Origin of the sequence: Parafrankia colletiae, from assembly GCF_001854655.1 — a bacterium.
Lineage (GTDB): Bacteria > Actinomycetota > Actinomycetes > Frankiales > Frankiaceae > Parafrankia > Parafrankia colletiae.
Genome location: NZ_MBLM01000143.1, coordinates 1 through 56,861 on the forward strand (window position 1 = coordinate 1; position 56,861 = coordinate 56,861).

The window sequence follows — 56,861 nt, forward strand, 5'->3', positions numbered from 1 at the left end:
CTCGCCACCGCCGCCGACGACGCCACCCTGCGCCTGTGGGATACCACCCACGGCACGTGTACGGCGGCGATCCGAACAGCGGAACCCCTCACCACCTGCCTATGGCACCCCAGCCAGCCGACCGTGGCAGCAGGCGGACGCGGCGGAACATACGTCTTCCACGTCCACCCATAACCGCGCCCTTGCAGGAGACGCAGGCATTCACCATCCGTCGCATCCGAGCGGCCTACAGCGGGAACGCAGGCCCGCCGGTCACCCGGCGGGCCTGCGCGAATGTGAGCTCGGGGGGAACTCACATTCCCACCGCCCATGATGAACGTCTCGGCACCAGCCAAGCAGGGTACAAAGTCCCAATAACGCGACCCACATACAGGCACCCGTATACCTTGGATGACCCATTTACCCGGCTACCTCAACCCCGATGCATCCGTGGGTACGTGCTCCGCTTCCCCGACTCGCGCCGAGGTAGGCGGCGTGTTGTTGGCCCCCGCAAGACCCGTGCAGCTGTTCAGAATTGCGGCGCGCAGGACCGGAACCACCCACACTGTTCAGGAAAAGTTCACAAAAAAGCCGCGGACGCCACCGGTGACCGTAGATAGCGCTAGGCGCGGATCGTCGTCGTAATGCCCGCGACGGATGCCTATCGAGGTACGGATGCTACGGTTCCAGGATTCTGTTTCGGCTGGGAAGACCGCGGGAGGTTGTCATGCCGCTGACGGAGTACGGGGTCCTTGTCGGCCGGGTTCGTGACCGGCGACGGGAAGGCGGGAAGAACAGCCCGCACTATCAGATCCACGTCGATGCCGCCGGCACCCAGTTCCGGGTCGCGGTGAACGTGCTGTCCGCGCTGGCACCCTCCGAACTGCTCTACACCGCCGACGAGGACTTCACCCATCCCGTCCTGCCCGCGCTCGCGACCCTCACCGACGGGTTCACCCCGCTGACCAGCACACCCGGCGGTCTCGCGCTGGATTTCATCCGCGGCAACCTGTTCGACCGCACCACGCTACGGACCATGCCCGCCGACCAGCCCGGCCCGGACAACGACCTCGCCGACAAGCTTGACCACTACATCCAACACGCCGTCGGCGACCCCGCGGCCCGCCTCTACGCGTTCGGGCAGCGGTGGGGCCCAGAAACCGCCCCAGACAAGATCTTCGGGTTCGCCCCCGGCAACGGCATCCATGACATTCACATGAACCAGGGCAACACCGGCCGGTTCACCGCCGATGATGGGGTCTGGCAAGACGGCGCGCTGATCCTGTCCTTCCCCGACCGGTGGATCGCGGTGTTCCTCGCGTTCCAAAGCCAGGCCTGGCACACCGACGACACCACCGGCCACACCCTGCCCGGCATCCCACCCGCCGACCCCGACGGCCACCCCGCCCCCGGCGAACCCGACCGTCAGGTCCGCATCATCGCCGCGCTGGTCAACCCGACCGGCCCCGCGCCCGAAGCCGAAACCGTCACCCTGCTCAACACCACCGCCAGCCCGATCGACCTCACCGGCTGGACCCTCCTGGACCGGGCCCAGCACCAGGCCCCGCTCCCGACGCTCACTCTCCCCGCCGGGGACACCGTCCGCCTCCCGATCCCGACACCGCTCGCGCTGGGCAATCAGGGAGGCGCCCTCACCCTGCTCAACGCCGCCGGTCTCAAGGTCGACGGCGTCGCCTACACCACCGCACCCGAAGGACGCACCCTCACCTTCTAACCCAGCCGGCACAACCAGCAGGCCGGGTGGACCTCCCGCGCAGGCAACCGATCTCGGCGTTGCTCTTCGTCTACTCCTGGTGCCCATCGAGCCGGCGCAGGGACTGCTGGGTTGAGCGTCGGATGATGATRAACGGGATCCTGTGGAAAACCGGTGACATACACGGCGGCGTTTCCGCGGGTCGGAACTCCAGCGAACGGGATCGACACGGACAGTAAGGTGACCGTGTCGTTGGGGCACATGTGGACTGGGGGTCCGATGCCGTCGACCTATCATCTCACCTGGTGGAACCTGGAGAACCTCTTCGACGAAGAGAACTCTCCCCACCGGACCGAGAAACTCGCCCGGACCCTCGGCGATGACCTCGCCGGCTGGACACCCCAGCTCCGCGACCGCAAAATCTCCCAACTCGCCTCGGTGATCGCGCAGATGAACGGCGGCGCGGGCCCGGACCTGCTCGGGGTGTGCGAGGTGGAGAACCGGTTCGTCCTCGAGCTCCTGGCCGCCGCGGTCTCCGACCGGCTCGAGGGCCGGCGCTACGAGATCGTGCACGCCGACACCGACGATGCCCGCGGGATCGACGTCGCGTTCCTCTACGACCCGGCGCTGCTCACCGCCGCGCCGGGGCAGGTGTTCTTCCACGTGGTGATGCGCCGCAACGCCACCCGCGAGATCGTCCAGGTCAACTTCCAGACCCGCACCGGGCGGACCTGGGCGGTGTTCGGGAACCACTGGCCGTCGCGGTCCGGGGGGCAGTACGAGTCCGCCGGCTACCGGGCCATCGCCGGCGAGACCCTGGCCTACTTCCACCAGCGTGTCCGCGAGGAACACGGCCAGGACACCCCGGCGCTCGCCATGGGCGACTTCAACGACGAACCGTTCGACACCTCCCTCGTCGCCCACGCCCTGTCGACCCGACAGGGCGCACGTGTGATCAACGCGGACACGCCGCGGTTCTGGAACCTGATGTGGCCCGCCGCCGGTACAGGGGGCACGTTCTACTTCCAGAACGAACCGAACCTGCTCGACCAGTTCCTCGTCAACGCCACCATGGCCCGCCCCACCAGCCCGCTGCGCGCCAACCCCGACAGTGTGCAGATCCTGCGTTTCCCCGAGCTGGTCGACACCGGCGACTATCCCCGGCCCCGCCCCTTCGGCGGCATGGGCGCCACCGTCGACGAGACGGGCTATTCCGATCACTTCCCGATCGCCATGACCGTCACCGAAACCGACTAGCCTCACGGACGCGCAGCCATGCGCGGGGCGACCAGCGCGCCTCTCCCAGCAGGTTCATCCAGCCGGCGGCCATGATCGGCGCTGGGCTGGCCGCGGGGCCGTCTCGCGGCGATGCCGGTCTATCGAGAGGGAGGGTGGCCCCATACGCGTGGACCCTTTCCCGCCTCATGTGCCACCCAAGGGTGCTCCACCCGCCGGAGGCAACACTCCCATCCGGAAGACTTTCAGTCATGTTTGACCAATTTCACAGTTGCGACGAACCAATCCCGCCGATCACGGGATACGGTACGCAATACATCGCGGATACACGGTCCGCGCATAGGGATGAGGAACGCTCATGGCACAGAAGACCATCGTTTCGCTGATCGACGACCTCAGCGGAGAGACCGCCGACGAGACCGTCCGATTCGGGCTGGACGGCGCACAGTACGAGATCGACCTGTCCGAAGCGAACGCCACGAAGCTGCGCGAGGCACTGGCCTCGTTCGTCGCGGCGGGCCGCCGTTCCGGTGGCCGTRCCGCCAGCGGACGACGCGCCCCCCGCGCCGCCTCTCCGCGCTCAGGGGGAACCGACCGCACCGCCGACATCCGCGAATGGGCACGCAGCAACGGCTACACGGTGAGCGACCGGGGTCGTATCGCGTCGAACGTCGTCGAGGCCTTCGACAAGGCCCACTAGACAGGCCGCGTGACCGCAAGGTCACGCGAGGCTCCGGGTCAACGCCTGCCGGCCCGATCGACGGAGCACGAGGCGAGTTCCGGGAAAATTCCAGTCGCCGCATCTGAACACCTCAGGCTGCCCGCTTTTCGAGGGGCGCCGGATCGCCGCCACGGTAGACGTCGCTTCTGGGGATGCAGACGAGAGCACACGCCTCGCGTGATGCGCGTCCCGATCCAGCGTCTACCCTGCCTGGTGCAGGGATCGGATCTACTGGGCCGCTCCGAGCTGGCGAATCGCGGTTGTGTGGCCAGCGTCAGCACGCCGGCCCCGCGCCTGGTGTCAGGCCGGGGCGTCGGCGTCCTGTGTCGAGGTCGCGAACTCCTCGGGGCCGTTCTGCGCCGCCGCCGGATCCATCCACATGACCTGCCAGCCGTGGCCGTCGAGGTCGAAGAAGCTGCGTGAGCACATGAAGCCGTAGTCCTCCAGGCCGTCCGCCTCGACGCCGCCCGCGGCCAGCGCGGCCTGCGTGACTGTGTTGACCTCCTCGCGGGACGACACGCTGAAGCAGTAGAGCGCCAGCGCGTGCGTGGCGGGATCGGCCATCGGCAGCTTCGAGAACTCCGCGAACTTCTGGTGGCTGAGCAGCATGACGCTGGCCTGCTCGCCGACCAGCATGCAGGCGGCGGTCTCGTCGGTGAAGCTCGGGTTGAAACTGAACCCGAGCTTCGCGAAGAACGCCTTGCTGCGCTCGAGGTCCGCTACGGGGATGTTCACGAACAGCATGCGGCCAGGGTGCGCGGGAGTGATCACGGCGGGTCTCCAGATCCATAGTGCGACGGGTACGTCCTGGTAGACCAGGCGGGCCGGCGGAACTCATCGGTGGAGCTCGGAACGTCCGCGCGCCAGACCACCGGGCGGCCTCACCATCTCCGCCGCGCCCATGCACGGAGACGGCGAGCCATCACCGGCTTGCCAGGCGCCGCCGCAGATCGCCAGAGCCCGCCTGGCACGAGCCAAGCAGGACTGTCTGCCACCGCCCACGAAGAAGAGTCGGTTGCCAGCTCGGTTCCGGGTTATGGGAGAGTTTGACCCGACTGGGGTGGTCTGTGTGTGGGATCGGAGGCAGGGGGACCGTGACTGACAGCGGCGACGCTACGCGGGGTTACAGCTCGGTAGCGCCGGACTGGACGCCCGGGGATGTCGACCTGAAGACCGATGTTCCGCACTCGGCTCGGGTATACGACTACATCCTGGGCGGCAAGGATAACTTTGCCGCAGACCGCGCCGCTGCCGAAGGTATTGTCAAGAGCTGGCCGCATCTGCCTGTGTCCATGCGGTCCAACCGCAACTTCATGGCGAGGGTGGCCCGCGTCCTGGCCACGGAATACGGCTTCCGCCAGTTCCTGGACATCGGCACTGGTCTGCCGACGGCTCCCAACCTGCACGACGTCGTCCAGGAGGTAGCGCCCGCATCGCGGATCCTCTACGTCGACAACGATCCCATCGTGCTGGTACACGCCCGAGCCCTGCTCACCAGCGCCAAGGAAGGACAGACGTCCTACCTCGACGCGGACTTCTCCGACCCGGAGGCGATCCTGCGCTCCCCGGAGCTGCGGAAGACCCTTGACCTGAGCCAGCCGGTGGCGGTCAGCATCATCGCGGTCGTGCACTTCATCGTCGACGACGACGTCGTCCGGGCCCTCATCGAACGGATCATGGCACCGCTGGCACCGGGCAGCATTCTCGCGCTGTCCACCTGCACGGCAGACAGCGCACCGGAAGAGGTCGGCGTCGGCGTGGCGGCGTACAACGCCAGCGGCATACCACTCGTGTCACGCGACAAAGCCCGAACGGAAGCTCTGTTCGCCGGCCTTGAACTCCTCGATCCCGGCGTGGTCCTCGTCAACCACTGGCACCCCGACGAGGCCGCAGCCGCCACGGACGACGCACACGTCCACATGTACGGCGGGATCGCCCGGAAGGCATAGCATCTCCCTTCCGAGCCCCGCACAGGTCACCCAGCGATAGCCGCCTCCAACCCACGACGCCCGTGTCGATGGCTCCGGCGTCCGCGGATCTCCTAGCTGATCGCGAGGACCGCGTCCGGGTCAACAGCACCGGCGCTGAGGGAAACGCCGGGTTATGCGGTTCGCTGCTGGACCGGGGCAGGGTGGCCTCGACCTTGGATGAGGCGAAGGTGCGTCGGGCCGCGCCCCCGCTGCGGCCCGACGTCTCACCACCGTAGGTCGGGGCGCAAGGTGCCGGTGTTGACCTTCCGTGAACGGATCATCTGCCTGTCGCGCTGCCTCGCGTGCCGGGCATACCGATGGGTGGCGACCCGCGCCGGAGGATGATCCGCGAGAATCCCACGAGTAGGCGAAACGAAGGAACCGCCCGGGGACGGGCCCGCCTCAGCGGCCGGCCGGGTCGGAGGCGTGGTCGATGGGCGCAATGGTGTAGCCCGCCACGGTGGCGGATCGGGCGTGCAGGTCGGCGTCCTGCTGGTGGCGGAACCGGGCGATGATCCGGGTGGGTCGATCGGCCGGGTCCAGAGCGACGACCGCCCAGTCGCTGCCTGGCGTCCACTCGGTTGCCAGCACCACGGCGTCGACACCGGGTTGGTGTCGGRCCCAGTCGTGGGCACGTCCGGGGCGGTCGAATCCGACGACCGCGCGGACGACCCGGTCGTGGGCATCGAGCGTGACGACGCCCCACGTCATGGTGGCGGCCGTGATGGGGATGGTCATGACCGGTCTGTCGGGGGCGCTGCCTGTGGCGGGGAGTCCGGCCAGTCCCAGGTGATCAGGATCTGGACGTCCGGTGTGGTGATCACCTGTCCGGGAGATGGGAGCTCGCAGACTGTGGAGGTGGGGTGGATCCGCAGGGTGGGGTCGGGGCCCTCGCGCCGCCGTGCGTCCCAGATCTGGACGTCGTAGGCGAGTAGATCGGCGGCGCGGTGCCGGTCCGGGCCATAGGCGGCGGCCAGGATCTCTACGGCGGTGGTGTCGCTGGTGTCGACGATGTCGAGGAAGGCGATGCTGTCATCGGTCCACGTCGCGGACACCCCGTGCGGGGACGGGGGGCCGAGCGGGTGCTGCTGGTCGGGGACCGCGTCAATGTACAGCCGGCCGTAGGTCTGCCGGATGATGGCCAGCCACAGATCCAACCCCGCAAGCAGGTCGGTGGGCAGCGTCACCCCGGTCGAGATCAGGTGACGTTCCTCGCGCAGCGCGTGCCGCAGCTGGCGCGCGTCGACGTCGTGGCCGGCGCCGTCGAGACGCACCCCGCCGGCCAGGAACGCCGCGGTGCGTCGGGCGCCTCGCGGCGCCACGTGGATGGCGCGGATCGACTCAGAGACCAGCCGACCGCCGTTGTGGACAAAGCCGACCGTGCGGTCCAGGCCGCGTAGCCGCAGCGGGATGACGAGCCGCCCGCCTTCGGAGACTTCTTCGATCAATGCCGGTCGGAGGTCCACCCCGGCATGGGCGAGGACCCGGTCGAAGGGCATGTGCGGCCGGGCCTGTAGGTCAACGGCCACCACGATGTTGAGGTGGCCGGGACGCTCGTGCAACGGCGTCGGATTGACATCCGTGGTCAGGACCACGCCTGCCGGGCCCGTCAGCTCGGCGAGCAGCGCCGTGCTGTACCCGTCGGCGGCGCCGACCTCCAGGACCCGGTCACCGGGCAGGACACCCAGCTGGTCCAGCATCGTCGCGATCGTGGACGGCGCCAGCGCCCGCCGGCCGGAGCCCGGCCGGGCGACAGCCCGGTCCGCGTACGCCTCCTCGATGGGGAGGTCGGGCAGGAACCGGTGCCGCGGCACCGCGCGCAGCGCTGCCTCGACCGGCGCGGATACCGGCGTAGCGGCGAGGATCTGCTCCACCATCGCCGCGCGCAGCGCCACGGTTGACGTGCCTGCCGCGCCGCTGGACATCACGGCGCCGTAGGAAGCAGGTTGTCGTACTCGCCGGCCTTCGCCGCACGGATGAAGTCGGCGAAAGCGCCGGGCGAGTTCCGCACTGCCAGGCCCAGACTTGACCGGATCAGAACACGCGGACCGTCTGCGGCGACCTCGATGATGTCGGGCACGGCGGGATTGACCTGGGATGGTCGCCGCCATTCCAACGGGGGGAGAACCGGCATGGTGGTGAGGGATCGGGACACGGTTTCCTTCACAGACAGGTGGATGGATGGATGGAACCGCCGAACCCGAACCGTGCGAGACGGCGCGGGCCCGGCGGGTCAGGGGGGAACGGACACGTCGTTTCCTGGGGAGGGGGCGTCCGTTCCCGCTCCTCCCCAACTGCCGCCATGCCATCTGACGCCCTCGGTCTGCCGTAGGGAGCCGAGAAGGCATGGCCACGCGCGGCACGTACGCGGCCGGCCCGACCTCGGGAGAGCTGGCGGCTTCTGCTCGCTAAGATCCGGATCGCGTAGGTGCCATGTGCCGGCCCGCGGTGCGGTACGGGGCCGTTAGGCGCCTCAGTACGTCAGTGTCAGCGGGCTTTCCGGCTTGGCGATCAATCCTGGCAGGCCGTTCAGGGGGTCGATAGGTCCGTGGTGAGCGGTCACAGTCGGGATGGCCGCGCGATCACTGTTCCAGGTGTGGATGCCCTCGATCAGTCGGTCGGCCAGATCGTGGCGGTTCGGCCCGTGGCCGGTGACGCGGAGCATGTGACGGCCGGGCGCGCTGTGGTTACGGGCGAGGCCGAGGTAGGCGAGCGAGTCGCCCTCGACGAGGGCCGGGCTGCGCTGGGGGATCACGGGCGCGCACAGGGCGGACTTCACCGCCTCGGGTGTGGCTGCGATGCGGCAGCATCCCGGCTCGGTGACACTAAGGCGCAGCCAGATCCCGTCAAACGGGTCGTAGGGGCCGACCTCGACGCCGGACAGAGCGATCGTCTGCGTCCGTGTGAGCACGCCGGTGAGGGCGTCGGGGTCGATGTTCTGGTCCTGGTCCCAGTGCAGGGCGACGAGGGCGTCGGGGTGGATGGGGGCGGTCCGTTCGCCCTCCTGTCCGATCATGGGGACGAAGCCGCAGAGCTCCACGGCGTCGGAGATCAGCTGGTCGCCGGCGTGCCGGAAGGCGACAGCGCGGGTCTGGCCCCGCCAGCGCAGTGGGAGAACGAGCCGGCCGCCGGGGGTGAGCTGGTCCCACCAGGCGCTGGCAATGTCCCAGACGCCCACCGTGGCGATGAGCCGGTCGTGCACGTTCCCGTTCGGGTCTCCGAAAGCGCCGTCTCCGGTGAGAACCGTGACGTTCTCGAAGCCGGTGGCGGCCAGGACCGCGGTTGCGCCGCTCGTGATCTCGGGATCGATGTCGACGGTGGTGACGTGCCCGGTGGGCCCGGTGAGGTGTGCGAGGAGGGCGGCGTTGTAGCCGGTGCCGGCGCCGATTTCGAGGATCCGCTGACCGGGCAGGACGATGAGCGCCTCCAGCATCATCGCCACGATCCCGGGTCCGGACGCGCAGCTCAGGGACGTTCCGTCCGGGGCGCGTTTGGTGATGACGGCCTGTTCCGCGTAGGCCTCGCTGGGCGCGGCGTCGGGTACGAACAGGTGTCGGGGCACCGCGCGCATCGCGTCTTCGACCGCGGTGGTGAGGATGGTTCCTGAGGCGACGAGGCGGTCGATCATGGCGGCGCGTAGTTCGTCGGGAGTGGCCTTGTCTGTCGAGGTCGCGGCGGTCACCGTGGTCCTTCCAGTAGGGGTGGCGCGGGTGATCGGCGCTGTGGGCGCATGGCCGAAGATGGCCTCCTTCGCTGCCCACGCGAGGGTGGCCTGGGTGGTGGCGGGGAGCCCGAGCCGGTTCCAATGGAAGATCACGTGTAGTGCGACGACTGCGCGCAGCCCGCGGGTGAGGGTGCCGTTCTCCCGCAGGGTTCGAAGCGCTCGGCCTGCCTCTCTGAACGTGGCGAGCCAGTCGCTCCCGATGAGGTTCGTGCGGGCGTTACCGAGGAGAAGGTGACGGACGCCGCTGGTGAACGATGTCCACGTCTGTGGATCGGGTGGGACGCCTGCCAGGCCGAAGCGTTGTTCGGCGATCCGCGCCCACACGTCGCCCTGCTCGTTGATGTCCAGTCCCGCAGCGCGCATGAGGGCGGTGCACAGCACGAGGGAGTGTTCCCGCCGGTCGGTGGGGTCGCCGTGGAGGTAGGTGAGCAAGTGGCGGCTGTCGTGGTGGAACAGCCTGTGCGCGGCATGCATGCTCCCGGGGSCGCCGAAGGCATGGACTTCTGGCTCGTAGATGTCGCCGGTCCCGTCGACCCCGTCGGCGATCAGGGGCCGTACGGGGTCGCTGCTCGCGTTCTCCGCAACCCGGTAGCGGATGCGCCAGGAGCCCTTACGAATGAAGAACCAGGCGGTGATGATGCCGTTGGCTTCGGCGGCGGGCAGGACACGCGCGAGGTGGTCGACGGCGTGGCGTTCACGCTGGCGGCGGTCTGGGCCGGGCCAGGTGATGTTCACCTGCTTCCATGAGGTCTCGTGCATGGGTTCGGGCCTTTCGGTCAGCAGAGGAGGAGGCAGGCGTCCCAGCAGGTCGTGGTCCCCACGGCGGCCAGCGCGGCGCCGGTGGAGCCGTCGAGAAATCCGGAGGGTTCGTCGGCTGCGGGCATGGTGTGGTGGTGCCGATGTGCCAGGGGGCCGATGGGGATCGGGGTGAGTGCATCGGCGGCGATCCGGCGCGCGGCGGTGAGGAGTCCGCCGGTTCCGTGGCAGAGGCCGCGGTCGGCGAGGCGGCTCAGTTGCGTCGCGTCGGCGATGCAGGCGGCGAAGGCTGTTTCGGCATGGTGCTGGCGGGTGGTGTCGCCGAGCGCGCGGGCGGCGAGCTGCTGGGCGCGGGCGATGCCGGGGGTTCCGTAGCACCAGGACGGCCGCAGCGGGCCGGCCTGGGTGGGCTCGCCGCGGGCGACGTCGGTACGGGTGAGGGTCTGCGGCCACCATGCGGCGCCGTCGCCGGTACGCCGCTGCCAGCTGTCCAACCACCGGACAATCCGTGTGATCGCCTCGGTGTGGCCGGTGACGTGAACGCCGTCGAGGTGGGTGAGTGCCAAGAGGGCGAGCGGGCCGGTGATGCCGTGGGCGAGCCCGTGGTTGCCGTGCCCGCCCGGGACCGGTTGACCGCGGTGGGGGCCGTGGACGCACCACCAGCCGGGCAACCCGTCGATCGGGTCGGTAAGACGCACGAGGTAGGTCAGCACGTCGCCGAGCAGTTCAAGATCGCCGATGCGGCGCAGGGCGACACCGAGTCCGGTCAGGCCGCGGATCAGGTCGTACTCGGCGTACGGGGGGCGCTGGTGATTGTCGATGCGCTGGTGGGCTGCATCGAGACGGCGGCGGGTCAGCGTGGCGGTCCCTGCTGCGGCGGTCGCGGTCGCTCGCGCGAGGCCGGCCCGGTCGGTGCCGGCGAGAACGAATGCGAAGGCGGGAGCGCCGTAGTAGAGACTGGCGGTCTCTGCGACGCTGACGCCGCCGGCGACGGCCTGCTCCAGCACCGCGTACACCGCCGGCCAGTTGCCGGTCTCCAGATGGAGGAGAGCGACGCCGACCGCGCCGTCGCCGAGGGACTGTCCCGTTGTCATGACGCCTTCCTCGCGAGGTCGGTGAGGGCGACGGCGCGGGCCAGACGCAGGCAGAGCCGCTCGGACTCCATATCGGGACCGATCATGCGAGCGTGGTGCAGATGCAACAGGTCGGCGAGGAGTTGGTCGGTGTCCAGGCCGTCCTGGTCGGCGAGGGACCGGTAGGTGGCCAGCGCCGCCGCGAGGCCGTCATCTCCATAGGGAAGACGTGCGCCCGCGAGCTGGGCGCAGTCCAGCCGTGGGCCGCTGCGATGGGGCGCGTGGTCTGCGAGCCAGCGCGCACCGTCGCCGGTGAACCCGCGAACGATAGTGATCATCCCGGCTGCAGTGGCGGCCTGCTGGTCACTGGTGGCGGTCTGCCGGTCACCGGACAGACACCCGAGGGCGGCGCGGGAGTCCGCGGCGAACACCGCCTCGGCCGCGGCGAGCGCCGGGGCACCTCCCCAGCGGGTCTCGGGCCGGTAGGTGGCCAGCGTGTAGTCGGCCAGCAGTCCGTCGTGCTGCAGCCGTTCCGTCCACCCGGCGAGGTCGTGGGCCGCGTGGGCGAACCGGGTGGAGTCCGACAGTGGGATGCGTAGTCGTAGGTGAGGTTCGGGGTGCGGGTAGCGCAGGAACCACCAGCCCCGAGGAAGGCCGAGGGTGCTGGCCAGGCGGGCGAGGATGTGGTCGAGCTGCCCGTAGAGGCGGGCGTCCAGCCAGCGCGACTGGCCCGGCCGATGGACGACGACGCGGGCCGGGCGGGCCGGCCGGTGGGCGCGTCGGTCGGGTACTGGTGAAGTGCGGGTGAGGGTGAGCAGGAGCTCGGCTGGTCTGCCGTCGATCCAGCCGGGTGGCCCACCAGCTTCGAACAGGACGGCGCGGCTGTGTCGGTCGAGGTGGCTGCGCAGGACCGCGAGATGGGCGGGTTCGTCCAGGTCGAGACGCAGCCGCACATCGTCGTCGCCGATGAGCACCTCGCGGGGCAGCCGGAGGCGTTCGCGRTGTCGCTGCCAGGCCGTCTGCCACTGCGCCCAGGGCGCGGTGCGGGTGGGGAACGCGGTCGCGGGGAGGGTCCAGCGGGCCGGGTGAAGGACGGATCGGCCCCGCCGGATCCGGGGCAGGAACGGCAGGCCTCGGGCGTGCCCCCAGTCGAACCGGGCGCAGGGGGCTGTCCATGCCGTCCAGATCTCGGTGAGGAATCGGATGATCGGCTGCTGGGTGGTCGGCAGGAGCACACAGTTGACCAGCAGTGGTTCGACCGGACGCCCTGTGGAGGCGGAGAGCAGCCACAGCCGCTGGCCGTCGCCGGTCACCGTCAGATCGTTCAGCGCCCATGGCGTGTCCGGGTGGAAGTCCCCGGCGGGCAGTACCGGCAGGAGCTCGGGTGTGCGGGCGACGGTGGCCAGGCGATTGTCCAGGGGAGGCCCGGACAGCTGCACCGTGTCCGCGCCAGGTAAGGCAGTCGGCAGGCTGGTGTAGACGCCGCGGAAGCGCTCCAGCTCTTCTGGGGTGAGTAGGTGCAGGAACCTGCCGGCTGCGACGCCGGCGTGCCGGGCCCCGCTCACCACTGTCAGCGTGAACGCGCCGCGGTCGAGGTCGCGGGGTGTGGCGGCGGCGAGGGTGAACCGGATCTCGGTGTGCGGGAGCGGCGGCCGGTCATCGTCACCTCGCAGCGATCCGATCAGATCATCATCAAGGATCACTTCGGCGCAGCCGTTCAGGGCGGCCTGCTGCGCGAGCGCCGCGAGTTGCCTGTCGCGGTCGGTGAACGTGACCGGGTCACGGCGCGGTGAGCCCCGGTAGCCGGCGGGGAACCCGAGAACATCCAGGACGTCGCGCAGGGGTACGGCTGCGCCTGGCCCCCACCGTTCGAGAAATGCGCGGTGGTAGGCGGCCCATCCCGGCAGGTGCGGCGCGACGGCGACGAGCGCGGCGGCGGCTTCCTGCGCTTCCCGGACGACGGCGGGGGGCAGTGTCACCGAGCAGTCGACGCGCAGATCGACCGCGATCCGATCGTCCGGATTGGGCAGGGCGATGTGGCGGGCCAGGTGCGCGGCCGGGTCAGTCACGGTCATCGCTGGCCGGATCGCCGACACCAGCACCCCCGCGTCCACCAGCGCTGCCAGCAGACTCTCGGCCGCCGGCCCGTTGGCCGGGTCGCCGGCCATCTTCGCGGCCAGCTCCGGGAACGGGATCGGGACGCCGGCCGCCTCGACCGCCACCCGCACCGGACCGGTCAGGGCGACCTCGACATCCCAGACCCGGTCACCCTCGACCCGGGCACAGGGCAGCACCCACACCCCGCCACGCCGATATCCCAGCGAGTTCGTCATCACCGTGACCGTGCRCAGCGTCGCCAGTGCCTGCTCGGCCATGCCCGTGTACTCGGTGATGTAGCGGTCATCCGGGCGAGCGACCGCCTGATGCCGCTCCCCCCATCGGACCACCGCGGTGGAGCCCATCGCGACCGGTGCCACGCCGGCGAACCTGCCGAATGGGGTCGCCCGAGTCGTCCACCGCAGCAGATACCGAACCGTGGTCTCCACCAGGCGCCGGAGCCTGCGGCTCTGGATCGGTTCGTCAGCCACAGCGCGGATGATCTGAGCGGCCAAGTCCGGCGCAGCCTGCCCAGCAGCTGCTGCGAAGTCCGGCAGAGCCCAGACCTCCCGCAGCCACCTCAGCCACTCACCAGGCCGGTCCGTCGTCAGGTCGGGCCACGGGGGAAGCTGCAGGTCACGGGGATAAGAGGCCGCTCTGATCAACGCCGCATCCGCTGTTTGGAACATCGCTTGCTCCGCAATCCGGAAGTTGGCGGAAGGAGGAAGGACCCGGCCCGGCCCTCGGATTCAGGGCCGGGCCGGGAAACCCGCGGGTTGAGTAGACAGCGTCAGCCCGAGCAGGCGTCCGAGCCGGTGTTACCCGAGCCGCAGTTGTCGTCGGTGCTGGTGGCGTGACCGCTGGCGGGCCCGGCGTCGACCAGATCGATGTTGAGCTCGTACTCGTCCATCAGGGGGTTCCCTTCTCCTCGGTGGTGAAGGTCAGGACGACGCGGCTGTGCCGCTTGTCCAGGACCGCCCCGTCGGGCAGGTCGCCGTCAGGGGTGTGCGCGGGAAGGACGTGCAGCACCGGAGGCGGGCTGCCCGCGTCCACCCACGCACGCATGTGCTCGACCATCCGCCCGGCCGCCGCGGCGGCGTCAGCCCCGTGGGCGTAGGCGCCGAGGTCGAATCGCCGGTCGGTCCAGCGCAGGGCCGACCGGTAGGCCAACGTGCTGTCACGCAGGGTGGCGGGGGTCCCGAACTGCCAGGAGGGTGCGACAACGCCGGCGTCGATGGCTGTCTTCTGCGCCGTCAACACCACGAACGTCCCCGTCTCGCGGGTGAGATGGGTCGCCAGCCACAGGTTCAGGTCGATCAGGGCAGTTCGGGGCGGCAGGCTCAGCCCGGCCCACGCCTCCTCGCGCGGCGTCGTCAGAAGACCATCGAGAACGGCGGGGTCGATCTGCTGGCCCTCGTCCAGCCGCAGATGAACACCCTCGGCGATGTCGACGTACCGCACCTCGTGGGCTCCATCGCCCTGCACGGAGACGAACCCGCACTGGCGGTGGCTCACACTGACCAGACGGTCCCCGTGGCGCCGCAGCGCGTATGACTTGGTGATCCCGAACATGCGCAGCGGCACCACCAGCACACCGCCATCGGTGAGCTGATCACGCCACGCCGGAGGGATGTCCCACGACCCGACCGTCACGATGATCAGGTCGTAGGAACGACCTGACAGGACCGGATGCTCGGCGTCCGCGCACACCACAGTCACGTCGTCGTAGCCGGCTGCTGCCAGGCAGGCGACCGCCCGCTCGGTCACCTCAGGGTCGATATCGACCGTCGTGACCGATCCCGCCGAGCCGACAAGCTCCCGCAACAGCGACGCGTTGTAGCCTCCGCTACCGATCTCCAGCGCATTACGGCCCGCGAGACCGTCGAGCGCGTCCGCTGCCTGGCCGAGCATCTCGGCGATCAGGAACGGCGCCGACACCGAACTGATCGCTTCGTCGCCGCGCATCTTCTTGAGGACAGCTTCGTTCTCGTACGCCTTCTCCAGCGGAAGACCCGGCGTGAACAACTCGCGGGGAACGGTCCGCAGCGCCGCCTCCACCTCGGGCCGCAACGTGAGGCCCTTTGCCGCATGATCAGCGGCCAGCTGATCGACCATGGCGCTACGCAGACTCTCGCTACTCACGGTGTCAACATTCAAAACGGTGTCCTCTCCCTCTACATGCCAGCGCCGCGGTGTGAGCGGCCCCGGAATTCCAACGGGTCCGACAGACCCGGCAATCAGCTGAAGGTTTCGGGGCCGTGTCGGGCTCCGGCGGCGTAAAGAAGGGTGGGCCCGGCCCGGAGACCGGGGCCCAATCAGCAGGTGGAGATCAGCCGCCCGCGCAGGAATCCGAGCCGGTGGTGCCGCAGCTGTCGTYGGTGTTGGAGGCGTGGCCGCTGACGGGCCCGGCATCGACCAAGTCGATGTTCAGCTCGTACTCGTCCATCAGGAGGTTCCCTTCTCCTCGGGAGTGAAGGCCAGGACGACGCGGCTGTGCCGCTTGTCCAGGACCACCCCCGCCGGCACGTCGCCGTCAGGGGTACGCGTGGGATCGAACTCTCCGGCCCTCACCGCGGCCACGAAGGCAGCCCACGCCCCCGGGGTCACCCCGACCGGTGTCCGGCCGAGTGACGACCGGATGAGCACCAGGCTCGGGCCCCAGGCGACTTCGACCGCGTCCACCGCCGTCGGATGAGGCGTTGACGGCTGCTGCCACAGCGCGGAGACATCCGGAGCGGGACGCGGGACGGACACGGCGGTCCTTTCTGGTAAGGCTGCCTGCSCTGGCGGATCTCATCAGCACCAGAGCAGGCAGCGTTCGTGGGCTACCCCCAGCGAAACGGTCAGGCAGCGCGGATAGGTGGAGGTTGGGGCGCTCGGAGCGGCGGCTCAGTGCTCAGCCGTTGCTGGACGACCGAGGTCAACCGGCGCGACGCGATGATCAGGCAGCCTGCGGCCGCGGGCATACAGATCGGCATCGGCAGGACTCYGGAACTCGGGCTGCCCGATGATGATCCGGACCACCCGGCCGTCCCGGTCCAGCTCAACCACACCCCAGTCCGGATGAGGTGTTCGGCGTGGGAGGGGCGGGGAGGGAGCCTCGTTGCCGGCCGGTCCGGGCTCCCTCCCCGCAGCCGCGCCGACTCGTCCGAGGTTGCTGGCGAACCCGGGACGATCTTCAGCGCGACCGATGACGGCGGGCATCCGGCCGGCGGACCCGCTGGGAGCCTCCGTGGGCGAGTGCACGTTGCGCTCCTCTGCAGGTCCGGGGAAGTGGCCGGCGTGTGTCCCGCCGTGCAGGACCCATCACACTCCGCGTGACACCTTCGTGGGAGGGTGAGACCTTCTTTCCCGTGGGTGGGAAAAGATGTCTCACCCATGGCGCACCGACGGCCGAGGGGAAACGTCGTGCACGCTGATGGGGTCGAGGGATTGAAGGCGCGGCTGGCCGAACGGTTCCGCGAGGTCCAGGCTGAGCGTGGCCTCACAGGGACTGACCTGGAGAAACGCACCACCCACAATCGAAAGAACGTCTCCGCGATCCGGAACGGGGGCCGGCTCCCAACCCGCGCCGTCCTCCGCGCCTACGACCAGGCGCTCGGTACCGGCACCGAGCTGACCGATCTGGGTGAGCGAATCCGCGCGGCGCAGAAAGCGGTCCGTCTGGCCGGGTTGACCGCCGCGGCGGGGGTAGACACGCCTGAGCCGCAGGCCGCAGAGTCAGATGAGGAGGTGAGCGGGACGGACAGACGACGGGTGATCGAGCTCGGGGCACTGTCCGCGCTCGCGCTCTCCACCCAGCAGCGCATGGACGCCGCCGTCGCGGACACGACGCTCGACGAACTCGAAGCTGACGCGGACGAGATCGCACGTGTCTATGGGTCAGCCCCGCACRCCGCCCTACTGCCCGAGGTTGGCGGACGCTGGCAGCAGGTCCGAGGCATCCTCGACGGACCCATCAGCCCGCAGGCACGACCACGGGTGACCACCCTGGGTGGCCAGTTCTCCTACTTCCTCGGCCGGCTGGCGTTCAACGCCGGTGACATGCGCTCCGCCCGCCGGTTCACCAGGCTCGCGGACATGTATGCCTCGGAAACGCGCGAACCAGTCCTCCTGATGTCGGTCGCAACCTTGTGGTCCAGCATCGCCTACCACACCGGCAGATACCACCATGCTGCCGCTGCACTGCACCGCGTCCACAACGTCCATGATCCCTACATGGACGCCCGGGTTGCCGCATATGAGGCGCGGACCTATGCGAAGCTTGGGGACGGCGAGGCCGCCAGGCAGGCCTTGGACCGGATGGAGCGGACAGCGTCGGCCCACGCCCCGATTCCTGGGGAAACCCCTGTAGGCCCGGCCGCCGTCGCCATGTTCCGCTCCGGCGTGGCGATTACACTCGGYGACCGGACGATGGTTGAAGAGTGGGCACCCGTCGCGATCGAGGGATACCGCCGCGGTGGCGGTGATTTCACCGTCGAGGAGTCACAGCATGCCGATGTAACGATGGCGCTGGCACACATGGCGGGTCCCCACCGAGCGACCGAGCCAGAAGAAGCAGCCCGGATCGCTCAGACCGTCCTCACCGCCAGGCCAACCCACACCGTGACCGCGCGACTTCGCCAGTGCGCCGAAGCCTTCCACCCGGGCGATCATAAGCTCCCCACCGTCGCCGCCTTCCTCGACGGATGGTCCGCGTTGCCCGCGCTCCCTGTGGGAACGTCCGTTCAGTGACGATCCCCACGCTCACCACGAACCGCCTGATCCTGCGCCCCATCCACAATGACGACGTATCCGCCTACCTGTCGATCTGGTCTGATCCCGAGTTCACCCGGTACATCGGCGGGAGCTCGACCCCGAGCCGGGATGGAATTTGGCACGCCATGGCGGGCAACATCGGCTGCTGGGCGCTGACCGGTGTCGGCCCCTGGACCGTCATCGAGCAGGTTACCGACGATGTTGTGGGCCGAGCCGGCCTCTGGGACGAACCAGACTGGCCCGGTGTCGAGGCAGTGTGGTTCATCGGCCGGAGGTGGTGGGGCCGTGGCTACGCCACCGAAGCCGCCACGGCCGCGATCAACTGGGTGTTCGACATCCGGCCCGAACTGGGTCAGGTGGTGTCAACCATCGCGCCCGCCAACACTCCCTCGATACGGGTGGCAGAACGGTTGGGGATGACGCTCGCCCGTACCGAGTTCCTCCATGGCTCCGACCACCACGTTTACGCGATCAGCCGGGACGAGTGGGTCGCCCGGAGATCCCAGGACAGGACTGCTTGAACAGGCCGTCCACTGTCGCCGCCCCGGCACCCATCGAACGGGTGCCGGGGCGGCTGCGTTTCAGCCACTGTGGCGCCCGGCGGCCGACTCGTCGTTGCTCTTCGCTTACGGGGCTCGGGCTACAGCATCGGTTTCGCCTATCACCGCGACCGCCTGGTCTCCGACACGATCGAACCGGCCGGCCTTGCCCCCTTGATCGGCMAGGGAGGGGAACGGAGCGCGTCCATCCACCAGGACGGCCTCGTCTCCCTCACCTGGGATCACGACCAGCCGATCAACGGCGCCACCCTGAACGGAGTCCTCCAGCGTGACCGGACCGTCGCGCTCTCCGGCGTCATCTCGGGCCGCCGTTCCCCGCTGCACGGCATCTCGCTACGCCTCACCGCGACCGAAATAGGCTGCTGCCGCATCACCGCTCAGCCGTCCGCCGTCACCTCACAGCTGTGCACTCCCGCGATCCCGCTGGGAAGCCCGGCTCTGGTGGAAGACGACTCCCTGGCCTACCTCACTCTCACTCGCGAGCGCGACGGGTACACCTACGTCCTGGGCGCTGTCGGACACGGCCCGAAACGGCATCAGCTCGCCGACCGGATCATCGCCGCGATCCACACCTGGGACACCGACCGCTCCGCAGCACCGACGATCATGCTGTATCGCGGCGCACCCGACACCACCACCCGAAGCAGGCGGATCATCAAGGATGAGAGTCATCTGACGATCACCTACTGACCTCGGCAGTGGCCAAGGGGTGACACGAACCGGGCGAGCAACATCGGCCAGAGTCCCGGGTGGCAGTCCTGGTCAGGCGGCTGATCGAGGTGATCTACCGCTGGGCAGCCAGCACGACACCAGATCAGGCCGTTCGGACCCCTCTGGGACCTGGCAGGAAGGCGACTTTCCGTCACGCCACACAAACATCAGGTGCCCCGAATAGGCAGATCATTGATCCTTTAAGCTCAAACAACTTTGCAGCAACTTGCCTTGCACTTGCATCGGCACGAGAAGACGCCTCGGACTCGCAGAGGGCCGCTACGTCGGGTCATCTCAACACGCAATCGGCCGGTACGGGCACCCCAGACCTCCACCGAGCACGCTCGGCAGGCAACTCGGCCGAGGGAGCCCACGGAAATCCAGGGATCTGACCAGCCGCTTCCCCTTGTCTCGATCACCAGTAACCGCGTACCGGCCGCCGGAGTCAATCCGCCCAGYCGTGGCGCCCGGACCGCCTGCCCGATCTTCTCTTCTCAGAGCATCAGGCACTCTGCGTAGCCACCCTGGGTTGCTCCGGCGCAGCCTAGACCGTTCCGCCCGCCACGTCTCCTGTGAGATTTACAACCCTTGCCCTTACTTACCGTGGATGGTCTATAACTCTCGCACCTGAGGGGATTACCTAAGCGATGGGCACAGGTCACATGGGTAACGGAACGTGAGGCGGCGCGGATGGTCGCTCGGCGGCGCGGTCGCCCTGCTGGCCCTGCTCACGACGAGCGCCTGCGCTGACGGCAACAGCGAAGCATCACCAGCGCCAACACTTCCAGCATCGGCGCGCCCCTCTCCCTCCCCAGCCAGCCCCTCAGCCTCGTTGACTGCGGCGCAGGTCGCCGAGCGCGACGCTCTCGCTGCCTACCGGGGCATGTGGGAGGATTGGATCGCGAYCGCCGCCACAGGCGATTATCAGAACCCGCGACTGGCGACGCATACAAGCGGACCAGCTTTGTCTCTCATCTACCGCGGCGTCTATGCGAACTGGCGGGATGGTCTAGTCGCTCGCGGCGAGCCGGTTCTATCACCCAAAGTATCGGCCGCGACTCCACAGGAAAATCCTGATCGGATTACCATCACCGACTGCGTGGACAGCTCTAACTGGCTGAATTATCGAACAGACGGACAGCTGGAAAACGACACGCCTGGCGGCCAACGTTATGTTCAGGCTCTTGCGGTGCAGAGAGCCGGAGAGTGGAAGATAGATCAACTCGTCGTACAGGCACTCGGCACCTGCTGATGCGTTCCGCGCTACCTCTGACCACGGCGATCCTGATAGCGGTACTCATCGCCTCGCCAGCACGTGCGAATGACTCGTTCGGATCCACCGAATGCAGCGAGACAGCCTGCCGACTCTGGGCCGGGACAGACGGAAATCCGATCAAGGACTACCGCGGCTCCCCGAAACCCCCGACCGCCCCRCAACGAGGAAATTCCGCTCGAATGTGCAGACTACCCGCAACAACCAAAGAAGTTCTCTGCGTGGACCCCGACCTTGGCTGGCTCAGTGCGGACGGCTGCTACTACCGATCCGCCACTGAATTCGTTGCTACGCCCGCGCTGGAGGCGATGGAAGCAACTCCTGGTGTTGAGGGTTCCTGGTATGAGCGAAAATGCGTCGGGATCAGTAGTAGCTGGGCGGTGGTGTGGAAGCCGGATGCGGTGATGGGGGCGGTGGTTCCGCCGTCGCCGGAGGTGATGGCRCAGCGGGCGGTCAGCCGCTTGGTGTTGCCGGCGCCCGCTCTCGGGCTGTCTCCGGATGTGGATGTGCTGCAGACGGTCGGTGTTCCCGTGTGGTTGTGGGTCGAGGCGGCGAGCTGGGGGCCGGTGTCGGYGACGGCAGCGGTGCCGGGTGTGTCAGTGACGGCGACGGCGCGGCCGGTGTCGGTGCTGTGGGACTTCGGGGCGGGTGGGCAGGTCCGCTGTGCGGGGCCGGGACGGATGTTCCAGGTCGGAGTGGATGATCCGGCGGCCGGGTCGGAGTGCTCGATCGCGTTCGCGCGTAGTTCGGCGGATCAGCCGGGGGGCCGGTTCCCGGTGACGGTGACCGTGACCTGGCAGGTGGGATGGGCCGGTGCAGGCCAGACAGGTCAAGCTGCGGGACTGACCTCCCAGACCGCAGCATCGGTCGCCGTCGGGGAGTCGCAGGGCCTGGTGCTGCCCGGGGAGCGCAGGTGAGGGCCGCAGTCCCGACACGGCGTCACGGGGATGTGCGTTCGCCGGTGCGGGAGCGGTCTCGGGGTGGGGCAGCGCGGCGGGCGCTGGTCGGAGTGCTGCTCATTGCGCTGTCCGTCGCGGCGTTCGTCGTCGTCGGTGGTGAGCGAGACGGCCGGCGGGAGCTGCTGGTCGTGACCCGCGATATCCCGGCCGGCCAGGTGCTGACGACACAGGATCTGCGCCCGGTGTCGGTGGGTGCCGGCGTTGGAGTGGACGTCGTGGCCGCGGACACGGTGGATGCGGTCGTCGGCCGGGTGGCGGTGGTACCGCTGGTCGCGGGCAGCCTGCTACCCGCGGGCGCGGTCGGTGACAGGTCGCGGGTGCCACCGGCGGGACGGGCGGTGGTCGGGGCCGCGCTGAAAGCGGGCCAGTACCCCCCGGAGCTGGCCCGCGGCGATGGGGTGTCGGTCATCCTCACCGCAGCGTCGACCAGCGCGGCTGACCCGACAGTTTCCACCCCCGCAACGGGCGCACCGGTCCGGTCGGTGCAGGGGCTGGTCGTGACTGTCCAGGGCGACGAAACGTCGCCGGCCGGGGACAGCGGGGCGGTGGTGTCGCTGCAGGTCGCGGATGGGGACGCCGAAGCAGTGGCGGAAGCGGCGGCGGCGGGCCGGGTCGCGCTGGTGGTTCGGGCGGTCCCGCGGTGAGCGGCTCCGGTCTGGTCGCCGTGGGGTCGTTGAAGGGTTCCCCTGGGGTGACGACGACGGCGCTTGCGCTGGCAGCGATCTGGCCGGCCGGTGCGCAGAGAGCCAATCCGCTGCTGGTGGAGGTCGACCCCTCCGGGGGCGATGTGGCGGGCTGGTATCAGCTGCGGGGCTATCCGGGGCTGTTGAGTTGGGCGGCTGCCGCACGCGGTGGGGCGGCCCCGGTGGACGCGCATGTCTGGGGCCTCGCCGGCGGGGTGGGGTTGGTGGCGGGGCCGGTGGAGGCGGGTGCCGCCCGGGGAGCGGTCGCGGTCCTCGCGCAGACCGGGTCGGTGCCGGGGGCTGCGTCGGGCCGGCTGGTCGTGGCGGACTGCGGCCGGCTCGACCCCGATTCGGCCGTGTTGCCGATCGCCGGGGCTGCCGGGGTCCTGGCGGTGGTGGTACGCCCGGTCCCCGCGGAGCTGGCGCGTGTGGCGGCACGGGTCGAGGAACTGACGGGCGCGGGTCGCCGGGATTGCATTCTGATCCTCGCCGGTGAACCCGCCTGGCCTGTGGGGCGGGTCGAAGACGCTGTCGGGCTGCCGGTAGCAGGGGTGTTGCCACATCATCCACGCGCTGCGGCCGGCGTGGCCGGGGGGCGGTTCGGGCGCGGTGCCCGCCGTTCCCAGCTGCTGCGCGCTGCCGCGGATATTGCCGCCACGCTCGACCGTCGCCTCACCACGCGGCCCCGCGGGTCGACGCGGGCTCTCGCCCCGCCATCCGATGTCGCGTCGTCAGGTCTGCCGTCGCTGCGGGGCGGTGTTCGCCTCCCTGCTTTGCCCCGCGCGACGTTTGCCACCCCGCGGCAGGAGGAGCGGGTCGCGGGGTCTGGTTGGGTTCCCACGATTCCTGACCACGCCGCACCTGCGGCGCGCCCCCGGGAAGGCCTGCGATGAGCGGCGACGTGGATGCGTTGGCGGCGCGGGTCCGGGTGCAGGTCGGCGCGGCGCTGTCCGCGCGGCTCCAAGCCCGCGAAGCTCAGGGGCTGGCGCCGTTGGGCCGGACGGATCAGCGGGCGCTCACCTCCGAGCTGATCTCCGCGGCGTTGGCGCAGTACGCCCAGACCCAGCTCGCCGACGGCGGACGGTTGTTGTCCGGGCAGGTCGAGGAGCAGATCAGCCGGACCGTCCTGGACAGCCTCTACGGGCTGGGGGGCCTGCAGCCGCTGCTGGATGACCCGAGCATCGAGAACATCTCGGTGAACGGCGCCGATGTGGTGTGGGTACGCCGCTTCGACGGCACCCGCGAACGCCTGCCCGCAGTCGCCCGCTCGGATGCCGAGCTCGTCGAGCTGGTCCGCACCGTGGTGGCCCGCGCCGGGGTGGAGGAACGCCGCTGGGACCGGGCCTCTCCCGAGGTGTCCTGCCAGCTCCCCGACGGCTCCCGCCTCCACGCACTGATGGCGGTGGCACATCGGCCGACGGTGTCGATCCGCCGCCACCGCTACCAGCAGATCACCCTCGACCAGCTCGTCACCGACCTCGGCATGATCAGCGCCGAGTTGCGGATGTTCCTGCACCGGCTGGTCCTAGCCCGGCGCAACCTGCTCATCGCGGGCGGGACCGGGATCGGGAAGACCACGTTCCTGCGGGCGATGGCCGCGGACATCCCGTATGCCGAGCGGATCATCACGATTGAAGACAGCTACGAACTCGGCCTCGACCGCGACGGCCAGCACGGCGACGTCGTCGCGCTGCAGGCCCGCGAGCCCAACATCGAAGGCGCAGGCGCGTTCAGCCAGGCCGACCTGGCCCGCTCCGCGCTCCGGATGAGCCCTGACCGGGTCATCGTCGGCGAAGTCCGCGGCGCCGAGGTCATCCCGATGCTCAACGCGATGAGCATGGGCGTTGACGGCTCGATGGCCACCATCCACGCCTCTTCCTCCGGCGCGGTGTTCCTCAAGCTCGCCGCCTACGCCGCGCAGGCCGCAGAGCGGCTCAGCATGGAAGCCACCACGCTGCTGGCGGCGAGCGCGGTGCATTTCATCATCCACCTCGGCTACACCCCCGACGGGCGGCGGGTCGTCTCCAGCGTCCGGGAGGTCGCCGGTGCCGACGGCATGCTCCTCGCGACGAATGAGGTGTGGCGCCCCGGACCCGATGGCGCCGCCGTCCCCGGCGCACCGCTACGCCCCGACACCGCAGTCCTGCTCGCCCGCGTCGACGATCACCAGCAGTCCTATCGCCCTGGGGCCGGCAGCGGTGCGGAGGGTGGCTGGTCGCCGTGGTGACCGCGGACGCCGGGGTGGTGCTCGCGGTCGGCTGCGGGATCGGCTGTGGGATCGGCCTGTGGCTGGCCGGTACCGGCACCGCCCCGTTCACCGCGGCGATCCGCGCGTGGGCCGGCCGGCGCAGCGCCGGCCTGTCGCGTCAGGCCCGCGCGGCCCGTGCCACCGGCGCGCTCGCCGCCGGGCTCGCGGTCGGGCTGCTGACGGGGTGGCCGGTCGCCGCCGCCCTCGCCGCCCTCGCGGTCGTCATCGTGCCGGGGCTTCTCAGCGCGGGGCGGGCCGAGCACGCCCACACCGACCGGATGGAGGCGATCGCGGTGTGGACGGAGATGCTGCGTGACACTCTCGCCGGCGCCGCCGGGCTGGAACAGGCCATCCGCGCCACCGCCCCGATCACCCCCGCCCCGATCCGCGCCGAGGTGGTGCACCTCGCGACCGCCCTCGATGCCGGGGTGCGCCTGCCCGACGCGCTCACGGAGTTCGCCGACGAGCTCGACGATCCGACCGCGGACCTGGTCGTGGCCGCGTTGGTGATGGCCGCGTCTCGCCAGGCCCGTCACCTCGCGGACCTTCTGGGCCGGTTGGCTTCCGCCACACGCGACCAGACCGCCCTACGGCTACGCACGCTGGCGGGGCGGGCGCGGATCCGCACGGCCACCCGGGTCATCGCCACCACCACCCTGGCCATGGCCTTCGGTCTCGTCGTCCTCTCCCCCGCGTTTGTCGAGCCCTATGACAACGCTGCCGGTCAACTGGTCCTGCTCGGTGTGGCTGGTCTGTTCGCTGCGGGACTGGCCTGGCTGTCGCGCATGGGCCGCACCCCTGCCTCCGGCAGAATCCTGACCCGCCTGCCCGCGCGGAGCCGGCCATGACCGGCCTCCTGCTCGTCTGCGGGACCGCCACGGGTGTCGGGCTGTGGCTGCTCTGGACCGGTCTGCGCCCCGCCGAACCGGACCTGCAGCAGCTCATCGCCGACCTGCACCCCACCCCACCCACCTCCGGCGAACCCGCGGCAGTCTCGGGCGGGTGGGCGGCCCGCGCGGGACGTCCCCTCGCCCGCCGTCTCACCCCCGGTCAGCTCATTCCCGCCAGCATTGGCCGCGACCTCACCGCACTCGATCGGGATCCCGCCACCCACCTCGCCGAGAAAATCACCAGCGGGGTGGTCGGGTTCTTCCTGCTTCCTGTCCTGGCCGTTGTTCTCGCCGTCGGTGGAGTGCGGCTGCCCGTGGTGGTGCCCGCGGCGGGTGCGTTTGTCCTCGCCGCCGCCGGTTTCGTCGCACCGGACCTGGCCGTCCGCGCCGACGCTGCCGCCCACCGCCGGGCCCTGCATGCCGCGTTCTCCGCTTTCCTGGACCTGGTGGTGATCGCGCTGGCGGGCGGCGCCGGGGTGGAACAGGCCCTCGACGACGCCGCGTCCATCGGTACCGGTCCCGCCTACACCGAACTACGCCGCGCTGTGGACACCGCGGTCCTCACCGGCACCCCGATCTGGATCACGCTCGCCGACCTCGGGCACCGCCACGGCATCTCCGACATCGTCGAAACCGCCGCCAGTGTGGAACTCGCCGGTGGTGAAGGCGCGAAGATCCGCGCCTCTCTCGCGGCGAAGGCCGCCTCCATCCGCCTGCRCGCGCTCACCGACGCTGACGCGGATGCCGCCGCCGCCACCGAACGGATGTCGCTGCCCGTCGCTGTCCTGTTCGCCGGCTTCCTGCTCCTGATTGGTTACCCGGCCGTCGCCCGCGTGCTGGGAGCCCTGTAACCCTGCGTCCCTCCGGAAGGACCCCCGTGCCCCGATCCGACCCTGGCCACCGGCCCCTCCACGTCCTCGCCGCCCTCGCCGTCACTGTCTGGGGCCAGACCCGGAAGCGGCTGYAGAGCTGGGAGGAGCGTTCCCGCGAGGAGGGCCGTGACGGCGGCTACTCCACCGAAACGGTGATCGTCACCGCGTTGCTGGTCGTCCTTGCGCTCACCGTGATTGCGATCATCGGCCAGGCTGTGCTCGACAAGGCCAACAGCATCGATCTATGAGCACCCGCCTCGTCTCCCCACCGGCGCGGGTACAGCGACACGGCCCCCACCGGCGCACCGTCCTTGGCGCCGTGCGGGCCCCGTCTCAGCGCCGCCACGCCGGCAGCCTCACCCCCGCGCAGGCCCACCCGCAGGTGCGACGCCCTACCCGCCGCAGCTCCCGCGACGCAGGGGCGGTCAGTGTCGAGCTGGTCATCGCCACACCCCTGCTGATGACCATGCTGCTTCTCGTCGTGCAGTACGCCCTGTGGGCGCACGCCAGCCACATCGCCGCCACCGCCGCCCGCCGCGGCGCGGACGCCGCCCGTGCCTACGGCGCCCCGCCCACCGCCGGCCCGGACAGCGCGCAGATCACCCTCGACCAGCTCGGCGACCGTGTCCTCACCGGCACCCACATCCAGCTCGACGCCCACCCCGACACCGTCACTCTCACCATCACCGGGAGCGCCATCAGCCTGCTTCCCGGGTTCTCCCTGCCGGTGACGGGCCACGCCACCGGCGCCGTTGAACGGCTCACCCCATGAGCAGGTCACCGCAACGCCGACGAGGCCGGCAGAGCGCCGGAGGCGACAGGGGGTCGGCCGCGGTCGAACTGACCCTGCTCACCCCGCTGATCGTCCTGTTGCTGCTGCTGATCGTCTATGCGGGGCGGGCGGTGAACGCCCGCGGGCAGGTCGACACGGCCGCGCACACCGCTGCCCGCGCCGCGAGCATCGCCCGGACCCCCACCCAGGCCCGCACCGCCGCCGAACAGGCCCTCGCCGCCGACCTCACCCCCGACGCAGGGCCCTGCACGCGCGTCACCGTCACCGTGGACACCAGCCAGTTCCACGCCGGTGGTGTCGTGCGTGCCACCGTGGACTGCCAGCTCGATCAGTCCGACCTCGCGGCCGGCCTGCCCCTCCCCGGGCAACGCATCACAGCCACGGCGAGCGCCCCCATCGATGTCTACCGCAGTGTCGCCCTCGCATCCTTCCTGCAGCAGCCGGCTCCTCCCGACGGCCTCGCCTGGCGGGCAGTCGTATGAGGCGGCTGCATCGCACCCACACCCCGCGGCTCTCCCGCGCCTCCAGGCTGATCGTCGCGGTACGGCGCGGCGTGGCCGCAGGGCTCGCCCTGGCCGTACTCGCTCTCCTGACTGCCTGCGACACCGCCCGTCAGACCGGCACAGAACGCCCCGTCTCCTTCACGTCGGCCCCGCGGCCCGACACCGACGGGCCGGCAATCCTTCCTCGCGGGAAAACGATGGGCACGCAGGGGGTGCCGTTGGGTTTTCCGCACAACGCCCTCGGCGCGGTGTCGGCCGCGGTCCGCTGGAGCTCGCTGCTGATGCCCCGCGCAGACACCGACCAGGTCGAGATCTTCGCCGCCGTCGCGACCCGGGACTATGTGCAACGCAGCGAAGGCGTGATCGACGACGGCTACCAGCCGCCTGACCTCCCCCCGGGCGGTGCCCTGTTCTTCCGTCCGCTGGGCACCCAGCTTCTCGTCGAGCGCCCCGACCGTGCAGTGATCGCTCTCCTCTACGCCAGCCGCATCTCCGCAGAACACCCGCCAGCTGTGGCCCAGATCGGGGCCGTGATCTGGGAACTGGTCTGGGTCGGTGAGGACTGGCGGCTCGCGGACCTCAGACCCACGGCCCCTGGCGTCCAGCTACCCGCCTCCGACAACCCGGCCGCGGTGACCGCGGCTGGCTGGGATGGGTTCCGCCGTGGCTGAGCCGGACCAGGCGGACGCCGGAACCGTGACCGCGTTCTTCGTCGTCCTGACCGTTGCACTGCTCGGGGTCACCGGCCTGGTCGTCGACGGCGGCCTCGCCCTCACCCGCAAGTCGGCGGCGATCAGCCTCGCCGCGGAAGCCGCCCGCGCGGGCGCCCAAGCACTCGACCTGGCGACCTACCGAACCCGCGGCGTGATCCAGCTCGACCCGCCCGCGGCCCGCCGCCGCGCCGAGCAGTACCTCGCCTCCGCCGACGCGCAGGGGATCGTCACCGCAACTGCCGCCGCGGTGACGGTGCAGGTCACGGTACGGATCCCGACCCAACTTTTAGGGATCGTCGGGGTCGACACGCTCACCGTCACCGGGCAGGGCACCGCCGCCCCCGTCCACAGCATCGCCCCGCCCGCGATCCCATGAGCCACCGACACAGCCGTCACACACCCCGGGTCCGACTGCGCGCCCGCCTCGGCGGGCTGCTGCGCGCGCTCACCGCTCTCACCGCCGGCGGCGCGGTGCTGATCGCCGCCCCCGCCGCGATGTGGCACTTCGTGGGCTGGCCGCTACCCGATCACATCCCGACCTGGAATGAGATCGCCGCTGGCGCGACCGCACCGCTCACCGAGGGGCTGGTCCTCGGCCTGATCGGCTGCCTGTTCTGGTACGCCTACACGCTGCTCGCGCTCTCCGTCGCCGTCGAGATCACTGCGACGGCCGGCGGCTGGTCCCGGCCCCGTCTGCCCACCGCCGGGCCCGCCCAGGCCCTGGCCGCCGTCCTCGTCGGCACTATCCTCACCGGCGTCCTCACCGCCGCCACCCGCGCCACACCCGCCCCTCCCACCACGGCGGTCCTCACCGCCTACCGGCAGGCCGCACCCGTCACCGCCCCCGCCGACCCCACCTCGCACGCCAAGCAACTGGCCGCGGCAGGCTCCGCCGCATCGACCGGGCCCAGCTGCACCGTCGCGGTGCACGACTCGCTCTGGTCACTTGCCGAGGTCTGGCTCGGGGACGGACTGCGGTGGCGTGACATCTGGACCCTCAACGAGGGCCGTATCCAAGCCGACGGCACCGAACTCACCAGCCCCGATCTGCTACGACCCGGATGGGTCCTGCACCTGCCGCCCGACGCCCGGCCCCCCACGCCACCGGCCCCACCCGACACCGCTGCGCCGCCTGCGCCGGCGAGCGGGGCTCCAGCACCGGCCCCCGTCCCCGCCCCGCCCGATCCCACCGCCCCCGTCACGCCCAGCGCACCGCCCCGCAGCACCGTCCCCCCCGGATGGACCCCCACCATCCCCCCGGCGCCGCGCCCCCCGGGCCCACCCACGACCGCCCCCACGCCGGCACCGCACACCAGCACGCCAGCGCCCGCCCCACCACCCCCAGCCACGACCCGCCACGACCCGCCGGTCCGGCTGCCCTCCGGCGCGGTCCTGCCCCTCGGCCTCATCACCGCGCTCGCCGCCGCCGTCACCGTCGCCCGGCTCCTCCGCACCCGCCGCCGCCCGGTCCCCACCCCACCCGGCCAACCCATCCCCCTCGACCAGCCTCTGCCCCTCGTCATCCGGGAGATCCTGCGCGCCAGCAGAACACCCATCGACGACGAACAGCAGCCCGATCCGGACAGCCCCCCACCCGAAGAGCCTGCGCCTGCCGACGGCCGCGACGACCCGCCCCCCGACACCACGGCTGACATGCCGGCAGTCACCAGCGCCGCCGATCCTCCCCGCGCCGAGAGCGCGACGGGAACCGTCGATCTCGGTGAGCTTCYCGCCGAACTGCTGCGCACCGGCCGTCTCGACCTGCGCGGCCCCGCCGCGGTCTCCACCGCCCTTGCCCTCGTCCTGCACCTTCTCGCAGCCCACCACCGCAACCGGCACGCCTGGCCCGCCCGCCTGATCATCCCCAGCGGCGCCGTCGACCTGCTCGACCTGCCCCGCCCCCTCCTCGGCGCCCTGCCTCAGGTCACGGTCGCCGCCAGTACCGACGCCGCGCTCGACCTCGCTGACCGCGAGGCGCTGCGCCGCGCCCGGTTGGCCGATGACACCTCCACGGCCAGCCTGGACGAACTCCGCACCGCGCTACCCGACGAGATGATCCCCACGGTCCTCCTCCTCGCCGCCACCCCCACCCCGCACGAAGGACGCCTCACCGCCCCGGCCGACACCAGGGGCCGTCTGGGCATCTACACCGTCACCGTGGACCCCACCGGACCGGCAGYCGACGACCCGCCACTCCTGCGCTGGCAGCTCACCGCCGCCCAGGCCAGCGACCTTCTCGCTGTCCTCGCTGAAGCCGCCGACCAGCCCACCGCCCCACACCAACCCACCTCGGCAGACCTCGCCCCCACCACCGCACCGTCACCAGCCCCGGCCGCCCCCCTCGCGACGGCCGTGACGGAGGCACCGCCGTGTCCCGAGCCGGTGCCATCCCTCGCCACCGCTGTCTCGGTCTCCCCGGATCCCCCCACGCCCCGCGCCCCCGAACGGCCTGCCCCACCTGCCGAGGAACCAGGCGACGCCCCCCGGCGGATACGACTCGTGCTGTTCGGCCGGCCCACCCTCCACGTCGACGGCACCCCCCTCATGACCGGCGTGCGCACCCTCAGCCTGGAAATCGCCGCCTACCTCGCCCTGCACCCCGACGGCATCAGCGGCGACCGGCTCGCCAGCGAGCTGCTCCCCGACCACGACCCCACCCGCGCCCGCAACCAGATCTACCGCGCCGTCGCCGCCCTGCGTGACGCCCTGCGCACCGCCACCGCCGACCCCGCCCTCACCCTCATCACCGGAGGCAAAAGCGGCTACGGCCTGGACCGCACGCTGGTCACGGTCGACGTGTGGGAGTTCAACGCCGCCATCACCGCCGCCGGGCACGCCACCGAGGACGGCGCACGGATCACCGCCCTCACCCACGCCGCCGCCGTGGCCACCGCCACGCCCCTGGGGGACACCGCCTACGACTGGGCAGCACCCGTCGTCCATGACCTTGAACACCGTGCCGTCGATGCGCTCGCCGACTTCGCCGACCTCCACGCCGACGACCACCCCGACCAGGCCCTCGCCCACCTGGAACACGCACTCACCCTGACCCCGACCGTGGAGGACCTTTACCGGCATGTGATGCGCCTGCATGCCGCCCGCCAACGCCCTGACGCGGTGCGCCGCACCTACCAGCGTCTCCGCGACGCCCTCGACGCCCACGGCCTCGACGTCGACCCCACCCCCGAGACCCAGGCCCTCCTCGCTCACCTCACCCGCGCCCCACGACCCACGCCCAGCCAGACCGGTCCGCGACGCATCATCCGACCCGCCCTCCCGCGCCGACCTGAACACCCCAGTACCTGACATGAACCACCGTCCGCTCAGCTCTCACCGACCCGGCCACCGCAGCTCACCCACGTGGCAGAGCACGGCGCGTGCCGCGTACCCGCAGGAAAACCCCGACGTCGGCGGAGGCCGCCTCGCCGGGACACGAAGGATGATCTTCTCTTTCGCCCGCCGTCCGCCACCCAGGCACCAACGCCGTCACGCCCAGATCCCGAGAGACCACATATGGCGAGGGCGTTCGCTACGCAGGTGAGGGCAATCGTTTCCGCAGCGAGGGATACCTGCCTGCCACGGCGATGGCATCCGTCTCATCGTCACGGATCGACACCTTTCCGATGCGCTACGGTCGCGCTGCACGTGCAGTGCGCACATGCAATGTCACGGACCTGCCCCGCCGCGACACCCGCACGTTCACCTCCTGGAGGTGCACGAGTCGGACCCTCTTTTTGCTTGCAAGCAAGACGTACGGAGGCGGTGTGAGGATCTCCGAGCTGGGATTCGACAACCTGGACGACTTCTCCGAACAGGTGTGGCGCACCGTGGCACGCCACCCCTACTGCAACATCGACATGCTCRCCGAATGGCTGGCGCAGCCCGAGCCCGTCGTCGAAGTCGAAATCACCCGGCTCGTCGAGGCCGGGCTCCTGCGCCAGGTCGGCCGCCAATGGGAACCCCAGGACCCGATCAAAGTCCTGCAAACCCRCCACGCCCAGCAGGAAGCCGCCCTCACCGCCGAACGTGCCAGGATGGCCGAGGAACGCGCCCAGCTGTACCAGTCCGGGCTCTTCGGCGACTATGTCGCCGGCCGGCAACGCACCGGAACCAGCACCGGCGTCCAGTTCCTCACCCGCGACGAGATCTTCCACTGCATGGCCGAACTCACCGAACAGAGCACCGCCCGCGTGCGGTTCCTGCAGACCGGACCCCCACCCCCCGGCCTCGGCGGCAACGTGCCCGATCTTCTGGTCCCCGCTGCCGCACGCGGCGTGCAGATCAGCAGCGTGTGGAGCCCGACCGCGCTCGCCGCCGCCCAGCGCCGCCAACCCACCCGGCGCCTACCCCCCATGGGACGCATCCAGGTTGCCCCGGCCGTGCCCATGCGCACCATCGTCTGGGACGCCACCGCCGCGCTCATCCCTGTCCGGGACGACGACCTCGACGAAGGCGGCCTCGTCGCGGTGGCACCCACCCTGGTGCGCGCCGTCACCGAGATGGTCACCAGGATCGAACAGACCATCCCCGCCCAACGCCACCCCGTCGGAGCCGAGGAACCGGCCGCGATCCGCCGCCAACGCGCGCTACTGCTCCTGCTCGACCGCGGCCTCGACGACATCCGCGCCGCCCGCGAACTCGGTGTCTCCGACCGCACCGTCAAACGCGACGTCGCCGATCTCTGCCACCGCTTCGGTGTCCTCACCCGCTTCCAGCTCGGTGCCGCAGCAGCCAGAGCCGGTTACCTGCCCGGCCAGCCCGGCAGGGCCCACGCACGGCACCCTGCGGCGCCGCCGGCTACCGCCGGTACTCCCACCGTCGGGTCACAGCCGCTACCGCGGTGAGCATGAGCACCGGGAACAGCAGCAGAACCCCGCCGAGCACGGCCTGGCTCACCAGACGGTCCCGCAGCGACAGCGAGCCGGCGTCCGTCATCTGACCGGCAAGCACAGCGAAGGCCGCGGCCAGGACAACGACGCACCCGACCAGGACAACGACGCACCCGACCAGGCGCAGCACGCTCGAACGAGGATGCGCAGTAACACGAGGCTGGGACTAGGAGCCGCAGAGCCCGAGGTCCTTGCGGAGGGCGTCGACGGCCAAGCGTCGGTGCGAGATCGCGTTCTTCTCCGCGTCCGACATCTCCGCGAAGGTGAGGGTGCTGCCCGCGGGCGCGAAGACGGCGTCGTAGCCGAAGCCGCCGCTGCCGCGCCGCTGTGTGGTCAGGACCCCGTGAACGGTGCCGGTGAAGACCCGGACGCCGGTGGCGTCGCAATAGCCAAGAGCCGTCGTCGCGGTGGCTCTGCGGTCGGTCAGGTCTGCCGCCATATCGAGCAGGCCCTGGTCGCCGACGGTGGTGAGGAACCAGGCGACGAGAGCACCCGGCAGGCCGTTCCAGGCGTGCAGCGCCAGACCGGTGTCGTCGACGAGGACCGGGCTGCGTAGCTTCGCGTAGGCGTCCTCGGCTTTGCGTTCGACCACCGCCGCGACGTCGAGGGACTGGATCTCGATGAGGTCCGCTCTGGTCGCAGAGACCTCAACACCCAGCAGGCTGGCGTACTCGCGGGCCTTACCTGCGTTCCCGGTGATGAGCGTGACAGGGTCGATCATGCCTACCTCGTTCCAAGGTGATCTCAGCGGGCTGGCGTGGCCGACGGTGGTCGCAGTTCCCGACAGCCCTACCGCTGACCGGTTCCATCCGCCACGTGCATTCGTTCTACGAGATCATCGGTGGCGGGTCCGTCAGGCCGAGCCCGGCCGTCCGCTCGCCCGGTCATCGGCACCATCGACGTGCGGCCTCGGCAGGCGGGGTGGGCGTTGCTGTTCCAGACCGCGCAGGTGACCGAGACCGGAGAGTGATGTCGCCGAGGGCGCGCCCTGGGGAGGGCGGCAGCGGGACGAGGTCGGCGTAGTCGGGAACAGCGCTGGCGCCCAGCTGGCTGGCCAGGGCCGTGAGGGCAGGCCGATGTCGATGCCGACGCGTCGGGGCGTACCCGCAGCCCTGTCCGTACCTGCATGGCGTTCAGGGCCGGACGACGCGCACCGCGACACCGCGGGCTCAGCGTTCCGCTCGGCAGCCGTGCGAGTTCGTCTCCGATGTGTCCGGGTTGACGGCGAGGCGGTACTCGCCGATCCCGGCACCGATCTCCTGGGCGGTCTGGCGCTGCTCGACGCGCTTGACGTGCCGTTTGTAGCCGAGCCGGCCCTGGTGCGCGGTCTCGGAGCAGCAGCCGGCCCGGCAGCAGGACTGCCCGGCGACGCCGTGGACGTAGAAAGCCTTGCGGCCGAGCATCTTCATGGTTCATCTCTTTCCTGTCACAGCCGACTGCGGCCGCCCGGGCCCGCCCGGTAACACACCGGCTGGTCGGGCCTGTGTCCCCGGGATCCCGGGGACACAGGCCAGGGGGCGGGGCGGAGCCGATGGTGGGTTGCGGCGCGGGGGAAGAGTGGTCCTGTATACGCGGGGCGGGGCGGGTCCCGTGCCCCGGGGTGGATCAGACGGTGTCGGAGGGGTCCGCGACGTCGCTCGTCGGGTCGAGCGCCTTCCACTGCCGGAGCATGTCGAGGAGCTGGTTGCGGTCGGTGTTGCAGAGGGTGGCGAGAGCGCGCAGGTCGTCGTGGCGGATTGAGAGGACCCGCCCGGCGTAGTCGCCGCGCTCGCCCTGGATCCCGGCGACCCAGCGGCGCAGCGGCCCCGCGTCCTCGGCCTGGACACGGGCCAGTGCGGGCAGGTTGAGCACGACCCGGGCGGTGCGCGGCGGGAGCGGGTCGGGACGTCCGTCGGGCAGGAAGGCGTGGAGGGGTACGTCGTAGAACGCGGCCAGCTCGCCCAGGTTCTCGACGCTGATCATGCGGTCGCCGCGTTCGTAGGAGCCGACCGCCGCTGTCTTCCACCTGCCGTGGGAGGTGGCCTCCAGCTTCTGGAGGGACAGGCCTTGCTGGATGCGGATCGCGCGTAGTCGAGCTCCTACCTCGCGGGCGTACGCACGGGTCTTGGTGGTCGTGGTCATGGTTCCTCCCAGGACATGGGTGAGGATCGGGTACGGGGCTGGGGGCGGGCCGCGGGCCTTCGCGCGGAGGGTGTGATCGAGTCCGCTGGTCCTGCCGTGTGGCGCCGTGCCGGTCAGGGGTCGCGGGCCTGGCGGTCCGCAGCGGCGATGATGCGGATGAGGGGAAGGTCGTCGTCCGGTATCCCGCGGACGGCCTCGCAGGCATGGGTGTAGGCGCGTACGAGGTCGTGGTGGAGATGACCTTTGGTCCATGTACGAGTGCCCTGCTGTTTCGTCTGGACACGGAACGCACGGGCGTAGAAAAGACGGATCAGGTCGCCGGGGACGTCGGTGTCCTGACCGTCGGGGGTGGTCGGGCCGGTAAGGAGCGCATCACCGCGCAGGATCTTCTGGGGTCGGAAAGGGCGGGTGTGGAACGCCGCGAACACGGTGGCCCGCTGGTTGCACGGCCGGGAGGAACGGATGTCTGCGGCGGGGAGGTAAAGGCTGCTTTCCGGGTTGGTGAGACTCACCGGATGCAGAATCCCGCCGACAATCTTTTCCATGGCGGGAAGGTCGGCAGGGTCGATACGACGCTGGTGGATCGGGCTGGTCGGGCCGGCCGGAATCACCAGGATGGTGATCACGGGCTGTCCGGCGGCGGCGTCGGGTCGCCGGTGGGCGGGGTGGCGCCGTCGGGGCGGTGGGTGGCGTAGGGCCAGCCCCGGGCCCGTAGCCAGCGGACGGCGACGCGGGCGCTCCCCTGGGACAGTCCGACGCCGACGGCCATGGGGACAGCGGCCCACACCGACCAGGTCCCGGCGTCGTCGCGTGCGACGGGGACGGGCGTGAACGCGGCCAGGATCGCCATGATGATCAGTTCGTGGGGTGTGCCGGGGCCGTAGCCGGCGGACCAGTCCACTGCCCGGCGTCCCGGTGCGCTGTGGCGGCGGACGTACAGAAAACCGTTGTTGATCTCGACCGCGAYGTGGGCGTGCTGGTAGACGTCGGGTCCACTTCTCGTCTGCCGGAATCCGTGGTCCGCGAGGAAAACGGAAAGGTCGAACGGTGGCGGCGGCGGGTTCATGGGAGACCATTTCTGCGCAGGGCGCGGGCGGGCGTGCGAACGCCTGCTACGCGCGGGGAACGAGGGGAAGGCGCCCGGACCGCGTACGCGCCTGGCGCGGTGGTGAATCCCGGGGGTGCCAGGCACCGTAACTTGATCAGATTCGGTCCAGCAACGGTTTCCACCCAATCCCCGGGCAGTGATTCATGTCACTGGCGATGGTTGATGGATATTGCTGGCTGGATTCGGTCGCATCGAGATACAGCTGATTGCGCACCCAGAAATCCGCACCCGAAATGGGGGTCGAGAACAATGGCAGACGACGAAATACCCGCCGTCGATCCGGACGCCGCACGTGTCCTGGAAATCCTGCGGGACCGCGGGGGTCCCGCGACCGCGTCGGAAACACGGGTCGCGGCCGGGATGACGGTCGGGCAGCTACGGCCGGTGTTCGACCGGCTCGTGGATGCCGGTCTGGTCGTGGCGTCCCGCCGGGACAGCGTCCCGGGCCGGCCCTGGCAGTGGGCCCTGGTCCCCGTCCCGGCCGGCACGCCCGGAACGGACGGCGCCGCACCCGACGAGCCGCCCGCCGACACCGAGCCACCCATCGACACCGGCGCACCAGGCGACGGCGACGGCGACAGCGACGGCGACGGCGACAGCGACAGCGACAGCGACAGCGACAGCGACAGCGACAGCGACAGCGACAGCGACAGCGACAGCGACAGCGACGGCGACGGCGACGGCGACGGCGACGGGCCGATGATGACCGCGCCCGGCGGGACCCAGGACACCTCCCCGGAGCCGGAGCCCGCAGCGGACCCCGAGACCCACACGCCCCCTGACGCGACGCGGGAACCGTCCACCGATGCCTCCAGTGCAGAGGTGGCGGCGCCGAGCCTCGGAGTCGCTGCCGAGAACACGGCTGACCCGGCCTTCCCGCCGGTGCCGGGCGCCACGCAGACCGAGGCGGAGTCCAGCCCGGCCGTCGCCGCAGGCACGGCCCCGCCCCCGGACGGTCCTGGTCCCGACGCCAGCTCCGGCCAGGGGGCGCCGGAACCGTCAGCGGTGCGCGACGACCCGGCCGGCGCGGAGACCACGCACGTCCCGGCGGGTGAACCCGCGGAGGTGTCCGCTGCACCCGCGGAGGTGTCCGGGCCCGACGAGGTCACCGGCGTCCCGAGTGCGACGGCGGACGGTCCGATGCCGGTCGAGGACGCCCCGACGGCCCCCACACCTACCGGCGGTGGGGGCGGCTGCGCGGCGTGGACCTGCCCGGAGCCGCGCTGCCCGGTACGTGCCGGCCTGGCACCCTCGGCCCGGCCGGCGCGGCGCCGCACCGCGAAGACGCCGGTGCCGGGCAGGGAGCCGACGGTGAACGCCGACGGGAAGCCCCGGTTGCAGTCCGGGGCGCTGACCGCACTCGTCCGGGGCGTTCTGGCGACGAACGCGGACGTCGCGATGAGCGTGACGGAGATCAGCCGGGAAATCCCGGGCCGTTCCTCCGGAGCGATCAACGCCTCCTGCGAGGCGATGACCGGCCGCGGCGAGGCCACCCTCGTCAACGGCAGGCCCAAGCGGTTTCAGATCACGCCCGCCGGCCGGGCACTCGCCACCGCCGACGTGACCGGCAGCTGAGCAGCCCCCCGGCCCCAGGCCTGGGGTTGTTCCCGGGCGGCGGGAATGCCGCCCGCCGCCCGGGATGTGGAAGCCCCCACCGACCTTAGGGAATCCTCATGACCAGTTTCTCAGACGGCCGGGTCCGCGCCGGGCTGAACGCGGACGGCACCTTCACCCTGACCGTGGACCCGACGGCCACCCGCGACGCGATCCTCGCCGGTCTGCTCACCATCCCCGCCGGCACCACCTACACCGGCACCCCCACCAGCCGCGGCGTCCCGGCCGTCCTGCTCCTCACACCCCCCGACGTCGGCGGCATCCCCGCCGCCGGGGGGTGGATCCCCCGGGTCCCGCCCGCCCACGACGCGGTCCCCGTGACCACGCACGACGCGGTCGGCGCCGCGATCACGACCCTGCTCGCCGCCGTCGTCCTCGACCTGCCGGGACTCGCCGGCCGTCCCGAGAGCTGGGCGTTGCACGACGCCCTCGGCCGGCTCCTGCGCGGCCACTGGGACGACCCGGGCCCGTGGCGTTCCCCCCACCCCCGCTGACCCCGCCGCCGTGCCGTCCTCCCCGCGCCCCGGCCCCCGTGAAAGGCCATCCCGATGAGCGTCGATGAGCAGCGGCTCGCCCGCGCCGCCCTGACCGCCCTGCCCTCACTCACCCCTGTCTCCGACGGCCCGGACCGTACCGATCCGGTCGAGGTCTGGGCGCGTCTCGCCCCGCACCACCCGGGTATCGATCCGGCCCGGCTCCTCGACGCCGCCTCGGCAGGCGGCTGGCGACTGCTGATCCCCGGCGATCCCGGCTGGCCCACCGCCCTCGACGACACCGCCGGTGCTCCGGCGGGGCTGTGGGTACGCGGCAGCGGTGACCTGCCCACGCTCACCCGCCGATCCGTGACGGTCGTCGGTGCTGTGGCCGGCACCGACTACGGGGCACGGATCACCCGCGACCTGGTCTGGGACCTCACCACCCCCCTTGCTGCCAGGCCCGTCACCGTGGCTGTCGGCGGCCTCATGGGCGGCATCGACGCCACCGCCCTGTGGGTCGCCGTGGCGCACCGCCGCGCCGTCGCGGTCCTGTCCTCCTCCCGGGTGCTCACTCGCTACACCCGCACCCTGTTCGCGGACGTCGCCGACGGTGGAACGGTCGTCTGTCTGGCCCCACCCGGCACCTCACCCGCCCTCGGCCACCACACCGCCCGCATCCGGCTGTTGGCAGCGCTCACCCGCGCCACCGTGCTGGTCGAGTCCGGCCTCGTGGGTGACGCGTTCAAGACCGCTCGTACCGCCCACCTGTACCGCCGCCCGGTCCTGGTCGTACCGGGCCCGATCACCTCCCGTCTCAGCGCCGGCCCGCATGCCCTGCTGCGCGACGGCACCGCCCGGCTGATCACCAGCGCCGCTGAGGTGTTCGCGGCCCTCGACCGCAGCTGACCCGTCCGGAAAGCAGCGGGGCCGCAGGCAGCCCGCGTGCACCACCGCGGCCCCGCCCTTTCACCGGCCTGCCCGATCACAGACCAGCCCCCGACGTCGACAAGGACCGTTGTGACTGACCCGCTCCGCCGCGCCTGTGCCGCGTTGACCTCCCTGCCCCCGACCCGCGATCGTGCCGAGGCGGTCCGCCGCCACGGCGCGGTCGCGGTGTGGGACCGGCTCGCCTGCTACCACCCAGGCCTCGACCCCGACCGCGTCCTGGAGCACGCCACCGAGATCGGGTGGCGCCTGCTCATCCCCGGCGCCCCGGACTGGCCCGACACCCTGAACATCCCCGACGGGCCGGTCGGGCTGTGGGTCCACGGTGCCGGGAACCCACGCAGCCTGCTGTCCCGGGCGGTGACCGTCCTGAGCGCCAAGGCGGGCAGCGCCTACGGCCGCACGGTCGCCGTCGACCTCGTCCATGACTTGACCGGACCGGGCGTGGGTGGCGCTGTCACGATCGTCGCGTTCGCGGGTGGGAGCGTCGCGGAGAGGGCCGCGCTCACCTCCRCCGCCCGCGCGCACACCGCCGTCGCCGTCGTCGACACCCCCCTGCGTATCGACGTCCACGACCAGCGCCTCCTGCGCGAGGTCACCACCCCCGGCCCGCTGCTCGGCGCTGTCGCGGCCCGCGGCGCGGTCGTCAGCCCGGCAGCCCCCGGCACCCTCGTCCTTCCCCAGCGGGTCCGGGCCCGCGTCGATCTGCTCGCCGCTCTCGCCCCCGCCTGCGTACTGATCGAAGCCGGCCCCGACGACGAGATGCCGCTCGCCGTCGCGTTCGCCGCCCACTTCCGCCACCGCCGGCCGCTGTTCGCCGTCCCAGGCCCGATCACGTCCGCGCTCAGCGCCGGCCCGCTCACCCTGCTCCGTGACGGCGCTGCCCGTATCGCCACCCGCGGCGACGACCTACGCCCCGCCCTCACCCCCCACTAACCCCTGCCGGGCCCGGCCCCCGCGCCCGTGCGCGCCGGGCCGGCCCCCGTGCCCCGTAACGAAAGGTCTTCTCCGTGATGTCCACCGGTTCCGACGCGCAGCGACGCGCCCGCGCCGCCCTGACCACGCTGCCCCTCGACCGTGCCCGTCATGATCCGTGGTCCGGTCACGGTCTGGGACACCGTCGCCGGCCTGCGTCCCGGGCTCGATCCCGCACTGGGACCTGGAAGGAGAGACCTGGCGGCTCACCTACGACAAGGTCCGCGACCACCGACCCCGCCCCTGACCCCCGTCACCCCACGCTGATGGCCCGCCTCTGCGGAAACCGGAGAGGCGGGCCATCGCTCGTCGGGCGGTCGTACCACCGGGGCTAGGTCAGGGAGCGGGCGATCCGGCCACGGAATGCTGTGGCGGGTCAGCACGGACCGCGGCGAGCAGGAGTGCGGCCCTGTCGGTGGAGCAGCGGTGCCCGCGTTGGCGGACACCACGGGCCAGCGCGGTCCGGGTGACCGGTCGGCCGTGGCGGGCCAGGTCCACCGCGACCGCCCGACCGGCCGCGAGAAGCTCAGCCGGCACACCTGGCGGTCGCGGCCCGGTCTCCCCACCGCCCTCAGCCCGATCGGCACAGCGCGGCCCGGTCTCCTCGGTCCGGTCGGTCCGGTCGGTCCGGTGGGGGTCGGTGGGGGTCCGGTCAACGGGCGGTCGGTCCGGTCCGACGGGCGGGGTGGTGCTCATCGCCGGTGCCGGCCAGGTGGGTCGGGTGGCTTTGAGTCCGGCGACCAGACCGAAGGCAGCGACCGGCCAGAGCGCCATCGTGGGTACCCATCCGCCCGCCGGACCGGTCAGGGCGTCGGGTCCGGCGGCGGTGAGGTTCGCCGCACCGGACATCCCGACCCCGGCGACCAGAGTGATGACCGGCCAGCGGATCGGAGCGCCGGCGCGCCTGCGGTGGCGGATCTCCACGATGGACGCCAGCGCCATCAGCTCGACGGACACGGCGATGAGCCAGGCGGCCCAGTCGGGTTGTCCGGCCCACGCCGCGACGTCGTGCACGTGGACGAACGCGACGCAGAACACCCCTACCCCGAGTGCGACCGGCAGCGCCGCGCCCAGGACCTGTTCGGCGCGTCCACCCCGGCCAGGTGACCTGCCCGGAGCGGATCCGGCCCGCACCCGGTCACGGTCGCTACTGGCCGCCGCAGGAGCGGTGAGGCCACCGGTCACGCTCTGGCCGGGAGTGAGGTTGGTGGTCGTCGTGAGTCTTCTCCGTTCTGTGCTGTGGGGTGAGCTAGCCGGCGGTCAGCCGTGCGGTGATGTCGTCCACGGTGACGGCGGGAACGGCGAGGCCGCCGTGGAGAAGCTGGTGGCATCCCCCGTGGCGGCGCACGGCCAGACCAGGACCGGCCGGAACCGCCATCACGACCCGGCCCCGACCGTGGGCAGCCCGCGCGAGGGCCATCGCCTGCCCCTCGGTTCCCACTTCGATAACCAGCAGCGTCGGACTCAACGCGCCGAGCAGCGCCATCCGTATCTCGAGCCAGCGGCCCTGCTTCCCCGTGCCGGGCCCGGCCGGTGCCAGTGGTGCGGGGAGAGGCTGAGCACGACACCTCCGGTGGCCACCGTGGCGAGCAGGCTGCCGTAGCGGGTGAAGCACGCCATCGCCGACGAGGTGAGCAGCGCGATCGTCGGGCCGTGCGGCGCGGCGCTGTTCAACGCCTGCAGCCCGATCCCCGCCAACACAGGCGCGACCACGGTGACCGGGGGTGTGGCCGTGACCAGCCCGTGGGCGAGGCGCCGCGCGTGGCCCGTGCCGTGCGTGCTGGGGCTACCGGTGCCAGTGACCGTGACCGACCGGGCCGTCAGGGCCGCGAGGTGGCCGCCGCCGCGCGCCCACAACGCGATCGGCATGCCCCGCGCCGGGCTGAGGGTGGCAGGCCATTCCTCGTCGCTGGGGCAGAGCAGCCGCCAGCCCGCGGTGGCGTGGGTGGCGAGCAGGTCGTCGGGGTCGATGTCCGACCCGGCGGACACGGTGCGCCACACCGCCTCGGCGCCGTCGGTGTGCACGGCGGTGTCGCGGGCCGGGTCGGGGGCGAGCAGGGCCAGCGCGGCGCGGGCGCGGCGCTCGGCGGGCGGGACAGACATGCACAACGCCTTTCGCGAGGATGCGCAAGCAGATAGGGGCCGGCCCTCGGGGTGGTGCGCCCGGTGTTCGGGCGCACCACCCCGGGGCGGGGACGGTCAGGCGGACGGGCCGGCCGGCTGCGGGTCGGTGCCGTCAGCGGGGCGGGCTCCGTTCCCGGCGGGCGTGGCGGGCACCGGCTGGGGGGCGACCCACGGGAAGTGCAGGCTCAGCGGCGTGCCGGCCGGGACCGTGCGCGGCTGGGACACCCGGTGGTCCGCGCGCCACGACTCGACGCAGTGGGGGCAGATCGTGCTCGCGTGAGGCGCCTCGTAGTCGACGGTGTCGTGCGGCCAGTCCGTGGGTGCATCGTCTGGGCACCCGTCGGGGAAGAACGGAACGAGATCGGCTGCGTTGAGGAACGGGTTGTCGGGATAGTCACCGGCCTCACGAAGCTCTATCAGGACACGGCCGGTGACATCAGAAACATGCATCGGGAAAGCTCCGTTTCACAGTGGGTTGGTGTTTCAGTTTCCGGCGCCCCGGCGCATACCGGGGACTGCCGGGATACGCGCCGCGCGTATCGGACCGAATGTCGGATAGCGGCGCGCGGTGGAATCGTAGCTCGCCGTACCGGCACGGCGAACAATTTTCGCATTACCTTTCGGGAACACGGAAGGTGCGTACACGAGAAGGCCCGTCGTTCAGGCTTTTCCTGGGGGACGCTCGAATGTGTATCGAGAACTCGCCTTGGCGAGAGTAGTGCTTCAGGTTTCTGTGGTGCCGGTGCCGGGCGGTGTGACTGCCGGCCGATGTCGAAGTGCCCGTGGCCCGCGCCCCCGGGGGCACGGGCCACAACGCGGGCCCGCGGAGACTGGTTGTCAGTGGGGAGCCCAGCCGAAGAACACCCAGCCGCTGATCGCACCCGTGTCGTCTCCGACGGGGATGGCACCCGCCGGACCGGCCTTGTCCTCATAACGGGGGTGGTTGAGCAGGGTGCGGGCCCGGCGCTCCGCGTCCTCGCCTGTCATAGGCGTCGACGTGACGCGTGTGAACGTGTCCTTCTCCGCGATGGTGCCGGTATAGCCACGGCTTCCGTACTCCTCCTGGGCTTCCTCGATCGCCGCGCGGAACGCCTCGCGGGGGTCGACGATCGCCATCTGGACGATGAAGGGCTGCGCTCCCATGATGATCCTTTCGGGTTGTGGTCGTTGCCGCCGGTGGGACGGCGGACAGGGGATACTCGTGGGGCGGTGTACCGACGGCCAGACATCTCGCTGAGATACCCGAGGGGAACTCCGGATCCCGGCCGTTTTCTAGGCGGTGAAGGAATTCCGAACGAAGCGGGAGGGATGCTGGTGTTAGTCCACTGGCCATCGGAGCCGGCCGAGGACCCGGCGGGTGCACGCGCGGAGTCGGCGCTCGGTGTTGTCCTGGCCACGAGGGGTGGGGGGCGGGTTCCCGTCGCCGGCCGTGTCGCTGGGGGCGGGCGGGGGTGTGAGGGAGGTGAGAACGCGGTGGGCGTCGGCGATCAGCCGTTCGGCGAGCGGCCGGAGGGGGGTGTCGTCGGTGTAGAAGCTGCTCCCGAGCGGCCAGTGGTCCGCCGGGTGGGTGAGGAGCTCGCTCCAGCCCGCGGGGGTGAGCATGTCGGCGGTGGCCGACGAGCGGTGCCGGCGGTCCTCGTAGCGGTCGTACACGCGCACGACCCGGACCCGGACCGTGTGCTGGGACAGCTGGTAGATCCGGATCAGTTCGTAGCCGTGGGCGACGTGCCCGGAGGTTTCGTGCTGGAGGACGGCGACGCGGTCTACGTCCTCGTCGGGGCGGGGGAGGTGCTCCGGATCGGCGCGGTAAGGCTGCCCGGCCAGGCAGGCGTGCAGGTCGGAGTCCTCCCCGCGGTCGAGGGCGTCGAGGTCGAACGGGGCGGTGACGATCCACAGGTCGCTGCCGTGCTCGGCGCGGTCACGGGCCTGGTGCGTGGGGTCGTCGTGGCGGTAGAGGTCACCCGCGGCCAGGTCGACCGCCCCGACAAGGCCGAGCCGATCCCGGTCCTTGAGGTACGGCGGCGGTGTCTGCTCGCCGGTGGGCTTCGCGCTGGCGGTGCTGGGGGGTGTGGGGGGCCGGTTCATGGACGCTCCTCGAGGGTGTGGGGCGGTGGTGATGGCGCGGCCCGGGGCCGGCGGGGGTTGTCGCCCCGGGCCGGGGCGAGGGCTGGTGTCAGCGCTGGCTGCGGAAGGCGAAGACGAGGCTGCCGTCGGGCATCGCCACGGCGGTGATCCACCCGGCGTGCAGGGCCTCGGCGAGTGCGGCGTCCAGGACGAGGGATCCTCGTGCGGCGTCGGGGTGGTCTGCGATCGTGATCAGGAGGGCGGTTTCGTCGGAGTCGAGGGCCCAGCCCTCGGGCGGCGGGGCGGGGTGCGGGACGCTGTCGGTGTCGGGGCGGTAGCCGCCTGCGGCGAGCAGGTGCCGCAGCCGGGCGGGGCTGAAGCGGCGTCCGAGGTGGGTGTGGAAGCGCTGGCCGGTGCCGGGGTGGCGTAGGTGGAACTCGACGCCGAAGGCGTGCAGGATCACGCGGGTCTGGTCCGCGGGGTGATCCCACACGAAGGTGTCCGCCAAGCCGGGCAGGGGGAGCCAGCCCGCGCGGGTGAACCCTGCTTCGTCGAGGCAGGTGGCCAGGTCGAGGCTCACACCCCGGGCCGGCGTCGGAGCTGGTTCGAGCAGGATCACCAGCGGGTTTCCGGATGGGAGAAGGTTCGGGTAGGGGGCGCTGATGTCCGCGTCGCGGCGCCAGCGGGGCAGGCAGTCGGGGCAGACGGTGCCCTGGTGCGGGCTGTAGACCCCGTCGATCGGTGACCAGCGGGGCTCCGCCGCCGGGCATCCGTCGGGCAGGTACGGCACGGAGAACTCGGGGCGCTCAGCCCGGTGGGGGTCATCGGCGTGAGGGCGGACGGCGACACGTAGGCGGGTCAGGTCCATCGCGGGTCTCCTGGGCGATGCGGTGCGGTGCGGGAGGGGTGGTGTGCGGCTGGATCCCGGGCGCGGCCCCGGGGGTGGGACCGCGCCCGGGGCGGGTCAGGGGGTGAGGGCGCGCACCGCGGCGGTGGCGATGGCCTGGGCGGTGTCGTGGGGGGTCTCGCCCAGAGTCAGGACACGGGCGGGTGGGATCGGGGTGGCGTCCTGGTCGGGTGCGATCCACAGCAGGTGGCAGCCCGCCGCGGCGAGGYGGGGCAGAAGGATCTCGGCGCGGAGCCGTTCGGAGGTCTGGAACCGCCCATCGGAAATGATCACGAGCATGYGGGTGGCGCCGGGCTGGTCGAGTCTCAGGAGCCCGGTGAGGTGCTCGATAGCGGCGGTGGTTTCTTCCCAGCCGTCGAGGCTTTCGAACTCGGGGACGCGGGCGGGTGCCTTACCGGGGTGGGTCAGTTCCCGCACCTTCTGCCCGAAGATCACGGTGGAGGTGCGGGTGTCAGGGATGTGGGCGGCGGCCGTCGCGGTGATCCACGCGGCCGACGCGGCCGGCCGGGCGAAAGGCCTCATGGATCCGGAGACGTCGACAGCGATCCCGAGGCGCAGCGGGGGGTTGGGCACCCGGCGGCGTTGGGTGCGGGTGAACGGCCGGGCGGTCGGAACGGCACCGGCCGCACGCTGGGCGTCCGCCGCCAGCGCGCCGCGCATCCGCAGCCGCCCCGGCGGTGTCGCGGAGGCGACGGTGACCGGTACCCGCTCGGGAACCGAGGCGGCGCGCAGGCGGGCGGTCAGCCGCCGGGCTGCGGCCCGTTCCTCGTCCGTGGGGGTACGCACCCCCGCCAGCGCCGTCGCGCCGTACGGGAGACGGTCGTCGTTCGCGGCGATCTCCCCCAGGGCGGCGCTGATGGCCTGCGCGAGAGGGGTCGAGGTGGGATCTGCCGAGGTGGAGGGAGCAGGGTCGGGCTGCTCGGCGAGGAGATCGGCCCATTCCTGCCCGAGACGCATCATCGTGGCGGTGTCATCGTCAGCGCACTGGTGCGCCTCCCGCCAGATCCGCTGGAACTGGGCGAGGACATCCGCACCGAGAATCCCGGTGACGATGTCGCGGACCTGCCTCACCTCTCCCGCGTAGATGGTCCCGACATCGGCACGGGCCAGGAGCAGGGCGGCGGCGCAGGCAGCCGACGCGGGGCTCATCGGTGCATGGACGGCCGGGCCGGACACCGCCGGGGCCCCCGGCACGCTCGGACCGGCTCCCGCCGGGGCTGGCACGGTCGGATCGGGCGCCGCCGGGGTGCTGGGACCTGGCACCGTCGGGGCTGGCGCGCTGGGATCGGGGGTGGGCAGGAAGTCGGGCATGACGACCTCGCGGATGACGGCCCGCAGCCACCGGCGGCCGGTCCGGCGACGGCCGAGATACGCGGCTTCGGCGCGGGACTCCTCCAACAGCGCGGCGGCTTCGGCGGCCGGGGTGTGAGCCTGGGTGGGAGGCGGATCCCACCGGGTGTGCGCCGCGTGGGCACACTCGTGCACCAACGCGCCCCACAGGGCCGGGTACCGGGGCCAGTCCGCCGGGGTCAGGGGGTGCACCGTGGCCGGATCAATGGTGGGGGGCAGCAGGGCCCCATCGACTTCGATCGTGGCCAGCGCCGGGATCATCATCGCGGGTGCGCCGCGCCCCGCACCGGGGGCGCAGGTGACGACCAGATCATGGCGGTCCGCGAGGACGGCGACGGCGCGGGTCATGTCCGAGGAGATCCTCAGCCAGTCGTCGGTCGGGTCGATCCCGGCGGTGGTCGGGTCGTGGTGGGTGTGCGCGGGCACGGCAAACCTCCGTGGCGGGTGCTGGTGTGGGGGCGGGTCCTGGGTGGGGGTGGTGGGCGCGCCTTCGCCTGCCCACCACCCCCGCCGGACCGCCGGGAGGGGTTCCGGTGGGGGGTCAGACCTGGGGGCCCAGGGCGAGGGGGGTGAGCTTCATCCCGAAGGTCTTCGTGACCATGTCCGCGACCACGTCGCGGTCCTCGACCGGCGCGATACCGATCAGGTTCGCCGCTGCGGCGCGCACCCCGAGGGCATCCGCGATCTTTTGGAATGCGAGGAGTTCGCGGAGCTGCGGCGCCCAGGTCACGTCACCGGAGGCACGTCGGGTCGCCAGGTTCCGCGCCACCGTCACCGCCTCGCGGTTGATCTTGAGTTTGCGGGCCAGGTCGTAGTCCGAAGTCACCTCGACCTGCACCGAGAACCTGCTCGACAGCGCCTCGGTCAGGACCGCGCCGTGCACACCGGGGTTGTGTCCCGCGATCACGTAGAAGCCGGGGGCGGCTTCGATCGTCTCGCCCTTGTGCGCCTTCACGACGATCCTTTTGCGGCCGTCCATCGCGGGATACATCACCGCGAGGACCGCCGGGCTGATCAACGTGGCGTCGTCGACGAGGAGGACTTTCCCCTCCACCATCGCGGTGATCAACGGGCCGTGGACGAACTCGTACCGGCCGTTCGGGGTCTGGGTGTACTCCCCGATCAGGTCGGAGGTCTGGGTGTCCCCATCCCCGGCGATCGTGATCAAGTCGTCGCCGAACGCCGCTTCGATCAGCGAGGTCTTGCCGGTGCCCGGGGGGCCGTAGAGCAGGACCGGTACCTCCGCCGCCCGGAGCTTGCGCAACACCTCGACGTCGGGCAGGTCCGCCAGTTTCCTCGGGCGGTAGATCTGCCCGGACGGGCGGATGATCCCCCCGTCCGGCGTCGTCTCCGGCACCGCCGCAGGCCTCGGCTTCAGCGGTGCCGGGGCCGGTGGGGCCTTCGGTGGCAGAACACCGGCCCTGATCGCTAGCGCGTCGCGGGTGGTGGAGGTAGCGGCGTACCGGCGGGGCTTCGGGCTGGTCAGGGCAGCCTGCCCCTCCTCGGTGAGACGCTCCAGGGCATTGCCGACCGCGCCGGAGCTCCGTCCGAGCGCATTCGCGATCGTCGTAGGGCTGTGGGACCCGGCATGGTCAAGGAGGAACTCGGCGACGAGGCGATGCAAGGCGTACGGGGACAGGCGGGGCGCCTCGGCGGGGGCGGGGGTCGGGGCAGGGCTACTCATCGTGATCTCCAGGCACGGGGAGGGGAAGGACGCGGGGCGGGGTGGGGTGGCGTGCGGCGGCATCCGCACGCCACCCCACGGCGGGAAGGTCGGGCTACCGGCGCAGGGTCCGGCGGGAGCCGTGCTCGTCGGCGGCGGCCTTCTCGGTGGGAGCCGTCCCGTTGGTGACCACCAGGGGCAACATGGCGAGGTCCGGGTCCGCCCGCGAACCCTTGAAGATCATTTCTCCGTGGAGCAGGATGTCGAGTTCCTCGGAGTCGCTGGTGTCGGGATCGGTGTCGATGAACACCGTTGCGCCGCGGACGGGGTCCCATGCAATGCGGACCGTGATCCCGTTGGTGGTCAGCGCATCTGACGTGACGCCGACCGGGATGATCTGCTCGTCCCCCTGCCACAAGGGCTCGAAGATCTTTGYGTCGTAGAAGAAGATCTCGAGATCGACCGGGTCAGTCTGGTCCGTAGTCGCGGTGTCGATCGACACCGTCGCGGGGTGGGACGGGGTCCGCTCGATGTGGACCGTGACCCCACCGATGGTCAGGGCACCCGATGTGGTGATGGTCGGTGATGTCGGATGGGGACTGTGACGTGGCATGGCTGTTTCCTTTAGTGGGGGGTGTGGGTGCGGCCGAACGCTTCGGTGATCGCGTCGAGGTGGCCTTCGTGCCGGGCGTAGTTGATCCACTTCTCGGTGGTGCGGAAGGGCCGGACGATGGCGTCCTCGTTGCCGCGCACCTTCCGTAGCCCGGACGCGACCTGTTCGACGTCCAGGGCGTCGATGGGGTGCGGCGTCTCGGCGACGGTGTTGATTCCGGCGTCCGGATCGACCAGGTGGGCGTAGTAGAACCCGCTGGGATGCGGGAACACGGTGATCAGGGGGCGCTTCGCAGCCATCGGGGCCTCCGACGTCGGGGGTGGCGGCCGGTCCGGGGGTGCGCGGGGTCTTGACACCGCGCACCCCCGGACCGGGTCACCACGGGTGGACGCGCTCGGTGTGGACGGAGTCACCGTCGACGAGGACCTGCAGGTCCATCGCGTGGTACGGGTCGTCGTTGTGGATCTTCGGGGTGTCGATGAAGATCGCGGTTCCGGTGGCGGTGCGGGTGAAGGAGATGCGGATCTTCGGACCCGGCGTGCCCGGCGTCCAGGCCGCCATGAGGTTTCCGGCGGGCAGGGTCCACGATTCGAGGTGTCCCTCGGCGGCGGATCGCCGCGCGGGTCGGGGGCGTAGGCGTGGCATACGCATGGGGGGTTTCCTTTCGGGCGGGGGCACCGTGGGATGTGCACGTCCGGGCGCCTGTGGCGTTCCCGTATCCCGGTGGGTTTCGCGTTTCGCGTTCCCGTTCGGGCGGTGCGTTTTCGGTGTGGGACAACATTAACCTCGCCCATTCGCGAATGGGAAGCCATTTTCCATGACTCTTTAGGGAATGTTTTTGAAAAGAGTCATGGAAATGCGCTTGCCTGAACGGGAATGGCGAGCTATTCGCGTGCACACGCGGATAGGTAATGGGCGAAAAGAGTCATGGAAACGGGGATGTGAATGCCGGGGCGTCGAGATAGAATGGTGCTAACGGAATGGACGCGACACACGGAAGGGTGGTGGTGGGATGGCAGAGGCGACCGGCGGGGCCCGCCGCCGCCGGTGTGCCGGGGCGTAGCCCCGACCCACCGCGGGCCCAGGCGCGCGGGCGCGCGCCCTGGGAGCCGGCGGGACGCCGGGCCCCAGGGCCGATAGCCGCCCGGAGGCGGGAAACCGTGCGGTGGTCTGGTGTCCGCCCCCAGGGCGGGCGCCGGGCCGCCGCACGTGTTTTCCAGCCTCCGGGCGGCGAGCCTGGCCAACCATCGGAGGGGTCCRCGGGCCACTGACCTGCTGTTTTACCTGCCCGCTCCCCCTCCGTCCCTAATCGGAGGGAATAACGGAGGGAATGGTGGCGGGAATAATGGAGGGTATAAAGGAGGGTGGGGGTTCGGATTTTCCCTGTATCGCTGGAGGGGGTTCCGCTGTAAGCGTCCCCGCGGGCCGCTCGCACCCCTCCGCGGCCGGGCGGCGCAGGCCGCCTCGGGTTAGGGAAGGCCGGCCGATACGGGGGCGGGGCGGGTGGCTCCGCGGTAGCTGGGGCGGACGTAGGTTTCGGTCCGGACCGGGGCCCCGCGCCGGGGCGCGTTCACCATTTCCCCACTGCCAATGTAAATTCCCACGTGGGTGATGTCAATGTCGGACGTGCCATAGAATACGAGGTCGCCGATTTCCAATGGGACCTCTGGGGGTAGTCGTGATCCGGCGTCGAACTGGTCCTGGGCGACACGGGGGATGGTGATTCCGGCGGCGGTGTAGGCGGCCCGGGTAAGCCCCGAACAATCAAAGCCGTCCTCGCCATAATCGGGACCGTCCCCACCCCACAGATAGGGCAGGCCGATCTGTGCGGTGGCGTAGTCCACCGCGGTCAGCGCCGCGGGCGACGGGCCGGCGGTGGTCGAAAGGCCGGTGCTGGTGCCGGTGGTGGTGTAGGTGTCGGCCTGGGTGAGGACACGAGCGACGTAAGAATTATCGTGGTTATAGGTGTAGAGCGCGGCAGAGATATCCGCGCCGTCGCGTGCACCGGAGGCGCAGAGGTAGTTCGCTGCGGAGTAGATGGCGTCGGCGGGATTGTTGATGTCGGCGGTGCCGTCGGCGTCGCCGTCGACCCTGTAGGCGGCGAAGGTGGTAGGCAGGAACTGCATCGGCCCTTGGGCGCCGGCCTGCGAGGTCCAGTCGGGGTTCTGCCCGTGGTCGGTCTCGACTTTCCCGACTGCGGCCAGCACCGTCCACGGCAGCCCCGGGCAGGTCGCCGCCGCGGCGACGTAAAGCCGCTGGTAGCCGGCGGGGATCTCCTGCGCGGCGGCCGGGGAGGGTGCCGGCTGTCCGCCGCCGCCGGCCTCGCCGCCGAGGAGTCCGGCCGCGACGCCGCCGGCGAGGATCGGTATGGCGAGGAGTAGTGCGCACAGTCCGACGACGAGCCGGGTCACGCGGGGCCGAGGGGGGACCGCGGCCCGAAACTCGGCGCGGGTGGGCGCGGTGTTGGTGCCGGGTCGTGCTCGTCGTCGTCGGTGGGGTCGGGGTCGTCGAACGGGGAACGGCTCAGGATCGGGGTGCCGTAGCGGGTGGTGAGCCCGTCGAGGTCGGTGCGGGTGGTGGCGTGCAACGGCAGCCACACCCCCCGGGCGGGGGCGAGGTCGGGCGGGTCGTGTGCGGGCGCGGCGGCCGTGAGGGGGGCGGGGGCGGCGGTGACGAGGACGACCCCGGACGGGATGGCGGCGAGGCGGGCACGTAGTTCCCGTTCCCGATAGGCCGACGGCAGCCAGATCAGGACGGGGCTGGTCAGACCGCTGGAGGCAGCGAGGCGGGTGTAACCGGGGATCTTCCGGACGACCTGGGACAGCGATTCGCTGCCGGTGTCGAACTCGACGAAGAAGTCGAGCCGACGCCGGCCGGCCTGCCAGGTGCCGTAGCCATCGGGGCGGATCCACCGTCCCCACTCGGCGTGCGCGCGTTGTTCGGACCACCAGGCGGTGAGTCCTTCATGGTCGGGGCGGGTGCGGCTGGCATGTACCCAGGCGGTGAACACCGCGTTGACGCCGATGAGGTGACCGAGGCGGGGTGAGTTCGCCCAGGCGTGGAGTTTGTCGCGGCGGTAGCCGAGTTCGGCGACGGCGAGGCCGCGTTCGGCGGCGAGGATCGCCGCGCCGAGCGGGCCGAGGGCGTAGTGGTAGGGGCCGGTACCGCGGCCTTGGCCGTAGTAGGGGCGTAGCCGGTCGACGGTCTGCAGCCGGGTCAGGGTCGCCAGGCGCAGCCGGGTCATCCGGTCGCCGGTGAACGCCAGGCGGGTGAGCTGGTGGCGGGTCAGGACGCGGTGTTCGTGCAGCATCGCGAACATCCACCGGTCCCGGCTGGTCATCCGCCCGGCCACCTCCAGCAGGGTCTGCTCACCGCCGCTCACTGGTCACCTCCCGCCGGGCCGGGTCGGGGGCCGCGGCCGGCGTCGGGGGTGGCGGTGTGCCGGCGTGCCRCGGCCCGCAGCGCATCGGCGCGCCCCGGGACAGGTGGCGGCAGGGGCCGGGTCCGCAGGGTGAACGCCGCAGTGTCGGCCTGGTTCACGACGAGGCGGGCCGCGGCTGTCCACGCCGGGAGGCGGGCGAGGTCGTGCTGGGTCAGGACGGGGCTGACGTGCCGGGACAGATCCGCGGCGTCCTTCGGGCTGACGCCGAAGAACAGTTTGCTGCGGGCGTTCGTACTCAACGCGTCGGCGAGGTCGTCGGGGAGCTGACGTAGGTGCTGGTGCGCGAGGGTCATGGACAGCCGGTAGCCGCGGGCCTCGGCGAGCATGTCCTCCACCGCCCCCGGCAGGGTGAGAAAGTTCTGCGCCTCGTCAAGGAAACAGGTGGCGTCGGGGCGGTCCTCGGGGCGTAGGCGGGCGCGGTGCAGGACGGTCTGCCAGATCTTCGCGAGCACGATCGAGCCGACGATGCGGGAGGCGTCTTCCCCGATCACGCCTTTGGGGATGCGGACGAGGAGGATCCCGCCGCGGTCGAGGACCTCGCGCAGGTCGACGGYGGAGGGGCCGGCGGCTAGGGCCTGGCGGGCGAAGGTGCGTAGCAGCAGGGCGCGGAGTTTGTTCAGGATCGGGCCGATCGCCGCGGCGCGGGCCCCGTCGGACAGCTGGCCGTACCAGTCCCAGAAGCTGGCAAGGATCGGGTCGGTCACCCCCGTGGTGGCTTTGCGTCGGGTGTCCGGTTCGGTGAGGACCTTGACGACGTCGCCCAACGTCGGGGTGATCCCGGTGCGGGTGCGCCGTTCCAGCAGGGTCAGGCAGGTGGCGCGCAGCAGGTCATCGGTCCGCGGCCCCCAGGAGTCCGACCAGATCCGGCGGAAGATCCCCACCAACTGGTCGGTGGCCAGGTCGGCGTCGCCGCCGTCGAGGATGTTCAAGCAGGGTGGGGCGGCGTTGTCTTCGGGGTCGAGGAGCACGACCCGGTCGGCCGCGTCCGCGGGCAGGCGGGCGAGGACATCGTTGACGAGGTCGCCTTTCGGGTCGAAGACGGCCAGTCCGCGGCCCGCTTCCGCGTCGGCGAGGATCATGTTCGCGAGCAGGGTGGATTTGCCGGAGCCGGTGGCGCCGACGACGTGGACGTGGTGGCGGGCGTCGGCGACGTTCAGCCCGACGCGGCGGCGCCGGCCGGCCTCGCTTTCACCGAGTGGCTTCACGCGGGGTCCGGCTTCGGGGATCCCGGCTGGGGGTGCGACGGCCGCGGCCCCGGCCCGGGACAGGCCGGGGACGGCGGTGTCCAGGGGCAGGTGGGCGAGGGCGGCGAGTTCACTGACCGCGAGGAGGTCCCCGCGGCGCAGCCGGCGGGCGGCCAGCACCGGCACCGGGTGCGGCAGTTTCAGGCGGCGCAGGTAGTTGTGTCCGGAGTACAGGGCGAACGCGGAGGCCAGGGCGTGTGCCCGGCCGCGCAGCATCGTCGCGGCGGCCTTCTGGTCGGTCTTGGTCGTCGGTGGGGCGAGGTGGGCGGCGGCGTAGGTGACGGTGGCCTCCCAGCGGGGACCGACCGCTTTGAGACCCATGGCGCGGGACGCGGCGGAGTCCTCCGGCGGTGTCGGCCCGGCGTTGCCCACCACCTGCCCGGCCGCGGGCCGGGGCCCGGCATGAGGGGTGATCAGGTCGAGGGCGCGGCCGAGCAGGCTGGGGGCGTACTGGCCCCGCTGACGCGCCGCCGCACGCCGCGCGAGCGTGAGCCGGCGGCCGGTGACCGGCCGGGCCAGCAGCTGCACGACGGCGGCCTCGTCGTCGTCGAGTTCGGAGGCCGCGGACAGCAGCGAGCGGATCGGATCACCCGAGGGGTCGGCGCGCAGCGGCAGGACGTCGACTTGGGCCAGGCGCAGCTGTCCGCCGGTCGCCAGGGCCTGTTCGGGCAGTGGTGCGGTCGCGGGCCGGGTGGTGGTCCGCGCGCCCGGCCACGCGGCCTGTACCGCCCGTTCGACCATGCCGGGGGGCACCGGGCCGGGGACCCACAGCCGGATCACCGTGCCCGCGCGGGTGGCGAGCAGTTCCCAGCCGAGGTGGGGCTGGCCGTGCAGGAGCCGGTCCCAGAACGGGCGTTGCAGGCCGCCCATCTGACCCCAGAAGATCTCCGCCGCGTGGGCGGGGACCTCGGGTGGGGTGAGGATCTCCACCGTCCGCGCGCCCTCGACGAGCACCGCATGCCGGTGAGCGCGGACCCGGCGGCGGGCGTAGCCCCCGGCGAGCAGGAGGACGACGGTGAGGAGGACGAGCGRCCACCAGGCGGCGTGGGCGGCGAGCCACGGCCCGATGCCGGAGACGATCTGGCCGGGGTCGGTGAGCCACACCGGCGGTTCCGGAGCGGGTGGAGGGGGTGGTGGAGGGACGGGGGGAAGCCCCGGCGGAGGGGCCGAACTGGCGAGAATCACGAAGGTGCCTCCAGGCATCAGCGCACGACAAACAGGACGTGGCAGAGGTGGGAATGGGCCGGGTGGTGCGGAGGCGATGCGGGGCCGGGTTAGAACGGGTCGGCGTCGTCGTCCACCGGCCGGCGGACGGCCGGACGGCGAGGAGCACCGCCCAGGCCGGTCTCCGCGCCGGCGGTGTCCTGCGGCCAGGCCTCATCGAGCGGGCCAGCGTCACCCGGAGCGGTGGTGATGGTGGTGCTTTCGGTCGGATCTGTGGTGATCAGCGCGTATTCGGCCGGTGAGGCGAGGGTGTGCAGGGCGGTGCGCTGCCCGGTCCCGGTGAGGAGCAGGGCGTCGCCGGGGCCGGCGGTGAGCAGCTGGGTAGCTTCGCCGTCGGTGAGCTTGTAGACGCGGCGCAGGTCGTCGATCACGCTGGGGTCCTGGCGGAGCAGGATCTGCGTCGAACTGTTGGCGACGACCGCCCGGCCCAGCTCGGAACCGAGGAGGTCGGCGGAGTCCTGGGTGACCACGGCCAGACCGGCCCAGTGCTTGCGGGCCGCCTTCGCGAGCCGGAAGAGGAACTTCGCGCCGGCGGGGTGGGCCATCAGCAGCCAGCCCTCGTCGACCACGACGAGACGCCGCCGTCGCTTCGTCGGGTCGGCGACGGTCCGCCAGATCGCGTCCAACGTCAGCAGCGTCCCGGCCGCCTTCAGCTCGTCGGGCAGAGCGCGCAGGGAGTAGACGACGAGATGCCCGGTGGGCTGGGTCGTGGTCGGGTGAGCGAACAGGCCAGCGTGCGAGCCGGTAACGAACGGGGCGAGGCGGGCGGCGAGCGCGGGGCCGGCCGGGTCCTCGGCGGCGCTCAGGGCGGCGGCGACGTCGGCGAGGAGCGGCGCGGGCCGGGTCCAGGTGTCCGGGTCGTGGGTGATCCCCGCCTGCCGGTAAGCGGTGAGGAGCGCCGCGTCCAACACCGCCCGTCCCCCCGCGCCCAGCCCACCGTGGTCGTCGGCGGCGTCGGCGAGCAGGGTGGAGATCAGGGTGTGGCAGAACAGGGCCCGGCGGGTCAGCAGGTCGGGGTCGTGGCGGGAGTGGGCGGGCAGGTCGAGGGGGTTGAGGTGCACCCCGGGTGCGCCGAGCGCGAGCCGGGTGCCGCCGACGGCGGCGGCGAGCCGGCCGTACTCGTCCTCCGGGTCCACGACCGCGACCTCGACGCCCTGGTACTGGGAACGCAGGACGTCGAGTTTCATCACGAAGCTTTTCCCGGCGCCGGAGGCGCCGGTGGTGACCGAGTTGTAGTTCGGCTGCGCCCACCGGTCATGCGCCACCAGGCCCGCCGAGTGCAGGTTCGTGCCGTAGACGACCGGGGCGGCCCCGGGACGCTGCGGGTCGGGCAGGGGCAGGTCGGGGGTGGTGAACGGAATCCCCGCAGCCAAGGCCTGGGTGTCGAACGCCCGGCGGATCTGAAGCAGGTCCAGGCCGAGGGGCAGGGTGGAGACCCAGCCCTGCACGGTCCGGTACCGGGCCCGGCGCACGGTCAGCAGCAGGCTGTGCGCGAGCGCGGTGACCCGCGCCGCTTCCTCGGCGAGCTGGTCGCGGGTGTCGGCGTAGACGGTGAGGTAAAGCCCGACGCGGAACAGCCGTGCCTCACCACGGGCGACCTGACGGGCCAGCTCCCCGGCGTCCGCGGCGGCGGCGTCGAGCTCGGGGTCGGCGAGCCGGCCAGCAGCGGCATCAGCACGGCGGCCGGATTCCAACCGGCCCAACTGGCGGCGTAGCCGCAGCGCCGCCACCGCAGGCGGAGTCGGATCCACATGCAGGGCAACATCAAGGCGGCCGGGGTAGGCCAGCAGCGGCTCCATCCACCCCGGTCCGACCTCACGCGGGTACCCGACCACGCTGATCGTGGTGGCGCACAGGCCGCTGACCTCG

Annotated in this window: 58 protein-coding genes (1 of these 58 running past the window's edge); 25 read left to right on the forward strand and 33 right to left on the reverse strand. The window is 71.3% G+C overall.

Going from position 1 to position 56,861, the window contains the following annotated elements; translation table 11 throughout:
• Positions 1-706 precede the first annotated feature (706 nt).
• The 3 genes from CC117_RS24875 (at position 707) to CC117_RS24885 (ending at position 3,629) form a co-directional block, all read left to right on the forward strand.
• Positions 707-1,714: a DUF2278 family protein gene (locus CC117_RS24875; protein ID WP_071088231.1), complete on the forward strand. Its 1,008-nt coding sequence runs from the start codon at positions 707-709 to the stop codon at positions 1,712-1,714.
• A 258-nt stretch (positions 1,715-1,972) separates the two neighbouring features.
• Complete coding sequence (locus tag CC117_RS24880) at positions 1,973-2,950, forward strand: endonuclease/exonuclease/phosphatase family protein (protein WP_071088233.1); 978 nt, start codon at positions 1,973-1,975, stop codon at positions 2,948-2,950.
• 337 nt (positions 2,951-3,287) lie between these two features.
• On the forward strand, positions 3,288-3,629 hold the full coding sequence (locus CC117_RS24885; RefSeq protein ID WP_071088235.1) for a histone-like nucleoid-structuring protein Lsr2: 342 nt from the start codon (positions 3,288-3,290) through the stop codon (positions 3,627-3,629).
• A gap of 321 nt (positions 3,630-3,950) precedes the next feature.
• On the opposite strand, the gene CC117_RS24890 is transcribed toward CC117_RS24885, so the two are convergent.
• On the reverse strand, positions 3,951-4,394 hold the full coding sequence (locus CC117_RS24890; RefSeq protein WP_071088237.1) for a VOC family protein: 444 nt from the start codon (positions 4,392-4,394) through the stop codon (positions 3,951-3,953).
• A gap of 350 nt (positions 4,395-4,744) precedes the next feature.
• Here CC117_RS24890 and CC117_RS24895 point away from each other — a divergent pair, with 350 nt between their 5' ends.
• The gene (locus CC117_RS24895) at positions 4,745-5,599 is read left to right on the forward strand and encodes an SAM-dependent methyltransferase (protein ID WP_071088239.1); all 855 of its coding nucleotides are present in this window, start codon (positions 4,745-4,747) and stop codon (positions 5,597-5,599) included.
• A 423-nt stretch (positions 5,600-6,022) separates the two neighbouring features.
• Here the strand turns inward: CC117_RS24895 and CC117_RS24900 are convergent, their stop codons facing one another.
• From CC117_RS24900 to CC117_RS24935, 10 genes are all read right to left on the reverse strand, one after another.
• Positions 6,023-6,358 carry a hypothetical protein gene (locus CC117_RS24900; RefSeq protein WP_071088241.1) on the reverse strand — a complete coding sequence of 112 codons (336 nt, stop codon included), beginning with the start codon at positions 6,356-6,358 and terminating at the stop codon, positions 6,023-6,025.
• Positions 6,355-7,545 (reverse strand): class I SAM-dependent methyltransferase, encoded by a 1,191-nt coding sequence (locus CC117_RS24905; protein WP_071088243.1) that lies wholly within the window; start codon positions 7,543-7,545, stop codon positions 6,355-6,357. The genes CC117_RS24900 and CC117_RS24905 overlap by 4 nt, the downstream gene beginning before the upstream one ends.
• Complete coding sequence (locus CC117_RS24910; RefSeq protein WP_241830397.1) at positions 7,545-7,775, reverse strand: DUF397 domain-containing protein; 231 nt, start codon at positions 7,773-7,775, stop codon at positions 7,545-7,547. Before CC117_RS24910 ends, CC117_RS24905 begins: the two co-directional genes overlap by 1 nt.
• 318 nt (positions 7,776-8,093) lie before the next feature.
• On the reverse strand, positions 8,094-10,103 hold the full coding sequence (gene fxlM / locus CC117_RS40170; protein WP_071088246.1) for a methyltransferase, FxLD system: 2,010 nt from the start codon (positions 10,101-10,103) through the stop codon (positions 8,094-8,096).
• Positions 10,104-10,120: 17 nt separating this feature from the next.
• Entirely contained in the window at positions 10,121-11,194 is a 1,074-nt protein-coding gene (locus CC117_RS24920; RefSeq protein WP_071088248.1) for a lanthionine synthetase C family protein, read from the reverse strand.
• Entirely contained in the window at positions 11,191-13,959 is a 2,769-nt protein-coding gene (locus CC117_RS24925) for a lantibiotic dehydratase (RefSeq protein ID WP_071088250.1), read from the reverse strand. The genes CC117_RS24920 and CC117_RS24925 overlap by 4 nt, the downstream gene beginning before the upstream one ends.
• A 101-nt stretch (positions 13,960-14,060) precedes the next feature.
• Positions 14,061-14,180 carry an FxLD family lanthipeptide gene (gene fxlA, locus CC117_RS35220; RefSeq protein WP_084132732.1) on the reverse strand — a complete coding sequence of 40 codons (120 nt, stop codon included), beginning with the start codon at positions 14,178-14,180 and terminating at the stop codon, positions 14,061-14,063.
• Positions 14,180-15,412, reverse strand: a complete 1,233-nt coding sequence (gene fxlM / locus CC117_RS24930) for a methyltransferase, FxLD system (protein ID WP_407673580.1) — start codon at positions 15,410-15,412, stop codon at positions 14,180-14,182. The genes fxlA (CC117_RS35220) and fxlM (CC117_RS24930) overlap by 1 nt, the downstream gene beginning before the upstream one ends.
• 187 nt (positions 15,413-15,599) lie before the next feature.
• Complete coding sequence (gene fxlA / locus CC117_RS35225) at positions 15,600-15,716, reverse strand: FxLD family lanthipeptide (RefSeq protein ID WP_084132734.1); 117 nt, start codon at positions 15,714-15,716, stop codon at positions 15,600-15,602.
• Complete coding sequence (locus tag CC117_RS24935) at positions 15,716-16,024, reverse strand: DUF397 domain-containing protein (protein ID WP_084132735.1); 309 nt, start codon at positions 16,022-16,024, stop codon at positions 15,716-15,718. The genes fxlA (CC117_RS35225) and CC117_RS24935 overlap by 1 nt, the downstream gene beginning before the upstream one ends.
• A gap of 678 nt (positions 16,025-16,702) precedes the next feature.
• On the opposite strand from CC117_RS24935, the gene CC117_RS24945 reads away from it, so the two are divergent.
• The 17 genes from CC117_RS24945 (at position 16,703) to CC117_RS25020 (ending at position 33,077) form a co-directional block, all read left to right on the forward strand.
• Positions 16,703-18,004 (forward strand): helix-turn-helix domain-containing protein, encoded by a 1,302-nt coding sequence (locus CC117_RS24945; protein WP_131803133.1) that lies wholly within the window; start codon positions 16,703-16,705, stop codon positions 18,002-18,004.
• Positions 18,001-18,549, forward strand: coding sequence for a GNAT family N-acetyltransferase (locus CC117_RS24950; protein ID WP_241830398.1), 549 nt, complete (start codon positions 18,001-18,003; stop codon positions 18,547-18,549). The genes CC117_RS24945 and CC117_RS24950 overlap by 4 nt, the downstream gene beginning before the upstream one ends.
• A gap of 192 nt (positions 18,550-18,741) precedes the next feature.
• Entirely contained in the window at positions 18,742-19,278 is a 537-nt protein-coding gene (locus CC117_RS24955) for a class I SAM-dependent methyltransferase (RefSeq protein ID WP_241830399.1), read from the forward strand.
• 985 nt (positions 19,279-20,263) lie between these two features.
• Entirely contained in the window at positions 20,264-20,551 is a 288-nt protein-coding gene (locus tag CC117_RS35230) for a hypothetical protein (protein ID WP_241830400.1), read from the forward strand.
• Positions 20,552-20,793: 242 nt separating this feature from the next.
• Positions 20,794-21,489, forward strand: coding sequence for a hypothetical protein (locus CC117_RS35235; RefSeq protein ID WP_241830401.1), 696 nt, complete (start codon positions 20,794-20,796; stop codon positions 21,487-21,489).
• Between the two features lie 44 nt (positions 21,490-21,533).
• Positions 21,534-22,175, forward strand: coding sequence for an SAF domain-containing protein (locus tag CC117_RS24965; protein ID WP_241830402.1), 642 nt, complete (start codon positions 21,534-21,536; stop codon positions 22,173-22,175).
• Complete coding sequence (locus tag CC117_RS39960) at positions 22,172-23,107, forward strand: hypothetical protein (protein ID WP_131803134.1); 936 nt, start codon at positions 22,172-22,174, stop codon at positions 23,105-23,107. The genes CC117_RS24965 and CC117_RS39960 overlap by 4 nt, the downstream gene beginning before the upstream one ends.
• The gene (locus CC117_RS24975; protein ID WP_071088265.1) at positions 23,104-24,441 is read left to right on the forward strand and encodes a CpaF family protein; all 1,338 of its coding nucleotides are present in this window, start codon (positions 23,104-23,106) and stop codon (positions 24,439-24,441) included. Before CC117_RS39960 ends, CC117_RS24975 begins: the two co-directional genes overlap by 4 nt.
• The gene (locus tag CC117_RS24980; RefSeq protein WP_071088267.1) at positions 24,435-25,310 is read left to right on the forward strand and encodes a type II secretion system F family protein; all 876 of its coding nucleotides are present in this window, start codon (positions 24,435-24,437) and stop codon (positions 25,308-25,310) included. Before CC117_RS24975 ends, CC117_RS24980 begins: the two co-directional genes overlap by 7 nt.
• On the forward strand, positions 25,307-26,203 hold the full coding sequence (locus CC117_RS24985; protein ID WP_071088268.1) for a type II secretion system F family protein: 897 nt from the start codon (positions 25,307-25,309) through the stop codon (positions 26,201-26,203). The genes CC117_RS24980 and CC117_RS24985 overlap by 4 nt, the downstream gene beginning before the upstream one ends.
• Before the next feature lie 26 nt (positions 26,204-26,229).
• On the forward strand, positions 26,230-26,472 hold the full coding sequence (locus CC117_RS24990) for a hypothetical protein (RefSeq protein WP_071088270.1): 243 nt from the start codon (positions 26,230-26,232) through the stop codon (positions 26,470-26,472).
• Positions 26,469-26,996 carry a TadE/TadG family type IV pilus assembly protein gene (locus CC117_RS24995; protein ID WP_084132740.1) on the forward strand — a complete coding sequence of 176 codons (528 nt, stop codon included), beginning with the start codon at positions 26,469-26,471 and terminating at the stop codon, positions 26,994-26,996. Before CC117_RS24990 ends, CC117_RS24995 begins: the two co-directional genes overlap by 4 nt.
• Entirely contained in the window at positions 26,993-27,499 is a 507-nt protein-coding gene (locus CC117_RS39965; protein WP_071088272.1) for a TadE/TadG family type IV pilus assembly protein, read from the forward strand. Before CC117_RS24995 ends, CC117_RS39965 begins: the two co-directional genes overlap by 4 nt.
• Positions 27,496-28,191, forward strand: coding sequence for a hypothetical protein (locus CC117_RS25005; protein ID WP_071088274.1), 696 nt, complete (start codon positions 27,496-27,498; stop codon positions 28,189-28,191). The genes CC117_RS39965 and CC117_RS25005 overlap by 4 nt, the downstream gene beginning before the upstream one ends.
• On the forward strand, positions 28,184-28,609 hold the full coding sequence (locus CC117_RS25010; RefSeq protein WP_084132759.1) for a pilus assembly protein TadG-related protein: 426 nt from the start codon (positions 28,184-28,186) through the stop codon (positions 28,607-28,609). The genes CC117_RS25005 and CC117_RS25010 overlap by 8 nt, the downstream gene beginning before the upstream one ends.
• Positions 28,606-31,539 (forward strand): BTAD domain-containing putative transcriptional regulator, encoded by a 2,934-nt coding sequence (locus CC117_RS25015; protein WP_071088278.1) that lies wholly within the window; start codon positions 28,606-28,608, stop codon positions 31,537-31,539. The genes CC117_RS25010 and CC117_RS25015 overlap by 4 nt, the downstream gene beginning before the upstream one ends.
• Before the next feature lie 458 nt (positions 31,540-31,997).
• Entirely contained in the window at positions 31,998-33,077 is a 1,080-nt protein-coding gene (locus CC117_RS25020; RefSeq protein ID WP_071088280.1) for a helix-turn-helix domain-containing protein, read from the forward strand.
• On the opposite strand, the gene CC117_RS25025 is transcribed toward CC117_RS25020, so the two are convergent.
• From CC117_RS25025 to CC117_RS25050, 6 genes are all read right to left on the reverse strand, one after another.
• Entirely contained in the window at positions 33,031-33,252 is a 222-nt protein-coding gene (locus tag CC117_RS25025; RefSeq protein WP_071088282.1) for a hypothetical protein, read from the reverse strand. The genes CC117_RS25020 and CC117_RS25025 overlap by 47 nt on opposite strands.
• A gap of 36 nt (positions 33,253-33,288) precedes the next feature.
• A complete protein-coding gene (locus CC117_RS25030) occupies positions 33,289-33,843 on the reverse strand; it encodes a non-canonical purine NTP pyrophosphatase (RefSeq protein ID WP_071088284.1) in 555 nt (184 codons plus the stop codon).
• Positions 33,844-34,291: 448 nt separating this feature from the next.
• Entirely contained in the window at positions 34,292-34,531 is a 240-nt protein-coding gene (locus tag CC117_RS25035; protein WP_071088286.1) for a hypothetical protein, read from the reverse strand.
• A gap of 196 nt (positions 34,532-34,727) precedes the next feature.
• Positions 34,728-35,243, reverse strand: a complete 516-nt coding sequence (locus CC117_RS25040; protein WP_071088287.1) for a transcriptional regulator — start codon at positions 35,241-35,243, stop codon at positions 34,728-34,730.
• Between the two features lie 113 nt (positions 35,244-35,356).
• Positions 35,357-35,869 (reverse strand): hypothetical protein, encoded by a 513-nt coding sequence (locus CC117_RS25045; RefSeq protein WP_071088289.1) that lies wholly within the window; start codon positions 35,867-35,869, stop codon positions 35,357-35,359.
• The gene (locus CC117_RS25050) at positions 35,866-36,309 is read right to left on the reverse strand and encodes a hypothetical protein (protein WP_071088291.1); all 444 of its coding nucleotides are present in this window, start codon (positions 36,307-36,309) and stop codon (positions 35,866-35,868) included. The genes CC117_RS25045 and CC117_RS25050 overlap by 4 nt, the downstream gene beginning before the upstream one ends.
• 291 nt (positions 36,310-36,600) lie before the next feature.
• Between CC117_RS25050 and CC117_RS38235 the strand changes: the two genes are divergently transcribed.
• The 4 genes from CC117_RS38235 (at position 36,601) to CC117_RS25070 (ending at position 40,322) form a co-directional block, all read left to right on the forward strand.
• A complete protein-coding gene (locus tag CC117_RS38235; protein ID WP_071088293.1) occupies positions 36,601-37,926 on the forward strand; it encodes a hypothetical protein in 1,326 nt (441 codons plus the stop codon).
• Positions 37,927-38,024: 98 nt separating this feature from the next.
• Entirely contained in the window at positions 38,025-38,459 is a 435-nt protein-coding gene (locus tag CC117_RS25060) for a hypothetical protein (protein ID WP_071088295.1), read from the forward strand.
• A 54-nt stretch (positions 38,460-38,513) separates the two neighbouring features.
• Positions 38,514-39,347: a DNA-processing protein DprA gene (locus tag CC117_RS25065; protein ID WP_071088297.1), complete on the forward strand. Its 834-nt coding sequence runs from the start codon at positions 38,514-38,516 to the stop codon at positions 39,345-39,347.
• Positions 39,348-39,458: 111 nt separating this feature from the next.
• Positions 39,459-40,322, forward strand: a complete 864-nt coding sequence (locus tag CC117_RS25070) for a DNA-processing protein DprA (protein WP_084132746.1) — start codon at positions 39,459-39,461, stop codon at positions 40,320-40,322.
• Positions 40,323-40,697: 375 nt separating this feature from the next.
• Here CC117_RS25070 and CC117_RS37580 read toward each other — a convergent pair whose 3' ends face one another.
• The 16 genes from CC117_RS37580 to CC117_RS25150 form a co-directional block, all read right to left on the reverse strand.
• Positions 40,698-41,495, reverse strand: a complete 798-nt coding sequence (locus tag CC117_RS37580; protein WP_157905453.1) for a hypothetical protein — start codon at positions 41,493-41,495, stop codon at positions 40,698-40,700.
• 115 nt (positions 41,496-41,610) lie between these two features.
• The gene (locus CC117_RS25080; RefSeq protein ID WP_071088301.1) at positions 41,611-41,847 is read right to left on the reverse strand and encodes an LOG family protein; all 237 of its coding nucleotides are present in this window, start codon (positions 41,845-41,847) and stop codon (positions 41,611-41,613) included.
• Positions 41,826-42,464 (reverse strand): DNA-processing protein DprA, encoded by a 639-nt coding sequence (locus CC117_RS25085; protein ID WP_071088303.1) that lies wholly within the window; start codon positions 42,462-42,464, stop codon positions 41,826-41,828. Before CC117_RS25085 ends, CC117_RS25080 begins: the two co-directional genes overlap by 22 nt.
• Positions 42,465-42,560: 96 nt before the next feature.
• On the reverse strand, positions 42,561-42,935 hold the full coding sequence (locus CC117_RS25090) for a hypothetical protein (protein ID WP_071088305.1): 375 nt from the start codon (positions 42,933-42,935) through the stop codon (positions 42,561-42,563).
• A gap of 387 nt (positions 42,936-43,322) precedes the next feature.
• Positions 43,323-43,628, reverse strand: a complete 306-nt coding sequence (locus CC117_RS25095; protein ID WP_071088307.1) for a hypothetical protein — start codon at positions 43,626-43,628, stop codon at positions 43,323-43,325.
• Between the two features lie 174 nt (positions 43,629-43,802).
• Positions 43,803-44,570, reverse strand: coding sequence for a hypothetical protein (locus tag CC117_RS25100; RefSeq protein ID WP_071088309.1), 768 nt, complete (start codon positions 44,568-44,570; stop codon positions 43,803-43,805).
• Between the two features lie 88 nt (positions 44,571-44,658).
• A complete protein-coding gene (locus CC117_RS25105; RefSeq protein ID WP_071088310.1) occupies positions 44,659-45,417 on the reverse strand; it encodes a hypothetical protein in 759 nt (252 codons plus the stop codon).
• Between the two features lie 96 nt (positions 45,418-45,513).
• Positions 45,514-47,232 (reverse strand): VWA domain-containing protein, encoded by a 1,719-nt coding sequence (locus CC117_RS25110; protein ID WP_071088312.1) that lies wholly within the window; start codon positions 47,230-47,232, stop codon positions 45,514-45,516.
• 115 nt (positions 47,233-47,347) lie between these two features.
• On the reverse strand, positions 47,348-48,490 hold the full coding sequence (locus CC117_RS25115) for an AAA family ATPase (protein ID WP_071088314.1): 1,143 nt from the start codon (positions 48,488-48,490) through the stop codon (positions 47,348-47,350).
• Between the two features lie 94 nt (positions 48,491-48,584).
• Positions 48,585-49,082, reverse strand: a complete 498-nt coding sequence (locus CC117_RS25120; RefSeq protein ID WP_071088316.1) for a hypothetical protein — start codon at positions 49,080-49,082, stop codon at positions 48,585-48,587.
• Positions 49,083-49,093: 11 nt separating this feature from the next.
• On the reverse strand, positions 49,094-49,381 hold the full coding sequence (locus tag CC117_RS25125) for a hypothetical protein (protein WP_071088318.1): 288 nt from the start codon (positions 49,379-49,381) through the stop codon (positions 49,094-49,096).
• A gap of 76 nt (positions 49,382-49,457) precedes the next feature.
• On the reverse strand, positions 49,458-49,733 hold the full coding sequence (locus CC117_RS25130; protein WP_131803135.1) for a hypothetical protein: 276 nt from the start codon (positions 49,731-49,733) through the stop codon (positions 49,458-49,460).
• Positions 49,734-50,551: 818 nt separating this feature from the next.
• Positions 50,552-51,493, reverse strand: coding sequence for a C40 family peptidase (locus CC117_RS25135; RefSeq protein ID WP_071088322.1), 942 nt, complete (start codon positions 51,491-51,493; stop codon positions 50,552-50,554).
• A complete protein-coding gene (locus CC117_RS25140) occupies positions 51,490-52,464 on the reverse strand; it encodes a replication-relaxation family protein (protein ID WP_071088324.1) in 975 nt (324 codons plus the stop codon). The genes CC117_RS25135 and CC117_RS25140 overlap by 4 nt, the downstream gene beginning before the upstream one ends.
• The gene (locus tag CC117_RS25145) at positions 52,461-54,971 is read right to left on the reverse strand and encodes a type IV secretory system conjugative DNA transfer family protein (RefSeq protein ID WP_407673582.1); all 2,511 of its coding nucleotides are present in this window, start codon (positions 54,969-54,971) and stop codon (positions 52,461-52,463) included. The genes CC117_RS25140 and CC117_RS25145 overlap by 4 nt, the downstream gene beginning before the upstream one ends.
• A 71-nt stretch (positions 54,972-55,042) precedes the next feature.
• Positions 55,043-56,861, reverse strand: partial view of a VirB4 family type IV secretion system protein gene (locus CC117_RS25150; RefSeq protein ID WP_071088328.1) — the 3' portion only. It continues 161 nt past the right edge of the window; 1,819 of the gene's 1,980 nt are visible here — the last part of the coding sequence; its start codon lies off the right edge, out of view — the gene reads right to left on this strand; its stop codon occupies positions 55,043-55,045.

What these genes read in the sequence shown, in the direction of transcription:
- CC117_RS24875 (WP_071088231.1), top strand. Translation starts at nt 707, where the DNA reads ATGCCGCTGACGGAGTACGGGGTCCTTGTCGGCCGGGTTCGTGACCGG.
- CC117_RS24880 (WP_071088233.1), top strand. Translation starts at nt 1,973, where the DNA reads ATGCCGTCGACCTATCATCTCACCTGGTGGAACCTGGAGAACCTCTTC.
- CC117_RS24890 (WP_071088237.1), bottom strand. Translation starts at nt 4,394, where the DNA reads ATGCTGTTCGTGAACATCCCCGTAGCGGACCTCGAGCGCAGCAAGGCG.
- CC117_RS24905 (WP_071088243.1), bottom strand. Translation starts at nt 7,545, where the DNA reads ATGTCCAGCGGCGCGGCAGGCACGTCAACCGTGGCGCTGCGCGCGGCG.
- CC117_RS24920 (WP_071088248.1), bottom strand. Translation starts at nt 11,194, where the DNA reads ATGACAACGGGACAGTCCCTCGGCGACGGCGCGGTCGGCGTCGCTCTC.
- fxlA (WP_084132732.1), bottom strand. Translation starts at nt 14,180, where the DNA reads ATGGACGAGTACGAGCTCAACATCGATCTGGTCGACGCCGGGCCCGCC.
- CC117_RS24975 (WP_071088265.1), top strand. Translation starts at nt 23,104, where the DNA reads ATGAGCGGCGACGTGGATGCGTTGGCGGCGCGGGTCCGGGTGCAGGTC.
- CC117_RS24995 (WP_084132740.1), top strand. Translation starts at nt 26,469, where the DNA reads ATGAGCACCCGCCTCGTCTCCCCACCGGCGCGGGTACAGCGACACGGC.
- CC117_RS39965 (WP_071088272.1), top strand. Translation starts at nt 26,993, where the DNA reads ATGAGCAGGTCACCGCAACGCCGACGAGGCCGGCAGAGCGCCGGAGGC.
- CC117_RS25005 (WP_071088274.1), top strand. Translation starts at nt 27,496, where the DNA reads ATGAGGCGGCTGCATCGCACCCACACCCCGCGGCTCTCCCGCGCCTCC.
- CC117_RS25030 (WP_071088284.1), bottom strand. Translation starts at nt 33,843, where the DNA reads ATGATCGACCCTGTCACGCTCATCACCGGGAACGCAGGTAAGGCCCGC.
- CC117_RS25035 (WP_071088286.1), bottom strand. Translation starts at nt 34,531, where the DNA reads ATGAAGATGCTCGGCCGCAAGGCTTTCTACGTCCACGGCGTCGCCGGG.
- CC117_RS25040 (WP_071088287.1), bottom strand. Translation starts at nt 35,243, where the DNA reads ATGACCACGACCACCAAGACCCGTGCGTACGCCCGCGAGGTAGGAGCT.
- CC117_RS38235 (WP_071088293.1), top strand. Translation starts at nt 36,601, where the DNA reads ATGGCAGACGACGAAATACCCGCCGTCGATCCGGACGCCGCACGTGTC.
- CC117_RS25060 (WP_071088295.1), top strand. Translation starts at nt 38,025, where the DNA reads ATGACCAGTTTCTCAGACGGCCGGGTCCGCGCCGGGCTGAACGCGGAC.
- CC117_RS25065 (WP_071088297.1), top strand. Translation starts at nt 38,514, where the DNA reads ATGAGCGTCGATGAGCAGCGGCTCGCCCGCGCCGCCCTGACCGCCCTG.
- CC117_RS25080 (WP_071088301.1), bottom strand. Translation starts at nt 41,847, where the DNA reads ATGGCGCTGCTCGGCGCGTTGAGTCCGACGCTGCTGGTTATCGAAGTG.
- CC117_RS25085 (WP_071088303.1), bottom strand. Translation starts at nt 42,464, where the DNA reads ATGTCTGTCCCGCCCGCCGAGCGCCGCGCCCGCGCCGCGCTGGCCCTG.
- CC117_RS25090 (WP_071088305.1), bottom strand. Translation starts at nt 42,935, where the DNA reads ATGCATGTTTCTGATGTCACCGGCCGTGTCCTGATAGAGCTTCGTGAG.
- CC117_RS25095 (WP_071088307.1), bottom strand. Translation starts at nt 43,628, where the DNA reads ATGGGAGCGCAGCCCTTCATCGTCCAGATGGCGATCGTCGACCCCCGC.
- CC117_RS25100 (WP_071088309.1), bottom strand. Translation starts at nt 44,570, where the DNA reads ATGAACCGGCCCCCCACACCCCCCAGCACCGCCAGCGCGAAGCCCACC.
- CC117_RS25105 (WP_071088310.1), bottom strand. Translation starts at nt 45,417, where the DNA reads ATGGACCTGACCCGCCTACGTGTCGCCGTCCGCCCTCACGCCGATGAC.
- CC117_RS25115 (WP_071088314.1), bottom strand. Translation starts at nt 48,490, where the DNA reads ATGAGTAGCCCTGCCCCGACCCCCGCCCCCGCCGAGGCGCCCCGCCTG.
- CC117_RS25125 (WP_071088318.1), bottom strand. Translation starts at nt 49,381, where the DNA reads ATGGCTGCGAAGCGCCCCCTGATCACCGTGTTCCCGCATCCCAGCGGG.
- CC117_RS25130 (WP_131803135.1), bottom strand. Translation starts at nt 49,733, where the DNA reads ATGCGTATGCCACGCCTACGCCCCCGACCCGCGCGGCGATCCGCCGCC.